Origin of the sequence: Flectobacillus rivi, assembly GCF_030056655.1 — a bacterium.
Classification (GTDB): domain Bacteria; phylum Bacteroidota; class Bacteroidia; order Cytophagales; family Spirosomataceae; genus Flectobacillus; species Flectobacillus rivi.
Genome location: NZ_JASHIE010000016.1, coordinates 1 through 57,671, shown reverse-complemented (window position 1 = coordinate 57,671; position 57,671 = coordinate 1). Strand labels below are relative to the sequence as shown.

At 37.1% G+C, this 57,671-nt stretch carries 38 protein-coding genes (1 of these 38 running past the window's edge); 16 read left to right on the top strand and 22 right to left on the bottom strand.

Annotation, left to right across the window (positions count from 1 at the left end):
• The 6 genes from QM481_RS20395 to QM481_RS20370 all read left to right on the top strand — a co-directional run.
• Positions 1-623: the end of a SusC/RagA family TonB-linked outer membrane protein gene (locus QM481_RS20395; RefSeq protein WP_283383096.1), read on the top strand. Its footprint begins 2,404 nt before the window's first position; 623 of the gene's 3,027 nt are visible here — the last part of the coding sequence; its start codon lies off the left edge, out of view; the stop codon is at positions 621-623.
• Between the two features lie 39 nt (positions 624-662).
• On the top strand, positions 663-2,450 hold the full coding sequence (locus QM481_RS20390) for a RagB/SusD family nutrient uptake outer membrane protein (protein WP_283383095.1): 1,788 nt from the start codon (positions 663-665) through the stop codon (positions 2,448-2,450).
• Positions 2,451-2,569: 119 nt separating this feature from the next.
• On the top strand, positions 2,570-3,529 hold the full coding sequence (locus tag QM481_RS20385; protein WP_166552689.1) for a DUF5627 domain-containing protein: 960 nt from the start codon (positions 2,570-2,572) through the stop codon (positions 3,527-3,529).
• Between the two features lie 24 nt (positions 3,530-3,553).
• A complete protein-coding gene (locus tag QM481_RS20380) occupies positions 3,554-5,713 on the top strand; it encodes an endo-1,4-beta-xylanase (protein ID WP_283383094.1) in 2,160 nt (719 codons plus the stop codon).
• A 423-nt stretch (positions 5,714-6,136) separates the two neighbouring features.
• Positions 6,137-10,225, top strand: a complete 4,089-nt coding sequence (locus QM481_RS20375) for a hybrid sensor histidine kinase/response regulator transcription factor (RefSeq protein ID WP_283383093.1) — start codon at positions 6,137-6,139, stop codon at positions 10,223-10,225.
• A gap of 152 nt (positions 10,226-10,377) precedes the next feature.
• Complete coding sequence (locus tag QM481_RS20370) at positions 10,378-11,493, top strand: endo-1,4-beta-xylanase (protein WP_283383092.1); 1,116 nt, start codon at positions 10,378-10,380, stop codon at positions 11,491-11,493.
• 523 nt (positions 11,494-12,016) lie between these two features.
• On the opposite strand, the gene QM481_RS20365 is transcribed toward QM481_RS20370, so the two are convergent.
• The 4 genes from QM481_RS20365 to QM481_RS20350 all read right to left on the bottom strand — a co-directional run bounded on the left by QM481_RS20365 (position 12,017) and on the right by QM481_RS20350 (position 16,853).
• Positions 12,017-12,871 (bottom strand): sialate O-acetylesterase, encoded by an 855-nt coding sequence (locus tag QM481_RS20365; protein ID WP_283383091.1) that lies wholly within the window; start codon positions 12,869-12,871, stop codon positions 12,017-12,019.
• Positions 12,872-13,026: 155 nt separating this feature from the next.
• The gene (locus QM481_RS20360; RefSeq protein ID WP_283383090.1) at positions 13,027-14,958 is read right to left on the bottom strand and encodes a family 43 glycosylhydrolase; all 1,932 of its coding nucleotides are present in this window, start codon (positions 14,956-14,958) and stop codon (positions 13,027-13,029) included.
• 319 nt (positions 14,959-15,277) lie between these two features.
• Positions 15,278-16,009, bottom strand: a complete 732-nt coding sequence (gene ric, locus QM481_RS20355) for an iron-sulfur cluster repair di-iron protein (RefSeq protein ID WP_283383089.1) — start codon at positions 16,007-16,009, stop codon at positions 15,278-15,280.
• Positions 16,010-16,115: 106 nt separating this feature from the next.
• The gene (locus tag QM481_RS20350) at positions 16,116-16,853 is read right to left on the bottom strand and encodes a UbiA prenyltransferase family protein (protein ID WP_283383088.1); all 738 of its coding nucleotides are present in this window, start codon (positions 16,851-16,853) and stop codon (positions 16,116-16,118) included.
• Positions 16,854-17,111: 258 nt separating this feature from the next.
• Between QM481_RS20350 and QM481_RS20345 the strand changes: the two genes are divergently transcribed.
• From QM481_RS20345 to QM481_RS20330, 4 genes are all read left to right on the top strand, one after another.
• The gene (locus QM481_RS20345; protein ID WP_283383087.1) at positions 17,112-19,565 is read left to right on the top strand and encodes a TonB-dependent receptor; all 2,454 of its coding nucleotides are present in this window, start codon (positions 17,112-17,114) and stop codon (positions 19,563-19,565) included.
• Between the two features lie 368 nt (positions 19,566-19,933).
• Positions 19,934-20,524: a redoxin domain-containing protein gene (locus QM481_RS20340; RefSeq protein ID WP_283383086.1), complete on the top strand. Its 591-nt coding sequence runs from the start codon at positions 19,934-19,936 to the stop codon at positions 20,522-20,524.
• A 254-nt stretch (positions 20,525-20,778) separates the two neighbouring features.
• A complete protein-coding gene (locus QM481_RS20335) occupies positions 20,779-21,654 on the top strand; it encodes a sulfite exporter TauE/SafE family protein (RefSeq protein WP_283383085.1) in 876 nt (291 codons plus the stop codon).
• Between the two features lie 340 nt (positions 21,655-21,994).
• Positions 21,995-24,559: a TonB-dependent receptor gene (locus QM481_RS20330; protein ID WP_283383084.1), complete on the top strand. Its 2,565-nt coding sequence runs from the start codon at positions 21,995-21,997 to the stop codon at positions 24,557-24,559.
• Between the two features lie 154 nt (positions 24,560-24,713).
• On the opposite strand, the gene QM481_RS20325 is transcribed toward QM481_RS20330, so the two are convergent.
• The 7 genes from QM481_RS20325 to QM481_RS20295 all read right to left on the bottom strand — a co-directional run bounded on the left by QM481_RS20325 (position 24,714) and on the right by QM481_RS20295 (position 33,466).
• A complete protein-coding gene (locus tag QM481_RS20325) occupies positions 24,714-25,991 on the bottom strand; it encodes a sensor histidine kinase (RefSeq protein WP_283383083.1) in 1,278 nt (425 codons plus the stop codon).
• Positions 25,992-26,031: 40 nt separating this feature from the next.
• Positions 26,032-27,402, bottom strand: a complete 1,371-nt coding sequence (locus QM481_RS20320; protein ID WP_283383082.1) for a sigma-54-dependent transcriptional regulator — start codon at positions 27,400-27,402, stop codon at positions 26,032-26,034.
• A gap of 105 nt (positions 27,403-27,507) precedes the next feature.
• A complete protein-coding gene (locus QM481_RS20315; RefSeq protein ID WP_283383081.1) occupies positions 27,508-28,659 on the bottom strand; it encodes an ABC transporter permease in 1,152 nt (383 codons plus the stop codon).
• A 42-nt stretch (positions 28,660-28,701) separates the two neighbouring features.
• On the bottom strand, positions 28,702-29,946 hold the full coding sequence (locus QM481_RS20310) for an ABC transporter permease (RefSeq protein WP_283383080.1): 1,245 nt from the start codon (positions 29,944-29,946) through the stop codon (positions 28,702-28,704).
• Between the two features lie 123 nt (positions 29,947-30,069).
• Positions 30,070-30,732: an ABC transporter ATP-binding protein gene (locus QM481_RS20305; RefSeq protein ID WP_283383079.1), complete on the bottom strand. Its 663-nt coding sequence runs from the start codon at positions 30,730-30,732 to the stop codon at positions 30,070-30,072.
• A gap of 47 nt (positions 30,733-30,779) precedes the next feature.
• A complete protein-coding gene (locus QM481_RS20300) occupies positions 30,780-32,219 on the bottom strand; it encodes a TolC family protein (protein WP_166552703.1) in 1,440 nt (479 codons plus the stop codon).
• The gene (locus QM481_RS20295) at positions 32,216-33,466 is read right to left on the bottom strand and encodes an efflux RND transporter periplasmic adaptor subunit (RefSeq protein WP_283383078.1); all 1,251 of its coding nucleotides are present in this window, start codon (positions 33,464-33,466) and stop codon (positions 32,216-32,218) included. The genes QM481_RS20300 and QM481_RS20295 overlap by 4 nt, the downstream gene beginning before the upstream one ends.
• Before the next feature lie 335 nt (positions 33,467-33,801).
• On the opposite strand from QM481_RS20295, the gene QM481_RS20290 reads away from it, so the two are divergent.
• From QM481_RS20290 to QM481_RS20275, 4 genes are all read left to right on the top strand, one after another.
• Positions 33,802-34,422: a recombinase family protein gene (locus QM481_RS20290; protein WP_166552705.1), complete on the top strand. Its 621-nt coding sequence runs from the start codon at positions 33,802-33,804 to the stop codon at positions 34,420-34,422.
• Positions 34,423-34,714: 292 nt separating this feature from the next.
• On the top strand, positions 34,715-35,404 hold the full coding sequence (locus tag QM481_RS20285) for a response regulator (protein ID WP_283383077.1): 690 nt from the start codon (positions 34,715-34,717) through the stop codon (positions 35,402-35,404).
• 2 nt (positions 35,405-35,406) lie between these two features.
• Positions 35,407-36,780 carry a HAMP domain-containing sensor histidine kinase gene (locus tag QM481_RS20280; protein ID WP_283383076.1) on the top strand — a complete coding sequence of 458 codons (1,374 nt, stop codon included), beginning with the start codon at positions 35,407-35,409 and terminating at the stop codon, positions 36,778-36,780.
• A 92-nt stretch (positions 36,781-36,872) separates the two neighbouring features.
• A complete protein-coding gene (locus QM481_RS20275; RefSeq protein WP_283383075.1) occupies positions 36,873-37,241 on the top strand; it encodes a hypothetical protein in 369 nt (122 codons plus the stop codon).
• An 866-nt stretch (positions 37,242-38,107) separates the two neighbouring features.
• Here the strand turns inward: QM481_RS20275 and QM481_RS20270 are convergent.
• On the bottom strand, positions 38,108-38,839 hold the full coding sequence (locus QM481_RS20270; protein ID WP_166552709.1) for an NUDIX hydrolase: 732 nt from the start codon (positions 38,837-38,839) through the stop codon (positions 38,108-38,110).
• A 103-nt stretch (positions 38,840-38,942) separates the two neighbouring features.
• Here QM481_RS20270 and QM481_RS20265 point away from each other — a divergent pair, with 103 nt between their 5' ends.
• Positions 38,943-40,571, top strand: a complete 1,629-nt coding sequence (locus tag QM481_RS20265; RefSeq protein ID WP_374760921.1) for a carboxylesterase/lipase family protein — start codon at positions 38,943-38,945, stop codon at positions 40,569-40,571.
• Positions 40,572-40,773: 202 nt separating this feature from the next.
• Here the strand turns inward: QM481_RS20265 and QM481_RS20260 are convergent, their stop codons facing one another.
• From QM481_RS20260 to uxuA, 9 genes are all read right to left on the bottom strand, one after another.
• Positions 40,774-41,745: a ParB N-terminal domain-containing protein gene (locus QM481_RS20260; protein WP_283383074.1), complete on the bottom strand. Its 972-nt coding sequence runs from the start codon at positions 41,743-41,745 to the stop codon at positions 40,774-40,776.
• 8 nt (positions 41,746-41,753) lie between these two features.
• On the bottom strand, positions 41,754-42,731 hold the full coding sequence (locus QM481_RS20255; protein ID WP_095163861.1) for a ParA family protein: 978 nt from the start codon (positions 42,729-42,731) through the stop codon (positions 41,754-41,756).
• Positions 42,732-42,781: 50 nt separating this feature from the next.
• A complete protein-coding gene (locus tag QM481_RS20250) occupies positions 42,782-44,242 on the bottom strand; it encodes a replication initiation protein (protein WP_166552712.1) in 1,461 nt (486 codons plus the stop codon).
• A gap of 1,445 nt (positions 44,243-45,687) precedes the next feature.
• Positions 45,688-46,518 carry an endonuclease/exonuclease/phosphatase family protein gene (locus tag QM481_RS20245; protein WP_283383073.1) on the bottom strand — a complete coding sequence of 277 codons (831 nt, stop codon included), beginning with the start codon at positions 46,516-46,518 and terminating at the stop codon, positions 45,688-45,690.
• Between the two features lie 69 nt (positions 46,519-46,587).
• Positions 46,588-49,005 carry a TonB-dependent receptor gene (locus tag QM481_RS20240; RefSeq protein WP_283383072.1) on the bottom strand — a complete coding sequence of 806 codons (2,418 nt, stop codon included), beginning with the start codon at positions 49,003-49,005 and terminating at the stop codon, positions 46,588-46,590.
• 583 nt (positions 49,006-49,588) lie between these two features.
• Complete coding sequence (locus QM481_RS20235; RefSeq protein WP_283383071.1) at positions 49,589-50,632, bottom strand: glycoside hydrolase family 43 protein; 1,044 nt, start codon at positions 50,630-50,632, stop codon at positions 49,589-49,591.
• A gap of 83 nt (positions 50,633-50,715) precedes the next feature.
• Complete coding sequence (locus QM481_RS20230) at positions 50,716-51,468, bottom strand: SDR family NAD(P)-dependent oxidoreductase (RefSeq protein ID WP_166552716.1); 753 nt, start codon at positions 51,466-51,468, stop codon at positions 50,716-50,718.
• 168 nt (positions 51,469-51,636) lie between these two features.
• Complete coding sequence (locus QM481_RS20225; RefSeq protein WP_283383070.1) at positions 51,637-53,751, bottom strand: alpha-glucuronidase family glycosyl hydrolase; 2,115 nt, start codon at positions 53,749-53,751, stop codon at positions 51,637-51,639.
• Between the two features lie 49 nt (positions 53,752-53,800).
• Positions 53,801-54,991, bottom strand: coding sequence for a mannonate dehydratase (gene uxuA, locus QM481_RS20220; RefSeq protein WP_283383069.1), 1,191 nt, complete (start codon positions 54,989-54,991; stop codon positions 53,801-53,803).
• Positions 54,992-55,507: 516 nt separating this feature from the next.
• Between uxuA and QM481_RS20215 the strand changes: the two genes are divergently transcribed.
• Positions 55,508-56,659 carry a LacI family DNA-binding transcriptional regulator gene (locus QM481_RS20215; RefSeq protein WP_166552718.1) on the top strand — a complete coding sequence of 384 codons (1,152 nt, stop codon included), beginning with the start codon at positions 55,508-55,510 and terminating at the stop codon, positions 56,657-56,659.
• Positions 56,660-56,805: 146 nt separating this feature from the next.
• Here the strand turns inward: QM481_RS20215 and QM481_RS20210 are convergent.
• A partial coding sequence (locus QM481_RS20210) for a transposase (RefSeq protein ID WP_283383068.1) occupies positions 56,806-57,671 on the bottom strand: 866 nt, incomplete at its 5' end.

The window sequence follows — 57,671 nt, the reverse complement described above, 5'->3', positions numbered from 1 at the left end:
TACAAAATTTAGGCTTTTTCCAAGATGACAATGACATCAAAAACTCTCCTTCACAAACTTTCGGTCAAGTAAAACCTGGCGATATCAAGTACAAAGACCAAAATGGTGATGGTATTATCGATTCACGTGATGAGGTATTCTTAGGAAAAGGAGGCTGGTTTGGCGCACCGTTTACAATGGGCGTAACGCTTTCAGCACAATGGAAGAAGTTGACTTTCCTAGCTTTGGGTGTAGGTCGTTTCGGAGGAAATGCTATGCGTAATAACTCTTATTTCTGGGTATATGGTGAAAATAAATATTCGGAAGTGGTACGCAATCGCTGGACAGAAGCTACAAAGTTGACAGCTACTTATCCTCGTTTGACTACCCTCAGCAGTGACAACAACTTCCGCTCATCGGATTTCTGGATATACAGCACTAGCCGTTTTGACCTGTCAAAAGTTCAAATTACTTATGACTTAACGGATTTATTAAAAATGAAATCTTTTGTGCGTGAATTGGGCGTGTATGTTAATGGGTTTAATCTTTGGACTTTCTCAGAAAACAGGGAAACCCTTGAGTTGAATGTCGGTAGCTCACCACAAACACGATTCTTTAACCTAGGCGTAAAAGCGTTGTTTTAGGTTTTTTACTAATACTTAGAAACTTATACTATGATGAATATGAATAAGGGTATATTAAAATTTTTAGCCTGTATCCTCTTGCTCACAAGTTGCCAAGACTTGATAGAGCCTGCGCAGGAAAACAACAGGCAACTAGACCCAAATGCCTATTTACCAAGCGATTCTAGATTTCCATTTGGTATTTTATTAAATGGCTATAACCGAATTCCAAGTAACTCGTGGTCATTTAATGATGTAGCTACCGACGATGCCGTGAGCAACGACCAAACAAATGTCTATTTGAAAATGGCAACAGGGCAGTGGACTGCCAATAACAATCCTGCCAATCAATGGACCAACTGTTACGCTGGGATTCAGTACATGAACATTATGCTTGGAGAGGTAGATAAGGTAAAATGGGTAGCAGATCCTATTGCTAGCAAGTTGTTTGCTATGCGTATCAAAGGGGAAGCATTTGGTATTAGAGCGTTGCTAATGTATAATTTGTTACAAGCTCATGCAGGCGTAGGTAAAGGGGGTAATATGTTAGGAGTTCCAATTTTGACAAAAACTCAAACAACCTCTGACAATTATAATCTGCCAAGAGCGAGTTTTGACGATTGTATCAAGCAGATCTATACAGACTTAGATAGTGCAGATGTTCGTTTGCCGCTTGATTATCTGAACTTGGTTTCGGGACAAGAGTCACAAATTCCTACTAAATATGGTACCGTTACGATAGAACAGTACAACCGTGCTTTTGGGGTAACATTTAGTGGTTTATTGAGTGGTCGTATTGCTAAGGCTATTCGTGCAAAGGTGGCGCTATTGGCAGCAAGTCCAGCATTTAACCCAAACAATGCGAATAAATGGGTTGATGCTGCAAACTATTCGGCACAAGTATTAAATCTGAATGGTGGAATCAATGCTATTACAAGTAATGTAGCTAGCGGACTTACATGGTATTCCAACACTGCAGAAATTGCGGCTTTGAAAGATGGTGCTAATCCTCCAGAAATACTTTGGCGTAACAACTGGGGTGAAAACCGTGATTTGGAACAAGCTAATTTTCCACCAACACTTTTTGGAAATGGTAGAATCAATCCAACCCAAAACTTGGTAGATGCTTTTCCGACAGTCAATGGATACCCTATTAGCGACTCCAACAGTGGATTTAATCCCAATGACCCCTATTCAAATCGTGACCCTCGTTTGAAAATGTTCATTTTGGTCAATGGTGCTACGGCCGGTGTCAACAACACTGCTATCAATACCGCAGCTGATGGTACAACTAACGATGGACTCAATAAGGTAGCTACCTCAACTAGAACGGGCTATTATATGCGTAAGCTATTACGTCAAGATGTGAACCTAAATCCAACGTCTTCAACGAACCAGCGTCATTACAAACCGCATATTCGTTATACCGAAATTGCTTTGAGTTATGCAGAAGCAGCCAACGAAGCGTGGGGACCTACAGGTACAGGAACAAATGCTTATTCGGCATACGATATACTAAGAGCGATTCGTCGTCGTGCAGGAATTGGCTTAGCCAACAATGATGCCTATCTCGAAAGTATCAAAAACAATAAAGAGCAAATGCGTCAATTGATTCGTAATGAGCGTCGTTTGGAGCTATGTTTTGAAGGATTCAGATTTTGGGATTTACGTCGCTGGGATGCCAACCTCACCGAAACAGCTAAGGGAGTTAGTATTCGTAGTGGTGCGTACACCGTTCTTCCAAGCGTTGAATCAAGGGTATTCCAAAACTATATGAAGTACGGTCCAATTCCATATTCAGAAGTTTTGAAATACTCGGCACTAGAGCAAAATCAAGGTTGGAATTAAGAAGCTCTTGAAATTAGCGCAACAATTAAGTATATAAAATTTCTCAAAAGTCGAATTTCAGCTTGGCTGAGCATATTTTAAGCTAGGCTGAAATTCTGACAAACAACATCTTTATTCTTATGAAGAATTCGATTTTCATATTAGTAATATTCATGATGGGACTCATTTCGTGTAATACCGAAAAGGAGTTTCCAGACTACAAGTACCAAACTGTCTATTTTGCTTATCAATATCCTGTAAGAACCATCACTTTAGGAGAAGATTTGACGGTAAACAACGAACTCGATAACCAGTATAAATGTCAAATTTATGCAGCGTTGGGTGGTGCGTATTACAGCAAAAAAGATGTAGCAGTAACGGTGGCTGTAGATAACTCGATACTAGGAAGTGGGATGCGATTTGGCTCTGGTAAAGACGAAATTCTACCGATGCCAAGCAGCTATTTCAAGCTAGCCTCTGACAAAATCATTATCCCATCTGGGACTATTGCTGGGAGTGTTGATGTACAACTTACGGACGCTTTTTTTGCTGATCCTAAGGCAATTAAGAATACGTATGTTATTCCATTAACCATGACGAAGGTCACCGATGCGGATTCTATTCTTTATGGAAAGCATTTTGTGCTTTATGCTTTAAAATTTGTGAATTCTTGGCATGGTAACTATTTGAGAAGAGGAAAAGATGTCGTTTCAGGATCCTTCAATCAAACAATTGTAAGACATGCTCAATATGTAGAAAAAGATGAAGTGAATATGCTTTCGACAAAATCTTTAACAGAGCTTACTTTTCCAGTTGTTTTTAAAGATAAAGACGGAAAAAATATCAGTACCTCTTTACTATTGAAATTTGACAATAACGGAAAATGTACAATTTCGTCAGCTACTTCTGGTATTACGGCTACGGGCACAGGTGCTTTTGTCAAGAAAGGTGAAAAAAATAGTTGGGGCAATAAGGACCGCGATGCGCTTTATCTCAACTACGAAGTAAACCTAACTGGTATGAAAGTAGTCACTTCGGATACTTTGGTCATGCGTGATCGTGCTGTAACAATGGAAACTTTTACTCCTGTAGCTAAGTAAACTCATCTTTAGAACTGTTTTACTATGAATAAATTATATCAAATAGCTTTAGGGTTCACAAGTATTGTATTGGCTTCGTGTACCAAATATGAGCCATTGGAGTTTGCCACAACCAAACCCGAAAGTGTTGCTTTACAAGAAAATATTGACGCCTATCCCGCGCTCAAATCCTATATCAACCGCACCTCTAATCCTAATTTTAAATTTGGCGTAGCGCTTTCTCTCAACGACTACGTCAACAAAGGGGTAATGTATCGCCTAGCCAATAAAAATTTCGATGAAATTGCCCTAGGATATGAAATGAAGCATGGCGCTGTGGTACAGTCTAATGGCTCTTTGGCATTAGACAACGTATCCAAACTACTGGCTGCCGCCAAAGAAGCAGGTACTACCGTTTACGGACATACCCTTTGCTGGCATGCAAATCAAAATGCGAGCTATCTCAATAGCCTGATTGCACCTATGCTCGTAACAGCGCCATCTTTTCCTAACGACCTAAACACTAACCCTTTAAACAATAATCTTTTTACAGGTTGGAATCAAGCCAATAGCGGGGCAGGTATTTCGATTGCCAATAACGCAGGTATGGGAGCAGGTACGAAGGCGATAAAACTGAGTGCATCGGCTACTTCGTCCTCGGCGACTGCTTTACAACTGACAAGCCCTTCGGTTACTGTTGTGCCAGGACATAAATATGAGGTGGTATGTTATATCAAATCGGACGTAGCAGGTGAAGGACGTATCTCTTTTGAAGGACTTAGCAATAATACCCCTTCAATCGATTGGACCAAATCTGGAAAGGCTTCTACTACTTTTACAACAGGTATTTCTTGGAAAGAAATTAGATTCCAGATTAGTGATTTTACTGGATCTAGTATTAAGCTCAACTTTGATTTGGGTTATAAACCTAATGTGAATTATTACATCGACATCAACAACCTCTATGTCTATGATACCCAAGGAACTCCAGTAGTCTCCAACCTTGTAGCCAATGGCGATTTTGAGTCAGGCTCAGGTTGGGGAGGCTGGGGCGGTAGCTCGTCGAGAGGTATAACGGCTGATGGTTTAGGGTATAACAATAAAGGAAAAGCCTTTTTTGTAACAAATCCCACAAAATCAGCCAATTATTGGGATGTTCAAACATTATATGATTTAGGGAAAAACCTTAACAATGGCGAGTCGTATGTACTTTCATTTTGGGTAAAAGGTACTGCTGAAGGAATCATTAGACCAGAATTGCAAAGTGCGTCTTACACATCGAATGGCTATGGTCAAGTTCCAGTTACCAAAGAATGGAAACTAATAGAGTTAACAACTACCGCTTCGGGCACTGATAAATCCAGATTGGTATTCAGTTATGGAGAATTTGCAGGTACAGTGTATATCGATAACGTAGTTCTAAAAAGTACCAAAGCTTCAGGTGGTGCAGTTACGTTGGCAGAAAAAACCGCAACCGAAAAGACTAGTTTGATAGGCAGTGCTTTAGATACATGGATGTCAGGTATTATGGGCGTTAGTAAATCGTATGTAAAAGCTTGGGACGTTGTGAATGAGCCTATGGACGATGGAAAACCTTACGAGCTAAAAACTGCTGTAGGTCGCACAACGATTGCTTCAGATGAGTTTTTCTGGCAAGATTATCTTGGCAAAGACTACGCAGTAACAGCGTTCCAATTGGCCAGAAAATACGGTAATCCAGACGATAAGCTATTTATTAATGACTATAATCTTGAATATAGTCTTGACAAATGTAAAGGAATCATTGCTTACGTAAATTATATCGAGAGTAAAGGTGCCAAAGTAGATGGCATAGGCACACAAATGCATATTAGTATCACTTCGGACAAAAACAGAATAGCTGAGATGTTCAAACTATTAGCAGCTAGTGGTAAGTTAATTAAAATCTCAGAGTTGGATATTGGCTTAGGTGGTGTCAAAACCGCTAACGCTACCAAAGAACAATATCAAGCACAAGCCGAAATGTATAAGTATGTGATTGATAAATACTTTGAACTAATTCCAGCAGCTCAAAGATATGGTATTACTATTTGGAGTCCGCTTGATAGTCCTGCCAATTCGAGTTGGAGAGCTGATGAGCCAATCGGTCTTTGGAATGGGCAATATGTTCGTAAACTAGCTTACTCGTATGTAGCTGATGCAATTAAAGCTAATACAAGCAAGTAGAGATTACACAGTGGGTCATAGATTTCAAACTATTTCAGATTTGGGATTGCTGATTTCGGATATGTAACAAGATGCCTTTATTTTTTACAAATAGAAACTTACACTTCCGAAATCCAACATCCGATATCCAAAATTGTTTAAGAGTCTTTGTACTCTCCAAAGATATCACTTAACCTTATACCTATAGCTTTTGGACATTGGGTTGCTTTGGGATTTAGCAATCCAATGCTTCAAGGCTTTTATGAACCATGCGTTTTAGCTTACAGCATAAAGCCTAGAGCTTAATGCGGGTAAAATTCTTTTAATTTTGCCCACTAACTTATTCAAGGTAGAATATAGGTATTTTTACTTTTAGAAATAACTATTGGTAATTCCCAGTAGTTGATTTAGTCCAAAATCCTGTGAAGAAATTTTATGATTACTATGAGGAAAAGCATTATTTTTTTATTCTTAATTCTATTTCATTTCTGTGGTTTCACACAACAGAAGGAGTATAAATTTATCAATTTTAGTAGTAAAAATGGGCTTTCCTCCAATTCTATCAATGCTATTATCAAGGACAAAAACGGATTTATGTGGTTTGGTACCGAAGATGGTCTGAACAAGTTTGATGGACAAAATTTTAAAGTATATCGTCATAAAGAAACCGACAAAACCAGTATTGGTAGAGGCCCTGTTAATGACTTGATACAAGATAAAAACGGGCAAATATGGCTTGCAACGAATTTTACCTTATCTGTTTATAATCTAAATCTTGATTCTTTTATTAATTATGATTTTACTAATTATGGTTGGATTACTTCTTTGTATGCCGACCATAATGGTAAAATTTGGGTGGGAACTTACTCTGGCTTATTCCTTTTTGACCCAAAAACGCAAAAAACAATTGCTTTTAGAGCCAATCCTAAGGATGCCACTCAACTAAACTCAAATATCATCAACTGTATTTATGAAGATGCTCAAAACTACATTTGGGTAGGTACTGCCGATGGACTTCATCAGTATAATCCTCAAAACAAGCAATTTAACAGATACCTTCACAGCAACGAAAATCCCAAAAGTATCAGCCGCAACTATATTAATTGTATTATCGAAGGCAAGCAAGGTGAACTTTGGGTTGGAATAGACCAAGGAGGTATTAATGTTCTAGACAAAAACCGAACGGCTTTTCAGCACTATGTAACTAACCCCAACGATGTTACCACTATTGCAAGCAATACAATTCATAAATTGGTTTTTGACAAAAACGGGCAACTTTGGATAGGTTCAGATGGTGGACTTAATATACTTGACCCCAAAACAGGAAAAGTAATTCGTGTAAAAAGCTCGCCTGTCGAACCCAATAGTTTTTTTATCTACAACGGAGGTCGCTCAGTACGAGATATTTACATTGACGACGCAGGGATTTATTGGGTAGCTATCCATCAAGGTGGCGTTAATAAATATGACTCAAATCTAACATTCTTTAACCATAAACATTACAATGTATATGACCCCAACGGACTAACTGGCAGCTCTGTAATGGCTTTTGCTGAAAGTCCAACGGGAGATATTTTTATAGGTACTGAAGGGACAGGACTCAATGTCTGGAATCGCAGAACAGGGCAGATTCATCCTTATAAACTCAAAGAAGCAAAAGCCAATACCGCTTCGATTATTGCTTTGGGAGTTTCAGGAAAAATGCTTTTGGTAGGCACCTATCAGCGAGGTTTTTATAGTGTCGACATGACTACTGGCGCTTCTAAATACTATTTCTTGCCTTACAGTCCAACAGATACTAGAGATTTGCCCGTCAACTGTATCAAAACAGATAGCCAAGGAAAAATTTGGCTCGGAACAAATGGCAATGGGGTCTATCTATTTGACCCTATTCAACAGTCTGTTGTTACGACAGAGAAAGACTTTGGACTACAACCTTCTCAAAAAATCCCTTTAAATGGTTTTATTACTGCTATTGAAGAAGATAAAAATGGAAATATTTGGTTTGCTTCAAATGGTACAGGTATTGCGATTTTCAATCGTCAACAAAAAAAATTCACGGTGCTGAATCATGCCAATAGCAAACTTCCTATCGATAAAGTTCAGAGTATTTATTGTGACCATGCAGGTCGAATTTGGGTTGGCGCACAAGGAGGGGGACTTTGCTTGTATAAACCTCAATCTCACACATTTGAAATATTTGATGAATCATATTCTTTGTCTAATGATGTGATTTACAAAATATTAGAAGACTCAAAAGGCAAAATTTGGGTCAGTACCAACAAGGGGATTAGTTCGTTTGATGACGAGAAAAAAGTGTTTAGAAACTTTAGCTATTATAATGGCGTACTACAAAGCACTTTCAACATAGGTTCGGGGCTAAAAACCGCCGATGGTCAGTTATTTTTTGGTGGTTTGGATGGCTTCAATTACTTCAATCCTGCCGAAATATTACAGAAAAAAAATATTCCTCCCTTGGTTATTACTAGTCTGAAAATCAACAACAAACAAGTAAATCCAATCGAAAATTCAGAGATACAAGAGCACATATCTGTTGCCAAAGAAATTGTTTTGAGTTACAAACAGAACTTTTCGCTCGATTTTATGGCGCTTAATTATACTGTACCTCACGAAAGTAGATATGCCTATAAACTCGAAGGATTTGATAAAGAATGGAATCAAGTGGGGACTTCCACCACAGCGGTTTATACCAATCTCGACCCTGGCAGTTATACCTTTCACCTAAAGGCTTATAGCGAAGATGGCTCATGGGAAACCCCCGAAAAGGTGATTAAAATTGTCGTTGAACCGCCTTTTTGGATGACCTATTACGCCTATTTGTTTTATGCTATTGCTATTGCACTCACTGTGTGGGGAATTCGTAGAAGTTCAATTCAAAAACTCAAACGTGAATTTGTTCTTGAACAAGAGCGACTTGAAATGAAGCATTTGATTGAGAAAGAACGCCACGATGCAGAGCAAAAAACAGAACTTGAAAAGGTGAAAGTTAAGTTTTTGACCAATTTGAGTCACGAGCTAAAAACGCCTCTTACCTTGGTGCTCAACCCGATTGAGAATTTGATGTTTCAAGAAAATAGTACTGAAAAACTAGAAATGCTCAATTTGATTAGTCGAAATGCCAAACGATTACTCAACCTTGTCAATCAATTATTAGATTTTAGAAAAATTGAAGCCAACGAATTAAACTTGAATGCCACCGAAGGAGATTTGGTATCTTTTTGCCAAGAAATCGTGGATTCATTTAAGTACATCGCTGTTCGCAAAAGCATTCATTTGCACTTTGTGAGTGTTTATAGCCATTATCATACGTCTTTTGACAAGGATAAAATGGAGAGAATTCTCATCAATTTACTCTCAAATGCGATAAAATTTACCAACGAGGGCGGCAATGTTAGCTTTCAAATAGCTCAGGAAGGGGTATCAGGCATTCGATTGATTGTCAGAGATACAGGAATTGGCTTGTCAAAAGATAGTACTGATAAAGTTTTTGAAAGGTTTTTTCAGATAAATAACAATGTCGATATTCTTAACCAAGGTAGCGGAATTGGCTTGTCTATTGCCCAAGAGTTTGTCAAACTTCATGGAGGAACCATCAAAGTTGAAAGCGAAGAAGGCGTTGGAAGTGCCTTTATTATCTCTTTACCCCTGCCTAGTTTAGACGCAACACAGTCGCCTCTAATAGCCACAGAACCTGAGGTAACACCGATTTCGGATTTTGCCAAATCAGAACCACCCAAAATAGAACTTCCGATTATTTTGATTGTGGACGACGACGACGATTTGAGAGCTTATTTGGTAGAAAGCTTAAAATCAAAATACAAAGTCATTGAAGCCTCTGACGGTCGACAAGGCTGGCAAAAAGCGTTATCTTACCATCCACAACTGATTGTGAGCGATGTCAATATGCCTGTGGTGGACGGAATAGAAATGGTTCGAAAAATTAAAAATGACACTCGTACCAAGCATATTCCTGTGATTATGCTTACGGTATTATCGGAAGAAGTAAACCAACTCAAAGGCTTAGAATCTGGAGCCAGTGATTACTTGAGTAAGCCTTTTAGTTTTCATTTGCTCAGTATCAAAATAGAAAACTTGCTCAGCTTAAATAGCTTATTAAAAAGCACTTACAGCAAACATATTCAGCTCGAAACCCCCGAAATAGAAATAGAGTCAGAAGATGAGAAGTTCTTGTTGAAGCTGTCAAAATATGTAGAAGAAAATATCGAAGATCCTGATTTGACCGTAGAAGAACTCAGTAAAGTAATGTTTGTGAGCCGTGGTACACTTTATAATCGTGTATTGAGTCTGACAGGTGAAACCCCCGTGGAATATGTGCGCTCGGTAAAATTGAAAAAATCAATTGCACTTTTACAAAAGAATGATATGAAAATTTCGCAAATCGCTTATGCCGTCGGATTTTCTAATCCTAACTACTTTGCAAGAGCATTCAAAGCAAAATACAATGTTTCACCAACAGAATATATCACACAAACGCGCAAAACGCCCGTATAAAATTCACGCTAATTAGCACTCATTTATGGTGCTAATTAGTGTATTCATAAACTAAATTCTGTCGAAAGATATGGCAAAGAAAAATTCTTTGCTAGGTCTATCCTTTTACCTATCCCTTACAAAAATGTACTTGTAGTACACAACAAACACGTATGATGAACACGAAAATCAAAACACTTTTAACGCTTGGTGCTTCGATAGCCTGTCTACAAAGCTTGCAAGCACAAACACAGGTTAACTCTCTAAAATCTGCTTATCAAGAAGATTTCCTGATAGGAACAGCCCTTGGTACAGAGCATATTTTGGAAAGAAACGAAAAAGCTAATCAACTGATAAAGAAAGAGTTTAATGCCATTACTCCAGAAAATATCATGAAGTCTCAGTTGATTCACCCAGAAGTCAACAGATATAACTTCAACTTGTCTGACAAGTTTGTAGATTATGGACTCAAAAACCAAATGTATATTGTTGGACACACTTTGGTATGGCATTCACAATTACCAAGTTTTGTTCATAAAATAAGTAGCGCCGACTCGCTACGTATATTTATGAAAGAGCACATCAAAACCGTAATGGGGCGCTATGCAGGCAAGATTAATAGCTGGGACGTAGTGAACGAAGCGCTCAACGAAGATGGAACCTACCGCAAATCTATTTTCTTTAATAAGCTAGGAGATTCCTATATCAAAGAAGCTTTTGAATTAGCCGCTCAAGTAGACCCCAAAGCGGAGTTATACTACAACGATTACAATATCGAACAGCCAGCCAAACGAAAAGGAGCAATTGCACTAATTAAAAAATTGCAAGAAAGCGGTGTAAAAATAAATGGTGTTGGGATTCAAGGGCATTGGAGTATCAATTCAAATAACCTAAAAGACATCGAAGATTCCATTTTGGAGTTTTCACAAATGGGATTAAAGGTAGCTTTTACCGAATTGGACTTGACCGTACTGCCTAATCCTTGGGATTTGCGTGGTGCCGACGTCAATCAGCGTTTTCAAGAAGATCCAAAAATGAATCCTTACAAAGACTCACTTCCAGATTCTGTTCAGACTGCCTTGGCAAATCGCTATTCTGAGCTTTTCAAGTTATTCTTGAAACATAAAGACAAAATTAGCAGAATCACTTTCTGGGGTGTAGATGACCGCCACTCTTGGCTCAACGGTTTCCCTATCCCTAATCGTACAAATTATCCTCTCCTATTCGACAGGGCTTTAGAACCGAAAAGAGCTTATCAAAGTCTAATGAGCCTCAAAGAGAGTAAGTAATAATGAATTAGTGCTGAATTATGAGTTGTGAATTGTGAATGTAAAATTTTAATTATCAATATGTTACATCTTCAATTGATAAGCCTGTTTATTAGGATTTTTTACAGAACCCAATCTTTTTAACAGCTCCGTAGGAGCGACAGTTTGGTAGTAGTGAATCTATTTCCTGACCTATTAAAAGAGCGCCGTAGGTGCGACAGAGTTCCAGATTTTAGCTTTCTGTCGCACCTACGGCGCTCAAAAAAGGTTTTTCTCAAAACTTATTGCTACCAAACTGTCGCTCCTACGGAGCTTGTATAAAGGAGAACAAGAAAATCTTCGTTTATTCAAGCTTATTTTGCCCACTAACTTAAGTTAGTGGGCAAAATTAAAATAATTTTACCCGCCTTAAGCTCTAGGCTTTATGCGGTAGGCTAAAAGTTAAATAGTATTTCTCATGAAATAATTGAGGCTTTTTTGCCTAATGCCTAAGGCTTACAGCCTAGAGCGTTTTAATGCAATTTGATTTTGCATTATTACCTAATTATTTCGACGCAGAAGTTTTATATCCCAGAACGTCGAGCATCGTAAGAGCATATCTTTTGCCTAACTCGCGATAACCCGCTGCATCAAAATGTAAATTATCTGCGGCGTCAGTACAGCCTTTAGACAAGATAATACGAGCAGTCGGTATCGTTTTAGGAAGCATAGCAATAATCGTATTCATGCTAGCACAAATACCTCCTTGTTCAGCATGAACCGTTTCACCAGCCAGCAATGGAACAGAATTTGGAGGTAAATTCAAATCTTGTAGAAGGTTGTCATACACTATTTTAACCTTCTTTGTCCAAGTAGTATCATTCGTATTCGATTCCCCTTGATGGAGTAAAATCCCTTTGATAACACCTTCTTTCTGTGCCAATTTTGCCATATCTACTAGTCGTTTGTAAGGATTCCCGTCATACTCTTTTATCATATTCTTCATCCAATTTGGCGCAACAGTTGCTACGTAAGAATCGGTTTTTTCTTTATCAAAAAGCTCTATTCTACAGCCTCCAATAGATACATTTATTACCCCAACATTGACTGATGATGGTAAGTATTCTAACATGGTTCTTCCAAAATAGTCCACGGGAGTCAGACCTGTATTGCAACGACAAAGTGGTGGCACAGCAGTGTACCATTGTCCCATTTTTCTGTTCAAATTTGGACAATCCAAAGCTTCCAATACCTTAAATCTTGGATTGACACCAACGGTATCTTGTGGCTCAAACTTGGCATTTCCTTCCATATTAGATTGTCCTAAGCTTAGGTAAATATGAAAATTAGGATTTTGGGCAAAGGTTTTACCCCAAAAACAAGCCAAACACAGTAAGACAATGGCAATTTTCTTTTTCATAGTGATAAGTCGTTAATTGTTAATGCTTTAGTTGCCAAACTATTTAAAAAATAAGTTCAAGACAAAGTCCTGAACTAGTAAGATAATAGACCACTCACTAGTCCGAGACATTGCCCTAGACTAGTGATTTCAAGTTTGTTTAGTAAAGGTATATGCTATGGTAAAAACTGAAGCGAATTTATCTGCAAGTCATTTGATTTTCCTACAGGAAATTTGACAAAAATATCATGGTGTCCCTCTATCGATTTAAGGCTTTTACGTACACTATTTTTGCTCGCTGAATATGGGATTTTTGCTACTAATTTACCAGTTTTCAAATCATCTACCCAAAGTTCTAATACGCCATCTGTTTTTGCTTTGTATTGGATTTCTATGCCTTTTGCGTATTTTTTCTGGATACCTAAATCCACTCCTGAAATCATTAGCCAGCCTCCATTTTCAGAGGTATTAGTCACAGATTCTTGATTGATTTTTTCGACTCCATAAAAATTACTCATACCTACCACAGGTAATTTTGAAAAACCATCTTTACAGATAAACCAATCAAAATCAGCACTGTTATGTTCGGTAAACAAGCCAATACTAGTTCCAACCCATGAATTATAATTAGGTTGTACTTTATCCAAATTCTGTACCTGAATGGCATTTCCAACAGCCGTCCAAATGTTTCCATCACCACTGGCATAAGCCTTTAATTCATGAAGGTTTCTCTCGATTTTCAGCCAGACTACCTCTCCGAAATTGTTAGGAATACGTTGTATATTATTTTCAAAACTAAAGATAATCTTCTTCCCGTTCTCATATCCACTGTATAATCTAACCACAACAGTTTGTGCACCATTGCTCAGATATAATCCTGCTTTTTCATTTTCGTTTTGTGCTTTAAAATCAAGTTTTGTGACCGCCGAGTAATAATGATCTGTTTCTTTTTGAACAATACTTGTACGCAAGGAATCAGGCGAAAGCCTCAACCAGCCTTTTCGAGCAGTTAAATTGTATAAATCTGCATGCTTCTTTTTCAAAAAATGCCAATTCAGCGAAAGCTCCTTTGACTCAAAATCATCCGAAGCCACACTACGCCATGCAATACCCGATTTTGGTAAATTGGGCTTAACCACAGGCTGGGTAGTAGGCGCCATTCCCCACGGACGGTCACCCTCCCAAATCACAGGATATAGTGCGGTTTGGCGCCCCGTACCAGACCAATCATCTTGGTTATATTTTTCGTAGCTCTGACCAATAGTCCACCAAGTCCCATCGGCCAGTTGTACTGGTGCGGCAATATGGTTGGGTCTTCTAAAGCCTACTTTATCGTCGGTGATAGGCTTAAAAAATTCGCCAAGACGCTCCCACTGCGTCGAATCACTTGTTAGCGACTTCCCTCTAAGTACATATTGCCCTCCTGAAACATCGCCAGCAGGAAAATAATAGTAATAACCATTGCGCTTACACATTACTGGTCCTTCAGCCCAACTATATTGTAGTTTGGCATTGACCCAATCAAGGTCAATCACCGAAGAGGTAAGTTGTCCATCTTTTCCTAACTCCTGCAAACGGTTCGTTTTTTGTCCGTTTTTAATAACCATGTAAGGCTTTCCATCATCGTCTACAAAAATAGAATTATCATAACCCAAAGGACCAGTTTTCGGATTCGACTTTACCTGAACAGGCTCTGACCAAGGACCCAAAGGCGAATCAGCCTTGCTAAACCACTGACCATTCGCAGAGAAATAAATCCAGTAAGAACCGTAAAAATACGTAATCGCACCTTGCCAAGTACCTGCCGAAGGGCGGTCGGTTACCCAATGCGCTTTTTGTGGGGGCAAAACCCTGCTAATAACTCTCCAATGTACCAAGTCTTTAGAATGATAAATGGGCATATAGGGTGTAAAATGAAAACTTGATCCGCAGTGATAAAAGTCATCCCCTACTTTCAGTAGTGTTGGATCGGGGTGATCGCCAGGCAATACGGGGTTGACGTAGGTTTTTACTTCATGATAAAAGGTGTTGTCTTTTTGTGAAAAAGTAGGTGTAATACCTCCAAGAATTAATCCGATGAGTAATGTAACAAAGCTTAATTTTTTCATCTGTTATTTTTATTAAATACGTTATAGCAAGCGAGCTTCATCAACATTTTTCACAACTGACAAAGTTTTGCCATAACCTCGTAAGGATGCTTAGTCAAAAGGCTTTGTCTCTATTCATTTTCATAGAAATAGGTATGTAATTTTCAGTTAAAAGGTCATCGCTTGAAAATGTAAAATAAGTTGATGACTAAAAATTTGATTAGCACATTTTACTCGTTTTGTGTACTTAATGTTTAACACCTAAAAAAAATACCCAAATTCTACCATAAGACATACAAAAGGGCAGAATTTGGGTATTGAGCTTTACAACAAAAGAATCCTAATGGGTCATTATTTCCATTTCGAGCGCTGCTAACTTGGGAAATAAAATATTGTTTTCCAAATGCACATGTTGTGTCAAATCAGTATCTAATTCCTCTAATTTAGATAACATTACAATGTGGGAATTACAGGCGTCCACAGGAGGAGTATAATTATTAGTAATTTCTCGAAGTCTAAACAGTAACTCTCCAGCCTCTTCATGCTCGCTATTCATCATACTGATTGGATTTTTGACTGTCCGAAAAAATGGAGGTGCTACTTGCGCATGTTCCTCAGATGCTGTTACAAGAGACTTTCCATAAGGAAATATTACATTTTCCTCTTTAGGCAGGTGCCCTAACAAGTCTTCCTCAAGAATCGTATAAACGGTAGCTAATTCCGTTAGATAAGCATATTTATCCTTGTGCTTGGTACAAACCTTCTCTACAAAATATCTGATTTCGGGTAAGTTTTTATACAAAAATTGATGATGTACTTGATAGATATAGTCAATCAAGAAGTCGAGCTTTAGGTTATTAAAATCCAAAGACTTGTCGCCCGTTTTTGACAGCAACTCTATTTCTTCCCAAATTTCTGCTGGATCCTGTTTCTTCTTCTTACATTCTTCAGTAAAGCTCTTATTGCCCCCACAACAAAAATCAATATTCAACTTTCTAAATACACTTGCTGCTTTGGGATTATGTGCGACTATTTCGCCTACGGTCTTAGTATCAAAGTTTATCGTTTCCATAAAGTATTTGAGTTAAATTTTTGAACAAAAATAAAAGACTTTTTTATCCTTTATTATGACTAATATCAAAACTTGAACTCGTAAAAATCAGGAAGATAAATGAAAGTCATTTCAGAAAAATACTCCAAATGACAAAAGGGAGGCATGAGCAGGTTTCAACACCGAACGAAAAGTAAAGATCTGGATTATCTTTTTCGGTAAAAAACACAAAAATCATCGATATAAAACAGGTTAGCACAAATGCAATGGCGTATTGTTCTTTTAGATAAATCATGCTCAATCCAGCCGCCAACACAAGCATACCGTAAGCCAAATATTTAGACTTTTGGATACCTATTAATTGCGGAAAAGTAATAATTGAATCAGTATCAACATCTCGAATATCAAAAGGAAAAATCAAGGCTGTGATAAACAATAAGGTCATCAAAAAAATAGAAAAACTAAAATAGTGAAAAGAAAGCCATCCATTGACCAGTCCCCACACAATACCAACATACAGCCCTTTCAGCAGTGGAATTTTACGAATAGTAGTACTCAAAAACTGGCTATTGTACAAAAGCCCTAAAAACGAGATAGTAACCCATTTATAAAATCGATGGGCATTATGATTGTGAAAAATCAGTGAAATACTAATTAAGGCTATTATACTATTGATAATCAATATTTTATTAAAAAAAGATACGCCTTGATATTTGGTATAAATATACCCGTTGAAGTACGTTACAAAAATGAGGAAGAAAGTAGGAAATCGAAAACTACCTTCTTCTAACATAAAAAATGTAGCAAGTAAAGTTCCCATCAAAGCCACATAAAGCTGGCTATCTATTATGATTTTTTTCAGCACTGGTATTCAAAATTTAAAATTGTTCTATCGATTAGAATAGAGAAACTGCCATTTGTTTAAAGGGTTTTAACAAACCAAAACACAAATAGAACAAATAACCTCGAACTTTATACCTAAAAAATTCATAAATCTTACATTTAATTTATTTCTACAGAATTTCTCCAAAATTGAGCTATAATATTGTGGTATTCTATTTCCAACAAACAGACAAATATATCTATATAATTGATAATCAAGTATTTAACAAATTTTATAAAAATGAATTATTTCATCAAAAGTCCCATATTCACCGTACTTTTATTACTTACCTCACTATCAGCTGCTTTGGGACAGAAAGTATCTCCAAAAAATACTTCCGAATTGACGGGACAGGTATTAGATATTTCAAACAATAAAGGTTTGAGCTTTGCTTCGGTCACTCTTTTGAAAAAAGAAGGCGAAAAAACGCAACTTACAGCTGGCGCTACTGCCGATGAAAATGGCAATTTCAAACTTTCAAATGTCCCATTGGGAGAGTTTGTGTTAAGAGTGTCTTTTATCTCTTATAAAACTTTTGAAAAGGCAATCAAAGTAGAGCAGAGCCATCAAAATATTGAAACGATTCTCCTCTCACCAGACGCCAATGTACTGCAAGAAGTACAGGTGAAGGGCGAAAAAGATGCCGCTTCATTCAACATGGATAAACGTGTGTTTAGTGTTGGAAAAAACCTAACAAGCATCGGCGGAACGGCTGAAGCCCTACTTAAAAGCGTGCCTTCGGTAAGTATTGACGAAACAGGAAGTGCCAGTATTCGCAATCTCGCTACCACTATTTATATCAATGGTAAACCAACTCAACTAACCTTAGCACAAATTCCAGCCAATCAAATAGAGTCGGTTGAGGTAGTTTCAAACCCTTCGGCACGATACGATGCGTCAACTTCGGGAGGTATTATCAATTTGGTTTTGAAAAAAAATCGAGAAGCAGGATATAATGGTATGGCAAGTCTTGGTCTTGGTAACAACGGTAGATATGATGCCTCATTGAACTTAGATTATCATCAAAATAAGTGGACGTTTAATGTACTATACAACCTCAACGCTACCAAAAATCCGCTCACTGGATATGTGGACAGAACTACAACTAATCGTGGTATCATGAGTTATTTTCAGCAAAACACTGATATTAACCAAGATAATACTTTCCAGAATGGGCGTATTTCCACTGAATTTTCACCCAATAAATATAACACCTTCACGCTTGCAGGTAATCTTGTAGGTGGCTCCTATAATACTTTCACCAATCAGTCTTATGCCTATAAAGATGCTCAAAACAAGGTTTTGAGTTCGGGAACTCGAACAACCGTACCTGCCAATAATTACACCAATTTTGGTATCGAATTTGACTGGAAAAAAAGCTTTGCTCAGAAAGGAAAAGAGTTAAGTTTGATGACTTCTTTTACGAAAAATACCATTTCTAATGCTGCTGACTGGCTTACAACAAGCTTAAATGCTGATAATACTAGCATGGATGGGTATCCAGAAATAGATAAAATCACAGGAAGTCAGGCTGGTTCGCAATATCTTTTTCAGTTAGATTATACCAAACCAATTAATGATTTTACCAAAATAGAAATGGGTATTCGCTCATTTAATTACACCCGCGACATTCAGTATTTGTTCAACAAGAAAAACAACGATACTTATACTTTATTGGAAGGATATTCGCAAGATGGCGTAATCAAAGAATCTGTTAATGCTGCCTATTTTATGTATAGCACCAAGCTCAAACGTAATTATAGTATTCAAGGCGGTTTACGATTTGAAGAATCATTTTTGCATGGTAATTCAAGATTTGATGGCGCAACTTTTGGGTATGATTACCCAAGCGCACAAAATGGAGACTGGATAAAAGCATTTTTCCCTTCTTTCTCTATTTCTAAAAAACTTGGCAATGATTCAGAATTAGGTTTAAGTCTAGGAAGAAAAGTTGGTAGACCCAATTTCCGCCATCTTTTTGTAGGTATTCAAGCCAACGATAAGCAAAATATTACTGTTGGAAACCCAAAGGTACAACCTGAATTTGTCAATTCTGTAGAACTTTCATATAATACCTCTTGGGGACATTTGTCGTGGTTGGCAACAGGCTATTACATTTATGAAGACCATACCATTAAGCCTTTTACACAGGCTTCAAGCACAGATTCTACCATTTTGGTAACAACATTTATCAATACAAAAGCCGATATTCAGTACGGAATTGATAATACCTTAAAACTAAATCTTGGAAATTTATCTGTGTTAGGTAACATCAATGCTTATCATTTTTTGATACAATCTGTGACGCAGCAAAACGAAATGTTTACGTATCGTGCCAAATTGAATATTTCGTACAAGTTTCCAAAAGATATTGTCGCTCAAATTAACTTGAATAGAGACGCCAAATCACCCACTTTACAAGGATACCGCAAGCCAATAGAAGCAGCAGATTTTGCCATCAAGAAAATGTTTATGAACAATCGAGCAAGCATTGCTTTTGCTGTCAATGATATTTTTAATTCTCGCCAATATATTACGGTGTATGATCAAGGCAATATTATGCAAAGTACGATGAACCGTAGAGAGGTAAGATTTTACAAACTCACTATTCAATTACCTATTGGACAAGCAAATTCATTTTTCAAGAAGAAATCTCAGAATGTAAACAAACCTGATATCGATTTTAGTAATTAAAGTAATTTTACCTGCTTTAGGCATTAAGCTGTAGGTCATAATTTTATGTGGTTTTCTAATCTTTTTTGTCTAATGCCTACGGCTTATAGCCTACAGCGTAATAAGGTAATATTATTTTGCTTTATTACGCTGTATACTATTGGAAAAGTACAAACTATATCCTAACAGTTTATCCCTTTTTAATTAGGGTTAAAATCTCACCAAATACTACCTACCTCGCTGGTCATATTTCTATCATGCACCAACCGCCAATTTTTCATTTTGTAGAATTCCTAGAATATAAAATCATAAGAAAAACAAAATTGTGTAGTTTTTGCGAATAAAAATCCCCTATATTTGTCTATTAAAACTATAGACTAAATATTATCATGATTTATTTCATCAAAACACGGAAAACACAACTCAACAAACTATTATCAAAAATATTAGGGGCAGGAAAACAGTTTCCATCAATCAGTTTTGCAAAAGAAAATGGAGAATGGAATTTCGATTTTCCTGAAGACAAACAACAATTAAGTCTAGAAGAAATCGCTCAAGGCAAGCCTGTTTTGATTACTTATTATGTACCAGAGTGGAAAGAATATGCAGATCAACAACTTTGGTTATTACAAAAATCTGTTCGACGATTGTCAGAGCTTGGCGTTCAAATACTTACAATTACTAACTTGAGTCTTCCTAAAATAAAGGAACTAAAACAGAACGAAAAGCTTACGTTTTCTATCTATCATGATGATAATCAAGATATTGCAAAAAGTATAGGGCTATTATCAGAGCATGCTCCCTGTACACAGTTTTATGCAGGAATTCCTGAAAACATTCCGCTATCGGCAAGTTTCTTGGTATTAGCCAATGGCTTAATTATCCACCATTTTATTGATACAGAATTACAATCCTACTTATCATATAAAGAAATCGAGGTTTTTGTGAACAATTATAAGAATTCTAAAATTTTTTCATAAATATTAGTCTACAAAGTATATAGATTTAATATTTATCATTATTTTTGCAAAACCAAACAGATTTTTCAATCGGCTCTAACATGGAGTCTGTTGTTTGAACTAATGGTAGTCTATTTAATCAATCTAATGCAGCTAAGGGTGAAAGCGTTGCTTTCACTCTTTCTTTAAAGCTCATAAATGTTTAAATGACTCTCGACATATAAAATTGAATTCTTTGGAGTTTATTATTCTGACACTTAACCCCAAAAACAATCGTGCAAAAAATTCTTTCTAATCGCGCCGTATGGTATATCGCACCTACAGTATTACTACTTAGTAGTTTTATTGTATTGATATATAGTGGAAATATCCATTTTTCTTGGTCTGCCATTCAAGATGGTTTTAACAGTGATTTCGGGTTCTATGTGTTGGTGGGATTGGGGGCACAATTAGTAGATGGAACTCTAGGAATGGCATACGGTGTAACTTCCACCTCATTTTTATTGAGTTTGGGCGTGCCACCTGCGGTAAGTAGTACAAGTGTACACGTAGCCGAAATGTTTACGACAGGCGCTTCTGCTATTTCGCATTTTAAGTTTGGTAACATCAATAAAAAATTGTTTCGCAATCTATTAATCCCTGGGGTATTAGGCTCTATTACAGGCGCTTACTTGCTTGCGGATTTCATTGATGGAAATGTGATAAAACCTTACATTTCTATTTACATGATTATTTTGGGAATAATCATTATTAGGAAAGCGCTTCAAAAAAATATTGTTAAACAACGTACCAAGCGTTTGGGATTGTTGGCTGTCTTCGGAGGCTTTATGGATTCAATCGGTGGTGGTGGTTGGGGACCAATCGTAACGTCCTCGTTGTTAGGCAGAGGTCGTGACCCACGCTATACCATTGGTTCGGTTAACGCAGCGGAGTTTGCCGTTTCATTTGCCAGTGGTATTACATTTTTACTTTTTGAAGGCGTCAATTCTTGGCAGGTAGTGTTGGGCTTGATTGTTGGCGGTACGGTAGCTTCACCTTTGGGGGCTATTTTCGTCAACAAAGTAAAACGTAAACCTATGATGATTTTAGTCGGAACGCTAGTTATCATCATTAGTTTAAGAACGATTATTAAAAGCTTTCATTTAATATAATCTTATCTAATGTAGATTTTGGACTTCGGGTATAGAAATGGAGTTATTCTATAGAAAACTCCTTTTATTTTAACACATAAGTATACTAAAATTATATACTATATAGATTAAGAATAACAAATAAACCATGCATTCTAAACCACATTCATCACATTCAAATACTTGTTTATCAATTTATTTGAATCAAGTAGAAAGACAGTATTTGTACTGTTGAAGCTTATAAAATCAAAAGGCAAAGCCTTATTGGTAAAACTCAACTAAAGTAACATATATCACTAGATTTTGACAGCGGGTCTGAAACCTAACTGTCGGATATTTTTCAATCAAACAGTATAAATTAATGAAAAAACTTTTATTTGTCATTATCGCCGTGATGGCGGTCAGCATTTCAAATATCGCCACAGCACAAAACAAACCTATTATCAATGCTACAGTATCTGGTAAAATCGTAGATTCAAAAACGAATGAACCACTTATTGGTGCGGCTGTTCAAATTAAAGGAACTACCAACGGTTCGACAACTGATGTAAACGGTGATTTCTCATTGATTACAGGTCAAAAACTTCCGTTTTCAGTGATTATTTCCTTTGTAGGTTACTTGAAAAAAGAAGTAGTTATTACAGCAGATAAAGCTGAAATCAAATTAGATGAAGATGTAAGTCAATTGGCTGATGTTGTAGTATCGTCTCGTCGTCGCCAAGAGGCTGTTCAAGATATTCCAATTCCTATTGCAGTAATTCGTGGAGCAGCGGCTGAAGATGCAGGTGCATTCAACGTAAACCGATTGAAAGAATTAGTACCAACAGTACAGTTGTATGCTTCAAATGCTCGTAACACAACCTTGAATATCAGAGGTTTAGGCTCTACTTTTGGTTTAACAAACGATGGTATCGACCCAGGTGTTGGTTTTTATGTAGACGGGGTATATTATGCACGTCCAGCAGCTACAGCATTAGACTTCGTTGATATTGAGCGCGTTGAAGTTTTGCGAGGACCACAAGGAACATTATTTGGTAAAAACACCACTGCTGGTGCATTCAATATCACTACTCGTGAAGCGAGTTTTACACCAAGTGCAAGTTTTGAATTGAGCTATGGTAACTACGGTTACATCCAAGCTAAAGGTTCTATTTCTGGACCAATCAACAAGCACTTAGCGGCAAGGTTGTCATTCTCAGGTACGCAAAGAGATGGTCTTCTTTACAACACCAAGACACAACAAAACATGAACGATATTAACAACTTGGGTACAAGAGGTCAGTTGTTATATACGCCTTCAGAAAAAGTAAAAATTACGTTTATTGGTGATTATACAGCTCAAAAGCCTAACGGATATGGTTGGCCTGTGGCTGGTGTAGTTACGACAAAACGTGCTGCCTATCGTCAATTCAACGCAATTATTGCTGATTTGAACTACAAATTACCTTACTCAAGTGCCTTTGAAAGAGTGGTAGATTTGGATACCCCTTCTAAAGCAGATAATAGTTTGGGTGGTGTATCTGCCAATGCAGATATTAAAATTGGTAATGGTACTTTGACTTCGACAACTGCTTGGCGTTTCTGGAAATGGACTCCTTTGAATGACCGTGATTATACAGGTTTGCCAATTTTCACCATTTCTTCAGGTAATTCAGTACACGATCAATGGTCACAAGAATTGCGTTATTCAGGAAAAGTTGCTGACAATTTGAGTGGTGTGATTGGTGTATTTGGTTTGTGGCAAGATTTGAAATCTGATCCTGTACAAACAGAGGAAGCGGGTTCGGCACAATGGCGTTTTGCGCAGAGTTCAACAAGTGCACTTTGGAAAACACCAGGTTTGTTTGATAACTTCGGTATCCGTACAACTAACCGTATCCAAAGCACAAGTTTAGCGGCATTTGCTCAAGTAGACTGGGCTGTAAACGATAAAATTCACGTATTACCAGGTTTGCGTTATAACTATGACAAAAAAGTAGCCAACTACAAAAGAGAAACGTATGGTGGTTTGCAAACGACAGATGCAGCTTTATTAGCCTTGAAAAACGCCGTATATACCAACCAAGCATTTGATACAGATGTAAGCGAAAGTAATGTTTCAGGTCAGTTGACTTTGCAATATAAGGCTTCGAAAAATGTAAATGCCTATGGTACTTATGCCATCAGTTACAAACCTGTAGGTATCAATATTGGCGGTTTGCCAACAGCTAATGGTCAAGTATTAATTGACTTAGCAAAAGTAAAACCAGAAGGTGTAACTCACTATGAATTAGGCGTTAAAACACGTCCTACAGCCAACTCATTCTTGAACGTTGTTGTATTTAATGACGATATTAAGGATTACCAAACTCAAGTGCAAACACCAGAACCTGGTGTAAACAGAGGTTATTTGGCTAATGCTGAAAAAGTTCAAGTGAGAGGTGTTGAAGTAGAAGGAAACGTGAGATTAACACACTTTACTTTCAATGGATCGATTGCTTATACTGATGGTAAATATGTGTCATTCACTAACGCTCCTGTACCTTTGGAAGAAGTAGGCGGTGCTCAGGCATTTAAAGATGTATCGGGTGGAGAGCTTCCAGGTATTTCAAAATGGACTGGTTCATTCGGTGCTGAAGCTACAACTAAAGGTGTATTCTTTGGATTGAAAGGTAACTATTTCGTAGCAGCAGACGTTTATTTCCGTTCGAAATTCTCTTCAAGCCCATCTCCTTCTCAGTATTTGAATATTGAAGGTTATTCATTATTGAATGGTCGTTTTGGATTTAGAGCATCAAATGGTATCTCTATCTATGTTTGGGGAAGAAACCTTGCTAACACTGACTATTACGAGCAATTGTTAGCAGCGCCAGGTAGTGCAGGTCAATACGCTGGTATCCTTGGCGACCCTCGTACGTATGGCGTAACAATGAGATACTCGTTTTAGGTATTTAGTGAGTTAGTGAGTTAGTGAATTGTGAATCATTGATTGATGGAGACGCAAAGCATTGCGTCTCTACAGATAATGGAAAATCATCATTCACTAACTCACAATTCACTCATTCACAACTCACTAAATCACTCATTCTCAACTCACAAAATCACTCAATACTAAAGCACGTCCAGCCGTCTTCTTGGGTTTTTAGGGAGAATTGAAAATTATGATTCATTAATATTTCACGACACAACATGAGTCCAATCCCTTGACCATCAGGCTTATTACTAAAAAATGGCGTAAATAATAAATGGGCTTGTTCTTCAGGAATCGGTCTACCATTATTTTTGATTTGAATTCCTTTTTCTGATAATATTACGACAATTTGGTTTCCTCTATCACAAGATTCTATGGCATTTTTTAGTACATTTATTAATACTTGTTCTATCTGCCCTCGGTCAATCATCGCAAATTTTTGCTGAACTTGCTCCTTCCAAATTAATTCTATTCCTTTTTCTGTAGCACGACCTCTCCAAAGTTCTACCATATTAGCTAAGACTTCATTCAAAGATTGTTTTTCAAGATGGGGTTCTGGTAAACGAACAACGTCAGCAAATCTTCGCATAAATACACAAAGTCGCTCGTTACGGTCAGAAGCTACTTCTAAGGCATGTAGCAAATGTGGCTCTTCAACCATCTGTTGCGCTACATTTAAAATCGAGTTTACTGCTCCTATCGAATTATTTACCTCATGTGCCATCATTCTGATTACCTTGCCATAAGCCTTCTTTTCTGTAGCCAAAATTTCTGAAGTAAGTTCTTCTATCATCAGAAAAGGTCTTGCAAAACCTTTATCCATAAAAAAAGAACGCTGAATTTTGAAAGTAGATAGGCCATTAATCTGAACAGTTTTTGATTCACCATCTTGTAATTTTTGTAAGGCATTCACAATTGGATGACCAAGTACCGAAAGTGGTTGATGAAGAAATTGTCCTTCTGAGATACTAAATAAATCTTGTGCTTTAGGATTGATTTTCAATAAGTTTTCATCAAAATCCAATACTAATATGGCAATCGGTGACGCCTGAATGAGCTTTTCCAGAAAGAAATGTTGTTCTGTCAACTGTAGTCGCTCTCTGCGAAGCTGTTCTATCATTTGATTATAAACCTCTATCAGCTGGTCAAGCTCAGTTGTTCCAACTGGACGAAGTTTAATGGAAAAATCTTGGTCACGCATAGCTTCGGCTCCCATCAAAAGCAGTTTAAACGGGCGGTCGATAGCTTGGTAAAGTACTACAGAAATTATCAATGAAAGTAACACAAGCACTTCCGAAATGATAAAGTACAATTTGTTGGCAGATAAAACCTTAAAGGCTAACAACATGATAATGGCATGAAGAAAGCCCAAGTAAAGCAAATATCTTACTCGTAACGAAATACGCATCAGCTAAAGAAGTTGAAAAGGCTGTAATAGATTTTTTAAATTACTCTTCCGAATAAGGAATACCAAATTTTTCTAACCTACGATATAACGCAAACCGTGTAATACCCAACGACCGAGCAACTCGACTAATGTTATTTTGATGAAAAGACATCGCTTTTCGAATCATCAAAAGTTCCATTTCTTCAAGGGTAAGCGTTCCAACCTCGGGTAATGCGCTTTTAGGGGCAGTATTTGTCTGTGTAATATTTTTCTGAAAATCGGTTATTTCCAATTGGTCATTGGGACTCAAAAGAATTGTTTTTTCAACCAAGTTCTTCAACTGACGAATATTGCCAGGCAATACCAATGTTTGCAACCATTGTAAGGCTTTGGATGAAATTTTGAGCTGTGGTCTTTCGTAAATAACCTTCAGATTATCAACAAAGTACGTCGCTAATGAAGCAATATCAATGGGACGCTCTCGCAGGGCTGGAAGTTTGACTGAGATTAAATTAATCCGGTAAAATAAATCTTCTCGGAAAGTACCCTGAGATACCATTTCCTCCAAATTGCGATTGGTTGCGCAAATCACACGCACATCTACGGTTTTTGATTTGCTACTTCCCAAAGGTTCGAAGGTTCTATCTTGTAATACTCGGAGTAGCTTTACCTGACTTGATAAATCTAAATCTCCAATTTCATCCAAAAATAAAGTACCACGATTGGCTAGTTCAAAACGTCCAATTCTATCTGATTTGGCATCGGTAAATGCGCCACGCACATGACCAAATAGTTCGCTTTCGAATAAAGTAGCAGAAATTCCCCCCAAATTTACTTTGACAAATGGACGAATTCTTCTTTTACTATTTTGGTGAATAGCCTCAGCAATCAACTCTTTTCCTGTGCCACTTTCACCCGTTATCAGTACAGGAGCGTCAGTTGGCGCTACTCTTCCAATGGTTTCGAGAATAGATAAAAGTTTGGGATCTTCGCCCACTATATGTTCAAAATCAAACTTTTGGTCTAGTTTTTTTCTGGTAGAAACGCGTTCTGTCTTTTCTTCTAAATCCAAAATGGTTCGGATAGATTGCAGTAAATGATCGTTTTTCCAAGGCTTAGTCAAAAAGTCTTTTGCCCCTAATTTCATCCCCTCTACCGCCAAATTAATTGTCCCCCAGCCAGTTAATAAAATAATCAAAACTTCTGGGAATTCAGAACGAAGCATTTTTAAAGCCTTCATTCCTTCCTCGCCAGAAGTTTCAATAGAAAAATTAAGATCAAGAATAATTAATGTAGGTTTATAGGCAGGGATAAGCTCCCTTGCCGCAGCAGGAGAATCACAGGTTTTTACCTGAAATCCTGCCTGCTGTAGCAGAAGTTGTAAAGAGGTTTGAACAGCAAAGTCGTCGTCGATGATGAGTATTTTGTTCATTGAAAAGGTAAAAAATTAGTATTTAAGTTGTTAGACCCTAGGCAAATAGTATTAAATTGTTTTAATATATTTTGCATAAAGCCCACAGCTGATAGCCTATTGCTATTACGATTCGTGCAATACGATGGCTGGTTGGATTTTGGCAGCCTGTCGACTTGGATAAAAAGCACAAATCGTGACTAATCCGTAGATAATTAAAATCGCCAAAACAATTGCCACCCAATATACTCCTGAAGCCAAATCAAATACTTTCAAAATTGGGAATTGTACCGCAAAAAGTAACCCTATAAGTACAGCAAAGGTAGCAATAACCCACATCTCAGCAACAAACTGCTTTTGAATATCTGCTTCGGTAGCGCCCATAGCACGGCGCACACCGATTTCTTCACGACGTTTGGCAATATTTACTTTTAATATTCCGAAAAGCCCCATGGCAACATTGAGCAGCAAAAAGCCTGCAATGATGGTAAAGACTATCATTGGAACCAATGCCATATTATGTTGATTTTGTCGTTGGTCGGTCAAATAGCTCACTTCAACAGTCCAGCCTACCAGCATATTACCGAGGTCTTTTACCAATTTTGCCTCAAAATTGGCATCTGTTCCTGACTTGAGCTTCATGACTATTTTTCCTTCTTCAGAGCGTGGCCACATTAATTGAAAGAAGGCAGGCTCATTTTTGGTAAACTCACCTTTTGCTTTGAAATTATCAATTACCCCAACGACAATTTTATTATCATCCAGTGTTTTTCCAATTGGATTTTCAGTGCCAAAAAGTGCATCAGCTGTCTTTTGGTTAATCACAACGGGCTTATTTTTTGCCACAGAATCAGAGGATTGATACCAGCGTCCTGACTTCATTTTTATGTCAAAAACCTCATCAAAATTTTCATCAGCATAATATATATCCGACAGTGTACTCGTTTTTTTACGACTAATCGAACTATTCATTTGACTGAAAGAAAAAGGAGAATTTGAAGACATTTGACTTACTTTTTCTACCTCAGGATAAGATTTAATTCTTTGTAAAACTTTAGCAATTTTATCGGCAGTTTGTACTGTATCCTGATTGCGAGACAAATCTATTGCCCACACTTGCTCATATTCAAATCCTAGGGATTCTCTATAATTATCAAGATTGAAGGTTACCAAAGACATTACCCCGAATAGCACCATAAAAGATGCCCATATTTCTACGATCAAAAGGAGGTGACTTCCTTTTCGATTCCATATTAGTTTAACTAAATGCTGTAACATGATTGTTGGGTTTTGAGGGTGATTTTGTTTTTCCTGAAAAATCTACTGTCTTTTGAGTGCATCAATGACTTTCATTTTGGCCATTCTGAAAGCAGGAGCCACGCCAGAAAGTAAACCAAACACCAAACACACTAATAGACTTACTCCAAAAACAGGCAAATTGATGGTCAAATCTGAGTAGAGAATCAGGCCACTTCTATTAAATATGTAAATACCTACACTCGTCAGAATTAAAGCAATAGCCCCCCCAATAAAAGTAATGAAGATATTTTCGACGATAAACTGAAACGCCAACGTACGAGTTGGTGCACCAAAAGCCTTACGCACACCTATTTCGGAAGCTCTTTCCAAAATTCTACTTACATTGAGATTAACCAAATTGATAGCAGGTAACCCCATGAGCATCAATAACACCAAACCCACTACTAGATAAAATTTATTACCGATTTCTTGATGAAAAAGACCGTATAGCATCGTATCTATATAAGTTTGTGCATGTGTATCAATAATAGAATACTTCGTACCACCCATTTTTATGGGTACGGGAATTTTGGATACATTATTCTCAAACTCAGATCTTATTTCTGGAAAATCAGAAGAGCTATTTGCCTCTATAATTGCCACAAAAGTGCCTTGCAAGCCTGTTCTTTGATAATTGCTTTTGGGTAAATTATAAGGAAAAAACATATCCGAAAACGTCAGAATACGAGTAACTGGACCAGCCTTCACCACGCCAATTACCTTATATTTCTCATTATCGACTTCAACCATTTTTCCAATAACAGACTCAGATGAGCTATCAAAAAATTGTTCTCTCATTGCATCCGTAATAACAACCACATGGTCGCCATTGGCAATATTGGTTTGATTGAAGGGCTTTCCTTCCAAAAATTCATAATTCGTTATTTCCCAAAAATTAGTATCGCAATATTTTGTACTAACCTTTATCCGCTTGCCATTGATGTAGGAATTGGCAGAAGTAATCATGGAAGAAACACTTGTTCGCTTAGGGGTTTTGAGTGTTTCTATGTATTTTTTGTAAAAATCATAAGAGATAGGTCCACCCATCTGAGAGGTTCTCGCAGAATCTTCCAAAAACAAGTTCATGACATATAAAGATTTGTCTCTGTTTTGCTCTGGATAGTGACTTCCTACCAAGTGATCAAGAAATGAAGTAATCATCATCAACACTGTGAGGGTAATGCTTATCCCAAACAAGGTAATGAAAGTATAGAAAGGATGCCTTAACAACACTTTCCATGCAATTTTGATATAGTTGAGTAACATATTTTTTGCGTTTTAAAAAGTATAACTTAAGTATTAGTACCGAGTTTTCGAAAAGTGGTTTTTGACAATACTATTGATGATTTATACAAATCTGAAATCAAAAATCCGACATCCGATATTGATCTAATAGACTTGTGTTCCATCAAACAAACGAATCAGGCGGTGGGTTTTCTTTGCCATACTTTCATCATGCGTTACCATCACAATGGTGCAACCTTCGGCATTGAGTTGGAGTAGAATATTCAAAATTTCGTTACCCATCGCACTATCCAAATTACCCGTAGGTTCATCGGCCAAGATAATATCTGGCTTGCCTACAATGGCACGTGCAATGGCAACACGCTGTTTTTGTCCCCCCGAAAGTTGATTGGGAAAATGCTTCATACGATTGCTCAAACCCACTTTCTCCAATGCTTCACGAGCGGCATCTCTACGAGATTGAGCAGAAGAATTACGATATAAAAGAGGAATTTCAACATTATCCAACACCGACAAATCATTAATCAAATGGAAGCTTTGGAAAATAAAACCAATTTTTTGATTTCGAAGCAACGCCAAAGCTTTGTCTGTATATTGTTCAACATGCTTTTGATCGATAAGAATTTCTCCTTTGGTAGGCTCGTCCAGTAGTCCCATGATATTGAGCAAAGTACTTTTCCCACATCCAGAGGGTCCCATGATGGACACAAATTCGCCCTTCTTAATGTCTATGTTGATATTATTTAATGCCAATGTTTCGATAGTGCTCGTCTGGTACACTTTCTCGATGCTATTTAATGTAATCATAGAGGATTTGTTGTTTAATGTCCTAAGAGTAAATAGGCTTAGGTCGGTTATTTGATTAATAATTTTTGATTGAGTTCAAAGTCATACAATGTATAAAGTCTTAACTTGAAATAGGCTTGCCAATAGTCTCTCAAAGCCTGAATATAGTCTCTTTTGGCACGGTCTTTTTCTTGCAAAGCAATCCCTAAATCTGTAATACTTAGGTCACTAAGGATAAATCTATCTTGTGCAATCTGGTAACGATTTGTTGCAATATCATCGGTTTCCTTCGTCAGATTTACTTGCTTTTGGAGCATTTCAAACAAGGTTACTTGGGTATAAATTTCTTGTTGAAAAGTAAGCTTATCTTGTTCTACACTTTGCTGGGCATATTGCAAATTAGCCTTTGCGGTTTCTACTCTTGCTTTGGAGCGTCCCCAATCCATAATAGGAAGGGTAAACTGTATTTCCACGAATTGTCTATCCTGTGGTTTTTTGTAAACATCCAAAGGCGTATCACCACGATTTGACAAACCCAATGCCAAATTCAAATTGGCATTTAGACCGTTTTCTTTTTTAGCTTTTTCCATATCCCGTTCAGCTTCTAGCATTCGTCGTCTAAAGGCAATAGCATCCGAACGATTTCCCAAAGCCTCCGACAATGCCTTTTTTTCATCCACTTCAAACAAGCGAATCTGAGCAGGAATCAACAAATCAAACGATGCTTCGTCACGATAGCCGATAAAAGTTTTAAGTTTCAATCGAGCTACTTCAGCTTGTTGTTTGGCTGAAGCCAAATCCTTTTGAGCATTCAATACGGAGAGTTTGATTTGTAATAAATCGTTTTCAGATATTTTTCCTAGACTCAATCTTTGTTCAGCTATTTTCAAAAGAACTTCGTTATTCTCAAGGTTTTTATGGGCAATCTGCAAATTTACCTGCGCCAATAACAAGTCAAAATAATACTCTGCTGTAGCCAAGGAGATTTTCTCCATGTTTTCAATCAACTGTTGTTCGCTTTCGGCATATTTGAGAGGTTCTATCAACTTATCCCATTTCATCAGATTGAACCTAAAAAGTGGCTGATTCAATCCAAACGCCAAAGGAACGCCATTGTAAAGTGTCAATTTATTTTGAAAATCATCAAATCGCTGTAATTGATTTTGAACATAAATTACCCCTCCAGTTTTGGCAATACTTTGGCTCAACGATAAAGTCAGCGTTGAGTTATTGTTAGAAACAGACTGAAAAGCAATTGCTCCATCGGGCTGCTGAACCTGAATAAACGAGCGAGTAAAACTAGGCAAAGTTCCTCCCAGACTTAACTGTGGCTTATAATCTGCCAAAAAGGTTTTGTATTGCCAGTAATTCGTGGCTTTTTGCGTATGGGCTTGGGTGGCGGAAATGGATTTTTCTCTCGCTAACAAAATCGCGCCATCCAAACTCAAGGCTGGTTGTTGAGCCCAACTATGCCAACTAATCAGCCATAAAAAAAGTATTTTTCTCATGGTTCAATCTGAATTTGGTCTAGGTGTTTGTATTGACTCATATCGGTAATAATCACTTTCTCGCCAGGTTTCAGCCCTTGCTTGATTTCTACAAAATCAAAATTGCTTAATCCAGTTTCTATTTCTCTACGTCTGGCTGTTTTACCATTTTCTAAAACAAAAACAGGTAATTTTCTTTTTCCGTTAAAAGCAGGACCATTCGATATTCTGACAACATTATCAACTTTTTGCGTAATGACATATACTTCCACTTTCATATTGGGTCTGAGTAAGGTACTACGATTGTCATCCAAACTTATCGCAAACTGTATTACGCCATTTGAGACTGATGGTTTAATCTGAACAACCATTCCTCTCAAAGCTTGGTCATTAATCCTAACAATTACGGGCAAGCCTACTTTCAATTGTTCTGCATAAACATCCGAGCATGAGCCCTCAACTCTGAAACTTCCCAAATCAGCCAATTTTGCTAGCATTTCACCCTCATTCACGGCAGTACCAATTTTATCATTTACCCAAGTCAATACCCCCGCACGGTCGGCAACGATGTCTGCCATTTTAATTTTATGACTCAACTCTTTCAAATTCTTTTCTTCAATGGAAGCTTGTAACGTATAATCTTTCAAATTTGCTCCCACAGATTTTTTGTTATAGCTCAACTCATTTTCTAATTGAGATTTTTCAAGTTCAGCAATTCTCAATGCATTTTCGGCTTTAGTTATGTCCTCTTGAGTTCTTCCACCTACCTTCTGAAGTCGTTTGGTATCTTCAAGTTCAGCTTTTAGTCGATTAATATTTAGCTGTTTTACTTTGTCGTTGATATCTGAATCAAAAATCTTTTTATTCAAATCCATTTTCAGTTTCTCAATACTATTCTGTTTGAGAGCCAACTGATCTTTGAGTTTTTCTAGCTCTATCATCGTCAACGACTTGTCTAACTCTACAATGGGCTGTCCTTTCTGAATTTTAGCACCAACCGTAAAATAAACTTGCTTGACGCTGGCTTTAATAGGCGTTGTAATGATTTGCTCAAAAGCAGGAATTACTTCACCTGTGGCAGTCAGTGTATTTTCAACGGAGCCTATTTCGGTTGTTGCCACCCGAATTTTATTGGCATTGATAGATGATTGTAAAGTGTTGTTTAAAAAGTAAACAGCAATACCCAAACCACCAGCGATAAGCGCTACGGTAGTCCAGCGTTTGTATTGCTTTTGCTTGACTAGGTTTTTAGAGATTTCTTTGTCCATAATTGTAATGATTATTTGTATATAGTAGTTCCAAACACAATGCCAAAACATAATATATTGATTTACAGTATATTATAAAAAATAGTATCCTAAAAAACTGTGCGATTTCGAACACCTTGTGCGGATATGAACGTAGGTGAGTATATGTTCAGGACAAAAAAAGGAAAGCTGAGTATTCAGAACAGAAATTGACTATATTTACCAAAATGATTTACCTGATTTAGGCAGAAAAATCTGACTTCATAAAACTTTAGCAAACAAAAACTCATTGGATAAATTTTTGTTGAAAGATTACCCTCTTTCAATCAGAGCTTTATCGACATACTTGATACAATATGAAAATCGGTTATGCACGTGTAAGTACACAAGAACAAACGCTCGACCTACAAATTGATGCATTAAAAAAATATGGCTGTGAAAATATTTTTACAGACAAAGTTTCTGGCTTGAAAGCTCACAAACCAGAATTTGAAGAAATGATGAAATTTGTGAGAGAGGGTGATACTGTTGTTATCTGGAAACTCGACCGCTTGGGTCGCTCAACAAAGCATTTGATTGATTTGGTTGCAGAATTAGAAAGGCGCAAAATCAACCTTGTTTCTCTCAACGACCCTATTGATACTACCTCACCAAGTGGAATTCTGGTCTTCCAAATTTTTTGTGCGTTGGCCGAACATGAAAGAAATATCATTGTGCAAAGAACTAAGGCAGGTTTGGCTTCGGCTCGTGCTCGTGGACGTATGGGTGGTCGTCCTAAAGGTTTATTACCTAAATACCAAGATATTGCTCCAGCTGTAAAAGAACTTTACGATGCTCAAAAACTCTCGACAACGCAAATTATGAAGTTCTTCAAAATTGGAAGTCGTCGCACTTTTTACAAAATCTTAGCGCATGCAGGTGTTAAGGTTCAAGGATTTACCAAAAAACGAACACGACGCAAAGATGATACCCAATAATCTAATCTCGTTCTAATGCACTTTATACCAATGTATTAAAGCCTGTGTTTTACCTTTGTGACCAAGTAATTAGGGTTGGTATTAAGATTTAGGTGATTAAGCCATTAGTATATTTTCATGTATCAGTAATCGTTTCAACACTCATGGCTTAACTCCTAAACTTTTATTGTGAATATAAACCAATCGAGCAAAAGTCGGAGGTATTTCAACAAAAGGTCATGTCAGAAAATGACTACCTGATAGCTCGAAACAGATAATAGAAACAAAACCAATTACTTATTAAAATTATATCATGGAGAAACAGCACATTTTGATTGTAGAGGATGAGCAGAAGGTAGCTAATTTCATCAAAAAAGGACTTGAAACCCAATCCTTTGAAGCATTAATCGCCGAAGATGGTCAAACAGCCATCGACGTATTTTCGAAGCATACATTTGATTTAGTAATTCTAGACATTGGTTTGCCCGATATGAGTGGTTTGGACGTTTGTGCCAAAATACGTGAAAGTAATACCCAAGTGCCTATTTTAATGCTTACAGCACTGGGAAGTATGGCCGACAAATTGAGTGGATTCGAAGTGGGTACAGACGATTATCTCGTAAAACCTTTCGACTTCATGGAATTATTAGTGAGAGTCAAAGCACTTCTCAAACGCAGCACCCCTTCTTCTACATCACCCAATGAAATTTTGAAAGTAGCAGACTTAGAGTTAGATCTTGCTCAAAAACTTGCCTTTCGAGGTGGAAGACAGATTGAACTCACTGCCAAGGAATATAGTCTACTTGAATACCTAATGCGTAATCGTGGTCGTGTAATCTCGAAAGTTGACATTGCCGAAAACGTGTGGGACATCAATTTTGATACAGGTACCAACTTTATTGAGGTATATATTAATTACCTCAGAAATAAAGTGGACAAAGGCTTCGAAAACAAGCTCATTCACACAGTTGTAGGTATGGGATATGTTCTAAAAGCAAAATAACTATGACGATTCGCACTCGACTCATCGTGATGTTTAGTAGCATCGTGGTGGCCTTGTTGGTTCTTTTTAGCACTTTTTTGTATTGGGAAGAAGAACTTCACCGACAAACTATCTTTAGCAATCGTCTTAAACACGAGGGAATTACCTCTGCTGAAGCGCTCTTTGGCAACGAAAAACTGAGTCCTCAGTTATTAAAACTTTTAGATAAAAACCAAATGACTGTACTCGATAAAGAAGAGGTAGTCATTTTTGATAAAAATAAAAAAATCCTTTACGAAAGTGGTACGGATTACTTTAATATTCCTACCGAACGCTTAGATGAAGTTATTCGAAATGGAGAAATCTATTGGCAAGTAGGTCAAGGTGAAATATTTGGATTTAGATACCATGTAGGAACAAAAGAGTTACTAATTTTTTCATCGGCAGTAGATGTTTATGGTCTGAGTAAACAGCGAAATTTAGCCATTATGCTCATCACGGGCTGCCTATTGACAACTTTAGTGGTGTTTTTTGCAGGATGGTTTTTTGCAGGACGTGCACTACAGCCTATCAATCGTATTATCAAACAACTCGATACCATTACGGCATCAAACATGGATTTGCGATTGGATGAAGGAAATAGAACCGACGAAATTGCACAATTGTCACTACGTTTTAATCAGATGTTAGAGCGTTTGCAAAAAGCATTTCGTCTACAAAAATCATTCGTGGCACACGCCTCACATGAATTAAGAACGCCTTTGACTGCTATTACAGGACAAATTCAGGTATCCTTATTAGCAGATGATTCTCCAGAAGAATTAAAGGCAATGATACAGTCAGTTTTGGAGGATGTTCAACAGCTCAACAAACTGGCAAACGGTCTTTTAGATATTGCTAGCATGGATTCTAATCAGATTCCGCTCAAGTACAACTTAGTTAATCTAACTGAGTTACTCTGGAGTGTACGTCAAGAGCTAACTGAAAAAAAGCCCGAATATGAGGTTTTATTATTTCTTGAACAGGATAAAGATATGATGCCCGAGCTATATGCTCATGAAGCATTGCTTTACACGGCTTTGATTAATTTGATAGAAAATGGGGCAAAATTTTCAGATAATAAGACCGTTTCTGTCAAAATTGAATGTGTAGACGATGGTGCAAAAGTTTCTGTCCAGAATACAGGTAAAGTAATTCCTGAAAAAGAAATTCAAGAAATTTTTGAGCCTTTCAAGCGTGGTTCCAACGCTCGAAATACACCAGGGCATGGTGTAGGGTTATCTCTGGTAAAGAAAATTGTAGAACTGCATCAGGGTCAGATTCAGGTAGAATCATCTGAAAATCAGGGCACAACATTCACTGTATCTTTACCTTATAGATTAAAAGGTAAAATCTAATTTCGTTCTAAGCTGAGTCTGAAGTTGTCCTAATGTCGAGGTTGCATCTTTGTAACAGAAACAAAAACAAAGAACCATTAAACAATCTCGTCATGAAAACTTGGATATATGCACTCGCTTTAATTTTGACTGCCAACTTAGCAGCAGAAGCACAAAATACTTGGACCAGCGACCCAGGTTATAGTACACACAACTACAAACATCCCAACAAAGCTGCGGCTGCAAAAAAACAAGCCGAAAAGAATCACAATACAGCTTTTGTGGTAGTTGGAAAAACAAACAGAGATTACAAAAAAATTGCTAATGAAGCTACTGAGAAAAAACTTTTGCTTGATTATGGCAAAAGTCCAGAAGAATTAGCCAATGTAAAAAACTATAAAATGCCACATACAAACACTACCAACTCTGCTTCGGTTGAGAAAGAGATTGCAGTAAAAGCAGAGGGGGTAGATAAAAACTAAAATCATTGTATAGAGTTAGTTGATTTAAAGGCTTGTTGGTGCTGAAAAGTATTTCGACAAGCCTTTTTCCTAAATATTACCTGTACAAATCCACTAGCAATATTGATTTATTACCTCATTGATTGATTCTAATTAACCTGTTCAGTGTAGTTCTACGCCATTTTTAAGCAAAATAATTTATCGAAAATACACTATGCCGATGATCAGCTACATTGGTGACATGATACGAATTGAGCAGCTAAAAATATTCATATTAAATTGTTGGTAAAAAGCACTGTTAGACCACTTGGCTCGAAACAGTGCATCTTTTTTTACGGCAATTGATATGAGGAAGATTAGTATTAATGCAAAATAAAATTGCATTAATATGCTTTAGGCAGTAAGCCGTATGCATTAGGCAAAAAAGCTTTAATTATCTCATCAGAAGTTCTTTTCAACTTTTATCTTACAGCTTAAAGCATAGAGCTTAATGCGGGTAAAATTATTTTAATTTTGCCCACTATTTTATTACCTTCTATTGTATTGGAGCTTCTGGAATGGAGTTAGAATAGCTTTCTGGCAAACGGAAAACTCTCATATCATTACTCATTGAAACACAGCTAATTATTTTTCAAGATAAAAAAATAAGGTGACCTAATTGCTTAAGTCACCTTTTTCTCCAACTTCATCTGAAGTCTGGAATTACTAACCCGATATTAACGAATTACTCTGAGGCATTTGTTCTCATTGAGAACTTCATGTTCCTAATAAACCTATCTTTGACATTACAAAGATGTACAATGCTTTTTATATATTTTTATTTATATTTTATAAGCTAATCATAAATAATATTTATACATTAATTCAAGTATCTGCATGCTAAAGCTTTAAATATCTTTCTTGAAACTATAAAGAAATGGTGCTTTGTGGGATTTTCCTGTAAATTGTTTTTCATGCCTGTTCAAAATTCCTTTTGCCAACATAGAACGCTGAAAAGTCGTTCGTCGAATATTTTGACCTAATATCAACTCATATACTGTCTGCAACTCTTTCATGGTAAATCTTTCTGGTAAAAGGTTCATACCCACCAATTTTTTATCTAGGTTATCTCTCAATGTCTCAAGTGCCTTTGCGACGATCATGTTATGATCCTGCATAAGTGTAGGAAGTTGGTCAATATTATACCAACAACAACTGTCAGATAATTCATCTGGCTGTGGATTTACACCTTCGTAATTTATCAAGGCATAATATCCCACCGAAATAAACCGATCTAATAACCAGCAATCCTCTACAGGGCTATTTCCACCCCCATTCATAATCATTTCCATCGCCTCAGGAATATATCTTTCGAGGCTTCCAAAAACATGAAACTGCTCCAAATAGATATTGTCTAAGCCTGTACGCTCTCGAAGTCCACGACGAACAGCATCGTCGAGACTCTCATTGATTTTAACAAAACCGCCTGGTAAGGCAAACAATTTAGTATTATGATACTCCGAAATAAGAATCTTTAATTGCTTGCCATCGAAGCCAAAAATTACCGAATCATAAGCTATATGTGCTAAATATCCCGCTTCCTTCGCCGAAACCACCTGTGTAATATTTACTTTATCCATTGTCGAATATAAAAAAAATCTGTGAAATAATTGTATTATTTAGTTTTTCAAACTACTATTGTCAGCAAATGAGACAATAATAAAACATTCAGAACAATATCCAATGAAAATCCTCAAATCTAGTATTGCTGTGATTGCTTTGTGCGCATCCAGCATCTCTATGGCACAACATGCCGAAAATGCTTACGCTTTCCCTGTTCAAGTGAATGTTGAACAAGGAATCATTGAAGGCGAATTTGACGTTCGCAACAGCATTCAGAGTTACAAAGGTATTCCTTTTGCCAAACCACCTGTTGGCGACCTTCGCTGGAAAGCTCCACAAGCACCTGATAAATGGTCGGGCGTTCGCCAAACTAAGAAATTTGGTCCAAGAGCAGTACAACCTGCTTTGTTTGGTGACATGGGTTTCCGCAGCGACGGCATGAGCGAAGACTGCCTTTACCTAAATGTATGGTCACCTGCCAAGTCAAATGACGAAAAATTACCTGTTTTGGTATATTTCTATGGCGGTGGTTTTGCTGCTGGCGATGGTTCAGAATATCGTTATGATGGCGAAAATATGGCAAAAAAAGGAATTGTAACAGTAACCGTCAATTATCGTCTGAATATTTTCGGATTTTTCTCACATCCTGAATTAAGTAAAGAAACGTCATATAAAGGCTCGGGTAATTATGGCTTACTTGACCAAAACGCAGCCTTGAAATGGGTACAAGCTAATATTGCCAAATTTGGAGGCGATCCCAAAAGAGTAACTATTGCAGGCGAATCAGCTGGTTCGGCATCGGTAAGTGCTCAAATGGCTTCTCCCCTATCCAAAAATCTCATTGCAGGAGCTATTGGCGAAAGTGGCTCGTTATTAACCGCAACTCCTTTGGCTGATGCCGAAAAACTCGGAGTTGATTTTGCGACAAAAGCAGGCGCTAAATCATTAAAAGATTTGCGTGCGCTATCTACTTTTGAGCTATACCAAAAATATAGAGCACAAAATGCTGGTTTCAGAACAACGCTAGATGGGTATTTTTTCCCGAAAACTTTTACCGAAATTTTTGAGTCAAAACAACAAGCAATGGTTCCATTGATGCTAGGCTGGAATTCGGAGGAAATGAACTACCGTGCTCTTATGGCTGGCAAAGAGTTGAACAATGAAAATTATGCCCAGCGTGTAAAAGAATTATACGGTGCTAAAGCTGAAGAAGTTTTAAGACTTTATCCATCGGGAGCTCCAGAAGTAACTGAACAATCTGCAACAGATTTGGCTGGCGACCGTTTTATTGGTTTTAGTACTTGGAAATGGTTTGATTTACATAGAAAAAATAGCGAGCAACCTGTGTATCGTTATTTCTACGCACAACCTCGTCCAGATATGCGTGAAAGCGATTTGGAAGCGGGTTTAGCAGGTGGCGTAATCAAAAAAGACAAAAATGCCCCAAAAGCTCCGAAGCCTAAAGGTGCTGTTCACTCAGCCGAGATAGAATATGCTATGGGAAATTTAGCGACCAACAAGGTATATGCTTGGACAGAGGACGACTATAAAGTATCGGAAACGATGATGAATTATTTTGCTAATTTCATCAAAACAGGCAATCCAAACGGTGAAAAATTGCCAAATTGGCCAGCAGCCAAGAATGAAGAAAAGCCAGAAGTGTTAATCATTAATGCCAATACAAAGGCAGTTCGTTCAGAAAATGAAGCGAGATATTTCTTTTTAGATAAAGATTTTCTGAAGAAATAATATCTTAATTATTTGGCTTTAGACCGTAAGCCATAGGCAGTATGAAGAAAAGCTTCCATACTCCACAAGTTTTTAGCATACGGTACAAAGTCTAGAGCTTAAAGCTGGAATTTTACCCAGTAACCCCAAAAAGTGCTAGCGGCACAAAGTGAGTGAATAAAACTCACTTTGTGCCGCTAGCACTTTGTCCCTGTTCACTCTATTACAATTTTATCAAACCCAATGCTATTGCTTCAGGAAAAGAGATTTCATCTTGAAAATCTGGCTCAATAATTACACCTTCGCCTAGTTCTCGTAAATGTCTCCACTCCGCTTCTAGTCCATTTTCTAGAATAAAACTACCTCTTACAATCAAACTCAAGTGTGCTACATTTGCTTTTTTCATGCTAGCACTTACTTTTTTCAATGCTTCTGTTTGTTTAATAGAATTGGTTTGAGCTATTTCTTGAGACTTATTTGAGACTACCGCCTGAAGTTCTTCTAGTGATTCTACGGGTTTTTCTACAGTAGCTTTGGCTAATTGTTGAATCAGTTTTTTCTCAATTTTTTTGCTTCCTTCTAAAACTTGCTGTTTTAAGGCACCTTGCATTTTGTCAATTCCTTGCGCAAAAACGGCATCACGTTTAATGGTGGCAGGACTTACTTTAAATTCCTCAGCCAACACAGATGCTGTATCTACAATATCGGTGTAGGTACCGCGCAAACCACCTTGGCGGTTTTTCATACGTTGATACTTTAGACCTCTAAAATACGAAAGCTGCTCGACAGTCATATTTCGGCGTCCTACCTGAAAGTCAATCATAAAATCTTTTACTTCGTCTATCGAAGGAAAAGTCATCAAGTCAATTTGAAAATCGACTCTATTTTTCTGACAAATTTCATAACGGTGATGGCCATCAAACAACACAAAAGCAGGCTCACTAGGCGTAGGATGGCTTGGATTGATTACTCCTTGTGTTGTATCCCAAACCAACAACGGTGTACGACAACCATTGGCAATAATGCTATCTTCTAAAGATTTATATTCTTCGGCGCTCAAACTCGGAATAAATTCTTTGAGCTCTGGTAAAACCAAAAGGTTTTTTTTTACATTCTCAGATGAAATTAACTTATTGTTTTTGAGCGTATTAGCAGTATTAATAGCTACCTGTTTTTTAAAATCTATCCCTTTCATACCCCTTGTTAGTTATTAATCACTTGCAAATATTCAACGTATTCATCACAAAAATCTTTGTAACATTTATAGGCTTCCGACGACGCATTCAATGTTCCTAAGGTAGCTTGTAAAGCCTGAGATTTCTGAAAATCAATCAAGTGTCTAATTTCGGTATTGAACACCCTAAAATCACTTCCCATGTTAGCTCTCAACGCTTCTTTGAAGCCATCGTGAACGGTATTCTTTTTGACCATCGTAAAAACAATCCCATCCAAGGTCAAGTCACGATTGGTATGCGTTTTTACTTCGCTGATACGGTTTAACAAAGAGTTGAGTCCCTTCAAAGACGATGACTCAGGAAGCATTGCAATCAAGGTAGAGTTGGATGCATTCAGTGCTGATACGGTCAACTTACTCAAACTTGGAGGGCAATCGATGAGAATATAGTCGTATTCCTCCAAAAGCGGCTCAATTTTATGCTTTAATCGAACGTCACCTCCTACTTTTGATAACAAATCAACCTCAATTTCTGCTAAAGTAATATCGGATGGAGCTAACCAAAGGTTTTCTAAAATCTGAACTGTAGGTAATTGGATATCGGTAAATAGGCAATCTGCAATTTGCAATTCAGGATTTTCAATGCCCAAAATTTGAGATAAGTTACCTTGTGGGTCAAAATCAATAAGTAATACCTTAAAGCCTTTTCTTACTAGTGTTTCACCCAAACAGGCTGTCGTGGTAGTTTTTCCAACTCCACCTTTGTGATTTACAATCGAGATTACGCGAGCACTTTGATAGAGGTATTCGTTATAGCCATACTTGCGTAAAATAGGTTCTAATTTGGCCAAATCGTCTTCACTGAGTTTTCGAGAACCATTCGAATTGAAAACTAAGTCTAATTTGCGTTTGGGTAATCCTGCTTCGTCATTAACTCCATTGACACTGAGGGATGGATTGTGACGAAAGAAAGAGACTATTTTCTCTAAAGTCAGGTTGCTTCTCATAAATATTGTTTCGTAAACTTGATACTCTGATCAAATAATGTGTTGATTTTCTAGAAATAATTTAACCCTAATGCTTTGGCTTGGGCGCCGTAATGTTTCACTAAACCTTCAAACAGATTCAAATCGTGGTAATGTTCGAGCGTTGTAATGACTATTGCTTCAAATCCTGTGTTTTCATTAAAATAGGCCAAAAAGCTATCAAGGCTAATTTCTGTACCTACTTTGGATACGTAGCTGTCATAATAAATCGCAGAAAAAGCAGAAGTATTGAGCGAATTCAATACTCTTTGATACAATTGATGATTCTGTTGAAGTGACTCTAACACCAATTTTTTCTTTTGCTTGTACACTTCATGCAAAAAATCATCTTGCTGTTGCTTAAGTTGCTCAAGTTGAAGTTTTTCATTTTCAGACTTCTTCAATACCGCTTTCAATACTCTCTTTTCCTCTTCTACAGCCTTTTGGCGCTCTACCAATTGCGATGAGCTAACAATGGTTTTGAGATATGCGGGAATATTCTTGATTTTCTTGGGCTCTTTTTCCAGTTCTGTTTGTACGTATTCCACGCCCAAAATCACCTGTTCGATAGGATATTGCTCAAGCCAATTTTGCAACGTCGACGAGTCTATCCCCCAAACTTGTACTATTCCAGAAAGTCTCTGCAAAGTACTTGACTCAAAATTGGGTTGGGTATTTGACTCAACCACTTCATAATTTGAATCTTCTGCTTCTTGACTCGTTGGATTAGTCTCTACTTCCAACTGAGCTTGCGTTTTGTTAGGGTTTTTCCGAATCACAAATTGCAGAGCTACTACTTTTTTGCCTTCTTTGATTTCATTGAAATCAAAAATCAAATCAGAGTTTTTAATCAGCTCGTCTTGCGCTTTGACAACTACTTTTTGCTTAAACAAACCGTATAACTCATATTTGTTTTCGAGATTAAACATCCGACGCATTTCTTCTACAGTAAATTGAAACTTGCCGAAACGCTCAAACTCTTTACAAAAACCATAAAACCGAATAGCATACACACTATCCATCGACACGATGTTGCGCACATCGATGTAAGTAAAATTCTTTTTGAGTTGCAACAAATAGGCATCCAACATTGGAGGGAACAAAAAACTAAATGCGCCTTCTTTTTTGTGATATTCAATTTGTGCTAAAATATTGGCCACTTTCCACCCCCGTTCATCTTCCAAGAAGATTTCTTTTTTCATCAACTTCCGTGACTCCTTTTCCAACAGGTTGTAGAGATAATCACTAGTTTTTGTTTTTAGAAACTGAGATACTTCCGAAACCTTCACTTTGGTCACCTTAAAACCAGATGAAGTCTGGTCTGTATTTAAAACCAAAAAGTGAAAAATCTTCATTTGAAAGGCTGTTAAGTCAAACCTTGCATTGAGCAATGGATTTCCCAACACCACCATATAAGAACTACTGGAGATTCGCTCCAATGCTTCTATTTCTTTGTTTTCTTGGGTAGTTCTCTTTTTAATACCTTGCTTCATAGTTAATCTCTCATCATATTCTTTCAAAATTTATATATATCAAAAATAGTGATTCAATTTTGTATCAAAATTACAAGAATATTTTATTAATGCAAGTAAAATAGATTCAAAATTGTATCATTGCTAGGTTTATGAATGTTCCTAGAAATTGTATTTTTCCGATATTACAAATAACACTCTAAAAGTTATACTTGACACTTCAAAAGTTATATTAACACACTCTAAAAGTTATATTAACACACTCTAAAAGTTATACTTGACACTTCAAAAGTTATATTAAGCACTCTAAAAGTTACATTAACACTATGTAAAAAACTGAAAATCAATTAGTTACACAGGAGGAAATATTAGGAAATACTTAAGGAAATAAAAAAGAAATACTCTCAAATGTAAAAAGTGAGATTTTTTTGATTGTTTTTTGAAGAAAAAAAATTGGATAAAAATAAAGGATACTTTTAAAGTCAAAATCCACTTTTTTTTGTAAAACTCCTACTTTGTGTGAAATAAGAATTTTTGCGCCAACACTTCAAAAGTTATATTTAAAATATTTGGGCGAAATTTAATCCTTTGCGGCAACACTCTAAAAGTTATGGTTAAAAAGTACTCTATTTTGTTTAGTCTGTAGAGTCACTAGATAATTAGTGCTTTTTTGCCTTGAAATCTTCGATTTAAGACACTTTTATAGTTCTTGTGGGTAAATACTTCACTTAAACTTAAATTGTTGCTAAAAAACGTGGTTTATGGAGGTTTTACTTAAATGACTTGAATAAAAATCTTAGAAAGCAAGTTGAATCAAAATTTTCTGAGGATTTTAATCTTCATATCAATATCCTCATTCCTTCGAGCAAAGTATCATCGTGATACTTTGCTCGAAGGAATAAAACAGTTCTATGATGATACTTGCGCCTTGAAGGAGTCATTAACGTTGTATCGTTCACAAGTACACTGTTTACAAAATTTTAACGAATCCTGTGGGATTGGTTTATTGCAGTGTTCTAGATTCATTAAAGAACAAGTATTGGCAGAGCTTGAAGGTGAAAGTATTATGACGTTAATATTGAAAGTTGGATATCGAGAGGACTGCTTTTAACAAATAGGTTTTCAAACAATTATGCTAAAAAGTTGTAGTTAGTTTTTTCAATTTTTTATAAAACTTGATATACTTTACGCTGTTGTTTCTGAAAATCAAGAAATTATAAGAAGCTGGCAAAAATGGCGATTTTAAGAAAATTAAGCAGAAAAGCAAAGTGCCACAGTGATACTTTGCCCCTCTTTCACACTTCAAAAGTTATATTTAGAAGCCTCAATAATATAACTTTTGAAGTGTGATTTTAGAAAATTTGATTGATTTTTGAGGACTAAAATGACTAAATTATGTAAGGTTTTGGTACTGACATTAGGCAAAAAAAATCCCATCAAAGGTCTATTTTTGATGGGATTTGAAATTATTTGAACACTGTTTTTATCACCACAGGTTGATGATCAGAAGGGTATTTGTTGTCGTAAGCATCTGTTAAAACGGCATATTTTAATACTTCAAAATGCTTATCTACAAAAATATAATCGATTCTATCTTTGAGCGGAGCATCATGTTTGAAACCATTAAACGTACCCACAGGACCATAAGGAGGCATTTTTGTCACTAAGTACGAATCGCCCAATGAAGCTTGCATGATTTTGATTTGCTCTGTATCTGGAGTAGAGTTGAAGTCTCCTACACAAATTGCAGGCGTGTTTTTAGCAATCTCCTTAATTTTCTGAACCATCAAGAAGCCTGATTGACGACGAGCCTCAACGCCTTGGTGGTCAAAATGCACGCTAAAGAAATAAAATGTTTTACCTGATTTAATCTCTTTAAATTTTCCCCAAGAACAAATACGATTGCAACAGGTAGCATCCCAGCCTTTTGAGGGTTTATCTGGTGTTTGGCTCAACCAAAAATCCCCATGTTCTAATAGCTTAAATTTATCTTTTCTATACACGATGGCAGAATGCTCTCCCGCTTCTTTACCATCATCACGTCCTACGCCTGTGTAAGTATATTCAGGCATTTCGACCAAGTCTTTTAATTGACCTGCAAAGCCTTCTTGCGTTCCGAAAATATCGAATTCATGATAACGAATTAGTTTTTTTACTTCCTCTTTTCGGTTTGGCCAAGCATTGATACCATCACCAGCCGTGTTGAGTCTTAAATTATAAGTGGCAACATTGAGTGTTTGAGATGAAGCTTCTTGCATTAAAAGCAAGCCTGCGATAAGTCCGAGGATTTTTTTCATAAGATGAGATTTGTTTTAGTTGATATAAAAATTGAGTGTTTGGGGCAAAGTATCACAATGAGCTTTTGCCTAGTTGGTTTCGTCACTGATGATACTTTTTACTTTTTTCGCATTTTTGATTCTATAATTGAGCGTAAGATTAATTTGTCGTCTTCTAAATTGAGAGCTTCCGTCGGTAATAAAATTGGCTCCTTCAGTCACAAAGCGAGAAACTCTAGTGTTGAAAATGTCCATAATATTCAAATTAAGTGTCCCTTTTCCTTGAAAGACCTCCTTACTTACTGAAAAATCGATATAATACATGGAGAGTCGTCGGCCTTGTACCGTTTTTTGCGGCGCTTCATAATTGGCTCTTACCTGAATATCTAGGCGGTTGGGCAAACTAAATTTTGAGGTATGTCTTGCAAACCAGCTTTGAGTATTTCGTTTATAATTTTCGTCGATATTACTTCCATCCATGTCGGCATTGAAAATACTAAAACTGAAATCACTTTTCCACCATTGGTAAAAATTGACTTGTGAAGCGATGTCTAAGCCAAATGATTTTTCTCCCGTTAAGTTTTCAGGTCTTGTTGTAGCAAATCCCAAATCATTCACACTTCTAATCGTTTGAATTTTGTCTTTGGTATCTCTGTAGAACAAAGATGAACTTAAAGACCCAAATTTAAAGTATTTGATATGACCAATTTCAAAAGCATTTGTAAACTCTGGATTAAGATTTGGATTACCCCCAAAAAAGTTGCGACTATCCGAGAACGTTGCAAAAGGACTTAAATCATTATAAAAAGGTCTTCTTACCCGACGGCTAAAGCTAAATTGTAGGGAGTTTTCGTTGGGCATCTCCCAAGCAATATGGGCACTTGGGAATAGATTTGAGTAATTTCTAGGATTTACTTCATTGGTTTCTCGTAGGGTAGTCTTCACATTCGTCCATTCAGCTCTCAATCCAATTTGATAGGATAGTTTTTTGTATTTGTCACCTACGATTCCATACACTGCATTGATGTTTTCGGTATAGATAAAATAGTTTTTTAATCCTGGCAATGGTACAAAGACACCATTTTCATTTTGTTGATTTACCACATAATCATTGACCATATCTCTAAAATTGGCTCTTGCTCCTACTTCCACTTTTCCATCTTTGTGGATTGGTTTTGAGTAATCCGTTTGAAATAGCCATTGCTTTTCATATTCATCATTCAAGGAGTTTTGTAGCAAAGTTTGGGCTTTATCAATTGAGCCGTTTGGCATAAACGCATTTTGGGTAAATAATTGGTCAGAGCGCTCCCAATTATCGATATAGCGTACTTCAGCAGAAAAGCTATGATTTTTCTTATCAAAATCTCGACGATATGTTAAAGCATACTCCGAGTTTGGTTCGGTTTCTTTTTCGTCTTGTTGACGATATGTTGTTCTGATGAGATTACTTAATGAATTATAATAATCTCTGTAAGTTAAATCTGTAATTCTACGAGCATCTGAGCGACGGAATAAATAGGATGCAGTCAAATAGCTTTTTTCAGAAAAGAAATAATCCAAACCCCCTTGAATGTTATTATTAAAGCCCTTGAGGTTACCGTTTCTATCTTGGTCCGAAATAACGGTTGTGTCACCATTAAATACTTGTTGAAAATTATGGGCAATATTGGGCGTAATACGATATGCGATGCCATAATTGAGAAAAAAGTTTAGCTTTTGATGACGGTAGTTCATATTAATACCCAACCCTTCATTGACAGGATAACCTGTAATCACATCAAATGAACCATTGAAACCCTGTTTTTTATCTTTTTTCAAAACAATATTAATAATGCCAGCCATACCTTCTGCTTCATATCGTGCCGAAGGATTCGTAATTACTTCTACCCGCTCAATCATGCTTGCTTGTAAAGATTGAAGTCCTGCACCACCTTTGAAACTTACCAATCCTGACGGTTTTCCATCGATCAAGATACGAACATTGTCGCTTCCACGGAGTTTGATACCGCCATCTGGCTCAACAGATACCGAAGGAATATTGGTAAGAATGTCACTGGCTGTACCACCAGCATTGGCTAAATCTTTTCCGACGTTGAAGACTCTTTTATCTAATGCCATTTCCATCGTACTTTTTTCTGCACGCACTTCCACTTCCGTAAGTTGTTGACTTTGTGTTTGGAGGAGAATATTACCAAGATTAATCGCTGCATTTGATTTATCAAGGGTTAGCATATCGGATTTCCAGATTTTGTAGCCCATAAATTCAGTAGCCACAACATAAATTCCATAGGGAACTTGGAGTGAGAAAGTGCCTTTTTCGGTGGTAATTCCTCCTGTGATTAGTTTATCAGTTTTTGCATCAAGTACACGAATACTTGCATAAGACATGATTTCAGAAGTCTTTGAATCAATAACTTTCCCGCTAATGGTGGCTTTATTTTGAGAATAAAGCGGAATACTGACAAGAATAGAAATGAAAGCAAAAAGAAAGGTAAAAGTAAATTTCATAAGTTAAATAGTATTTTAATTGGATACACAAAAATACAAAGTAAAATGCTAGACTCTATCCTTGCATAAAGGGCAAAGTATCACAATGATCTTTTGCTTAGTTTCGAAAAATCTTGTTATTAGCCGAAGTCATATTCTCAGACATATTTTTACAGTTTAAAAACTGGAGCAATAGTGAGTCCGAGACAAAGCCTCGAACTAGAGAGCAAAGTATCACGATGAGCTTTTGCTTAGCATTGCAAAAATCTTCTTGCTAGTTCAAGCCTTATTCTTGGACTTATTTTTTCAAACAGTTTTAAAACAAAAGCAATAGCGAGTCCGAGTCAAAGTTTCGAACTAGTGAGCAAAGTATCACAATGAGCTTTTGCTTAGCATAGCAAAAATCTTCTTGCTAGTCCAAGGCTTATTCTTGGGCTTATTTTTTTGCATTTTAAAAACTGAAGCAATAGTGAGCCCGAGACAAAGCCTCAAACTAGTAGGCAAAGTATCACAATGAGCTTTTGCACCTTGATTATGGGAGAAAAATAAAGGGCAAAGTATCAGAATGACACTTTGCCCTTTAAACTAAAAACGGAGTATGTAATTATTTATATGCTGAAATCGTCTGAATCGTACCATCTGGGTTATGGTGTAATTCAGTCACTTTTACATTTCTCAAGTGTGTTTGTCCCGATAGCTGAACATCGTGATAAAACAAATACCATTTCCCTTTTACTTCAACTATAGAATGGTGGTTTGTCCAGCCTTCAACAGGGTTTAGTACAACTCCTTTGTAAGTAAATGGTCCATAGGGAGAATCTCCTGTGGCATAACTGATAAAATGAGTATCACCAGTAGAGTAGGAGAAATAGTATTTTCCTTTGTATTTATGCATCCAAGCAGCCTCAAAAAATCTCTTATCATTGTTTCCCTCCAATAATACATTTCCTTGCTCGTCTAAGATTTGAATGTCTTTTGGACTTTCTGAAAAACTTTTTAGATCAGAGGATAGTTTAGCAATCTTGGGTAGTAGCGCTTTTTCGTTCGCTTTTTGCAAAGCGCCATTAGCATCATATTTACCTGTTTTCCAACGTTGCAATTGTCCACCCCAAATACCTCCAAAATACATATAATAGCTACCATCAGAGTCTTTAAAAACTGCAGGGTCTATACTAAAGCTACCTTCGATGGGTTTTGGCTCAGCTTTAAATGGACCGTAAGATTTTTTGCTAGTTGCTACTCCAATTCTAAAAATTCCTTCTTGGTCTTTGGCTGGGAAAAATAGATAGTATGTCCCGTTTTTGTAGGCCGCATCTGGTGCCCATAATTGCTTGCTAGCCCAAGGTACATCCTTCAAGTCAAGAGCAACGCCATGATCAGTAACTTTCCCACCAATTTTATCCATTGAAAGAATATGAAAATCTTTCATGTCAAACTTGGCTCCATCTGCATCTCTACTAACATTCGTTTCAATATCATGCGAAGGATAGATATAAATTTTTCCTTCAAAAACATGCGCAGAAGGATCTGCCGTATAGATATGCTTTACGAGTGGTTGAGAAATAGGCTGCTTTTTCTGCTGAGCAATTGAGATTTGCGATAGCAAAAAAAATGCTGATGAATATATACCTAAACTTCTTATTTTCATTTTAATAATACAAAATAATTATATTTAAATTTTACTTAAATGTTTGTATATAAATTATTTATACAAAGTTAAAGCAATATTATTTAGAAACCAATAGAATTGCCTCCATCTACAGGTAATGATGCACCAGTAATATATTTTGCAGCGTCTGAAGCTAAAAATACTACTGCCGTACCAATATCTTCTGGTTTTCCAAAAAAGCCCATAGGCGTTCGGTCAAGTGCTTTATTCATACGTGCAGGGTCGCTATTCATAGCTGTTTGCATCATAGCTGTTTCGATAAAGCCAGGTGCGACTGCATTGACCCTAACTTGGCTAGGAGATAAATCCATCGCTAACGATTTTACAAGTCCTTCGACGCCGTGTTTTGAGGCAGAGTAAGCAGGTACTCGGTCGATACCATAATAGGCAGCCATAGACGAAATCATGATAATATTTCCCGATTTACGACCCACCATACGTTGAGCGACAGCTCTTGTTAAAGAAAATACAGAGTTAAGATTCGTATGAATAATTCTTTGGAATTCTTCATCAGTTACTTCTAAGGCTGGTTTTTTCATGTTTATTCCAGCATTGTTAACGAGAATATCAATAGTCCCGATTTGTGTTTCGATATGCTCAACTAGGTTTTCTAATTGGTCAAGCACAGTTACATCGTTTACCACATATTTGGCTTTATCTCCTAATTGCTGAACGGCTTCTTGAAGTGCATGTTCACGACGTCCTGTAATGACAACCGTCGCACCAGCGTTAATCATACATTGAGCTATGGCAAAGCCAATACCACTTCCGCCGCCAGTAATAAGGGCAATTTTATTATCAAGTCTAAAATTCATAAGGTAATTAAGTTTGGGTGTCGAGCTAAGACTCTGATTTAAAATATGAACTGACAGATTATTAGCTCGAAATTTTAATTGAATGTTATGCTGTAAGGGTATTACCATTGATGGAGCTATTTCCACAAAGGCAAAATGAATGTCTATTTACTCAAGGCTTAATGCCTATTACTTAAGTTGATAAATTCGAACAATTTCTTTCATTTCGTCGAGCGTTCTGGATGGTGCTTGATATGGGGCAGGAATGGCTTGTTTTGAGTATTGTTGAAAGTACAACACGCAAGCATCTCGCCAATTCAGTGCCTCACGATGCTGAGCCGCTAATCGACCAGATACATCAGCAAATATTTGTGGGTCGATAGAAGACTGAACAGAATTCCATTGTTTTTGCATCCACTCGACAGATTGTACACCTGCGTAATAGCGACTACTGAACTCATTCCAGAGCGTTTTGCCAGAACTAAGTTTTTTATTCCAAGAAACATGGTGAAACCAGAGCAAATAGGGGAGAGGACAAGTATCTGGATTTCCCCACTGAGTTTGAACTTCTTTGGCATATAACCCAAGAGCATTACTTCCTTGGGCAGTTCTGTCAAAACCAAGACCTACAGAGTCGGCGCGATGGTAATAAATGGCGGTCCAGTCGGGGCGTGCACTTTTTTCTAGCCAAGGTTCTGGTCCAAAGTGAATATTTTGTCCCATTACATGATGAAGACCAAGAGGAGTAGTAAAATCCACATAAATTTCACGTGATTTCATCATCAAATCTTGAATCGTCGCAACTGCTTTAGGCTCTTGAGTTAGACTCACTTTTATCCATTCCGAAGCAATTTGTTCAGAGCTAAGACTATGATTCCACGCCAATCTACCAAAGGCATACCAATTGGCTTGAGACATTAAATGCCCCGTCCAGTTACGATCTGAACCTGTATTCGCTACACCAGCTATAGCCGTAAGTGAATGATTATCAATACTTCCATCAACGATTTTTGCAACTGTTGAACCTTTGCCATTTGAATAAGTATCACTTTCTAGACACTCTTTGAAAAGTGGTGCTTCGTACACAAGATTGGTACTAAAACCCAAATACTCTTGTGTAAGCTGAAATTCCATAGCAAGAGGCGTTTTTGGCATAGCACCAAAAAGCGGATGGAATGGCTCACGAGATTGGAAATCTATCGGTCCATTTTTTACCTGTACTAACACATTAGAAGCAAATGTGCCATCAAGAGGCTTAAAATCCTTATAAGCTTCTTTGAAACGGTCGCCTTTAGGATCGGCGGCGTAAACAAAAGCACGCCAAATGACAATTCCTTTGTAAGGTGCTACTGCTTCGGCAAGCATATTAGCGCCATCAGCATGAGTTCTGCCAAAGTCTTGAGGACCAGGTTCGCCTTCGGAATTAGCTTTTACCAAGTATCCTCCAAAATCAGGAATAGCAGCATAAATTTCCTTAGTGACATTTTTCCACCAATTTCTTACTTCTGGAGCCATTGGGTCAGAGTTTTTTGCACCACCCAAAAGTTTTGGCGCTGCAAAATTTAAGGAAAGAAATACCTTTATCCCGTAAGGACGAAAAACATCTGCTAGGGCTTTTACTTTTACAATATATTCTTTGGTCAAAAACCTAGCACTGGCATTAACGTTATTCAAAACAACCGCATTGATACCGATTGAGGCATTTGCACGAGCATAATCGATGTATCGTTGGTCTATTACTTCTGGTAATTCATACCATTTCCACAGAGAAGAACCCGCATAACCACGTTCGATAGTACCAAGGGGATTATCCCAGTGGTTGAGCATTCGGTACTTGATTTTTGGTGAATCCGTGATATTGATTTGTGCGATTGAACTTCCACTTTGTAGTTGTCTCAAAAAAGCAAAAGAACCATATAATACGCCAGAAGCTGTACGAGAGCGAATGACGATATTCTGATTTTCTTCACGGATTGAAAAACCATCTTCAGCAAGTTGATTCGTTTGTTCATTTTGAATAACTTGAAGAATGATACCTCCCTTTTTTCCTGCTGGATTAGTTAAAATCAAAATCTTTTTCCCTAATAATCCAGACAAACCAGCTTGCAGTTCTTTTTGGGCTGTTTTTGTAATAACTTCTTGATTATCAGAGTAAATGAACTGACATTTTTGAGCATAGCTATTTCTTTGTTGAATATTAGCAACAAGGTCAAATTTTAACCAAAGCCTATACCCATCATCCGCATGAGCCAATTGAGTGACGCTCAAAAGTAGAATGATAATTAATTTTTTAAAATATCTCATAGTAATATTGATGCCAAATTGTGAAGTTAATTTTGCCAATTGTCAAGGACTACAATATGCTCCTCTTGATTCCTAATTCTAGTCCTCTAAGTTCTGCAAGCCCTTTTAATCGACCAATGGCAGAATATCCGGGATAGGTTTTTTTCCCGTTAGTCAAATCATCCAGCATCAAATGACCATGATCTGGACGCATTGGGATCTGACGTTCGGCTCCTTTTTTGTTTTCTTCCAAAACTACCGCTTTCACTACCTCATACATATCGACATCGCCAGTGAGATGTGCAGCTTCATGAAAATTCAAAGGGTTTTCTTCTCTTTTGGTTGTTCGTAAATGCAAAAAATGGATACGATGTCCCCAACGAGTTATCATTCCTGCCAAATCGTTATCTTCTCTAACTCCCAGAGAACCAGTGCAAAACGTAATGCCATTGGCTGTGACGTCGCATGCTTGCATCAATTGTACCAAATCAGACTCGGTACTCACGACACGTGGTAAGCCCAACAATGATTTTGGAGGATCATCTGGGTGAATACATAGATTGACGCCTAGTTCTTGGGCTAACGGTGCAATCTGCTGAATAAAGTAATACAGATTAGCACGAAGTTCGGCATCACCGATATGAGCGTAATTGTTTAATAAACCTTGAAAAGTAGTAAGACTAAATGCTTCTTCTGAGCCGGGCAAACCTAGCAGAACAGTATTGGTTAACTCCTTGAGTTCATCCTCTGTCATTTGCTCGAATTTAGCTTTTGCAGCCTCCTGAACCTCTTGCGTATAATCATTTTTGGCATTGGGACGTTGAAGGATATATAAATCGAACAAGGCGAAATCTTGCCAAACAAAGCGTAAGGCTTGAGAACCATCTGGCATGCTATAATTTAGCTTGGTGCGCGACCAGTCCAAGACAGGCATAAAATTGTAGCAAACAATAGTAACCCCACACGCCGCCAAATTGCGTAGAGAAGTTTTGTAGTTCTCAATATATAAATCACGAGAAGGAAGTCCTTTTTTGATATCCTCGTGCACAGGGAGACTTTCTACAACGAGCCATTTTAAGGATGAATACTGTTGATTATCAGCTTCAATGATTTGAATTCTTTCTTGAATGGCCTCTTTAGACCATATTTCACCGACAGGAATTTGATGGAGAGCGGAAACAACCCCCGTACACCCTGCCTGGCGAATATCCATGAGCGAGACAGGGTCTTTAGGGCCAAACCAACGCATAGTATGTATCATACTCAGTAGTTTTTGGAAATAGTACTTCTTTAAAAAGTTCAAGATTTTCGGAAATCATTTCCGATACTTGATATTAATTTGGGGAGATTTGAACTAAATGTAAGGCTATATTTTTATATTAAACAAAGTTTTTCTTGATATATTTTTATAAAAATATCGCAAACGTTTTCGAAAACGAAGCCGATATATATCGCTATATTCAATAAAAAGTTCTACTTTTAGAAACGCGAATCTACTTGTATTTTTGACGATAGAATAGGTAGATGTTATGTATAAAAAAAATACAAAAATGAGGTTGGAGATAGTAGAAATATGCCAAAAGGTAAAGGAGTATTTGACTCAGGCAATTATTCTACATTTACATTAATACGCATTAGGCTGTAAGCCGTAGGCATTAGGCAAAATGTATTCATGATTTATTTAAAACACTTTTATACTTTAGGCTTACGGCAAATAGCTTACTATTGCGGGTAAAATACCCACAAACTTACTCAGACACAATCAAGCATACACTATATGATACAATGCACTAATTGTCAAGAAACACAAAATTTGGTAAAGGCAGGCTTTGTAAGAGGCAAGCAGCGGTTTCTTTGTAAATCTTGCGAAAGTTATTTCACTGTACAAACTACACCAGTTACGCCAGCTAAGAAAAACCACCAAACGACCATCGTCGATATTGCAAAGGCCTTGGGCGTTGCGCCTTCGACTGTTTCTAGAGCTTTAAATAATAGCAAGGAAATTAATGAAAATACTCGACAAGAGATTTTGAGGGTAGCGCAAGAACTGGATTATCGTCCCAATTTGTTGGCACAAAGCCTCAATAGGGGAGCTACAAATACCATTGGCGTGGTGATTCCAGATATCCAGCGACCATTTTTTGCTGGGGTATTGTCTGGTATTCAACAAGTGGCGAGTAATGCAGGTTATCGAGTGATGATTTGCCAGTCAAATGAATCTCATTCGACCGAAACGCTCAATGTTCAGGCTTTAATGAGTAGTCAGGTAGATGGTTTGTTGATTAGTCATTCTGTCGAAACAACCTCTTTTGAGCATATTAAGCTCCATCTGAATAGAGGTATTCCGATTGTTCATTTTGATAGAGTTGCCTATGAGCTTCCAACCGCTAAAGTGATTCTTGATAACTTCAGAGGTTCTTTTTTGTTGGTAGAACATCTCATAAAGCAAGGGTGTAAACGTATTGCTATTTGTGCTGGTCCTAAAGAGCTACTGATTAGTCAGGAGCGATTTGAAGGATATAAATCTGCTTTACAAGAATACGGATTAAGTTTCGACCCTGATTTGGTTTATCACATAGGTTTTAGAAAAAACGAGGCTGTTGATGCGCTGAATCAATGGTTATCATTGGAATCGCCACCAGATGCCATTTTTGCGGTTCATCATGGCAATGCGATTGAGCTTATGGTAGAATTGAAAAAGAGAGGTATTAAAATTCCAGCGCAAATTGCTGTGGCAGGTTTTGGGGATGATCAAATTGCTGAATTAATAGAGCCAGCCTTAACTGTTTTTCATCAATTTCCTTTACAAGTGGGCGAAATAGCGGCTAATACCCTCATCAATAATATTATCGATGGAGATAATTTTGTACCAGAAGATATTATCGTACAAGGGAAATTGGTTGTGAGAAAGTCTTCTTTGAAGATTTGAAGATTTGAAGATTTGAAGATTTGAAGATTTGAAGATTTGAAGATTTGAAGATTTGAAGATTTGAAGATTTTCAAAAATAGATAAATAGCAAGTTAGTTAGAAAATAGTAGATTTCTGATAAGCCTTGAGTTTAAATAAAACATGAGTCATCCCGAATTTTGCATTGCGAAGTAGCACCATAGCATGTTTTGGATGGCAGTTCTCAATCGATAAATCGGTGTCAAAGCATTTTGGCACCGATTTCCTGTTCTATGGGCATATTGCTTGATGATTATCTTGATAATAGATGGCCAATTCCTGATGAGTTTCATCAAGAAGTCGTAAATAAGTGTGACAATAGCTAATAATTTAAGGGTATTCTCGAAAAACCATAACCTAGGTGATTCAATAGCTAGCTCGGTTTTGGCGAATCTAAACGCTTGTTCAATATTCCATCGATGCATGTAGCTATGACATATTTCCCAAGCTTCCTTAGCTGATTCTACAGGCAATGAGGTTAATAAATATAGTGGAGACTGATAGTTTTTGGTATCTCTCACTATCACTAAAGACAAGTTAATATCTTCAAAACTAGGGTGTTGAACTTGAGCCCAAGCAATAGAAATGCTCTTGAGAATCTTTCTTTGAGAATCGAGCGCAATTTTTTTACTTCTGGCTTTAAAAGAGCGCGCTAGAAGATGGGTTTGCTTTTTACCTTTAGTTGAGTGGATAAGTAAATGATTCTTCTTCCATCGAACTAGGAAATCTTGTTCGAAGTTCGTAAACCACTCGATAGTCCATTCATTTGCATAACCACGGTCAAGCACATGCAGGATGCCTTTTCCTACTTGTTTTTGTAGTTTTTCTAGCATCCGAAAAATAATGTTTCGACCATATTCCTTGTATTTACCTCTGGTAGTCCACCAACTCATTTGACATACACTTACAGACTCACCCAAAGCTGAGAGCAACGTACTTGTCCAATGATAACCAGGAACACAAATACGTTTATTCGGGGGAGAATAGTAGCCTT

What these genes read in the sequence shown, in the direction of transcription:
- QM481_RS20390 (WP_283383095.1), top strand. Translation starts at nt 663, where the DNA reads ATGAATAAGGGTATATTAAAATTTTTAGCCTGTATCCTCTTGCTCACA.
- QM481_RS20385 (WP_166552689.1), top strand. Translation starts at nt 2,570, where the DNA reads ATGAAGAATTCGATTTTCATATTAGTAATATTCATGATGGGACTCATT.
- QM481_RS20380 (WP_283383094.1), top strand. Translation starts at nt 3,554, where the DNA reads ATGAATAAATTATATCAAATAGCTTTAGGGTTCACAAGTATTGTATTG.
- QM481_RS20375 (WP_283383093.1), top strand. Translation starts at nt 6,137, where the DNA reads ATGAGGAAAAGCATTATTTTTTTATTCTTAATTCTATTTCATTTCTGT.
- QM481_RS20370 (WP_283383092.1), top strand. Translation starts at nt 10,378, where the DNA reads ATGATGAACACGAAAATCAAAACACTTTTAACGCTTGGTGCTTCGATA.
- QM481_RS20365 (WP_283383091.1), bottom strand. Translation starts at nt 12,871, where the DNA reads ATGAAAAAGAAAATTGCCATTGTCTTACTGTGTTTGGCTTGTTTTTGG.
- QM481_RS20360 (WP_283383090.1), bottom strand. Translation starts at nt 14,958, where the DNA reads ATGAAAAAATTAAGCTTTGTTACATTACTCATCGGATTAATTCTTGGA.
- ric (WP_283383089.1), bottom strand. Translation starts at nt 16,009, where the DNA reads ATGGAAACGATAAACTTTGATACTAAGACCGTAGGCGAAATAGTCGCA.
- QM481_RS20345 (WP_283383087.1), top strand. Translation starts at nt 17,112, where the DNA reads ATGAATTATTTCATCAAAAGTCCCATATTCACCGTACTTTTATTACTT.
- QM481_RS20340 (WP_283383086.1), top strand. Translation starts at nt 19,934, where the DNA reads ATGATTTATTTCATCAAAACACGGAAAACACAACTCAACAAACTATTA.
- QM481_RS20330 (WP_283383084.1), top strand. Translation starts at nt 21,995, where the DNA reads ATGAAAAAACTTTTATTTGTCATTATCGCCGTGATGGCGGTCAGCATT.
- QM481_RS20325 (WP_283383083.1), bottom strand. Translation starts at nt 25,991, where the DNA reads ATGCGTATTTCGTTACGAGTAAGATATTTGCTTTACTTGGGCTTTCTT.
- QM481_RS20320 (WP_283383082.1), bottom strand. Translation starts at nt 27,402, where the DNA reads ATGAACAAAATACTCATCATCGACGACGACTTTGCTGTTCAAACCTCT.
- QM481_RS20315 (WP_283383081.1), bottom strand. Translation starts at nt 28,659, where the DNA reads ATGTTACAGCATTTAGTTAAACTAATATGGAATCGAAAAGGAAGTCAC.
- QM481_RS20310 (WP_283383080.1), bottom strand. Translation starts at nt 29,946, where the DNA reads ATGTTACTCAACTATATCAAAATTGCATGGAAAGTGTTGTTAAGGCAT.
- QM481_RS20305 (WP_283383079.1), bottom strand. Translation starts at nt 30,732, where the DNA reads ATGATTACATTAAATAGCATCGAGAAAGTGTACCAGACGAGCACTATC.
- QM481_RS20300 (WP_166552703.1), bottom strand. Translation starts at nt 32,219, where the DNA reads ATGAGAAAAATACTTTTTTTATGGCTGATTAGTTGGCATAGTTGGGCT.
- QM481_RS20295 (WP_283383078.1), bottom strand. Translation starts at nt 33,466, where the DNA reads ATGGACAAAGAAATCTCTAAAAACCTAGTCAAGCAAAAGCAATACAAA.
- QM481_RS20290 (WP_166552705.1), top strand. Translation starts at nt 33,802, where the DNA reads ATGAAAATCGGTTATGCACGTGTAAGTACACAAGAACAAACGCTCGAC.
- QM481_RS20285 (WP_283383077.1), top strand. Translation starts at nt 34,715, where the DNA reads ATGGAGAAACAGCACATTTTGATTGTAGAGGATGAGCAGAAGGTAGCT.
- QM481_RS20280 (WP_283383076.1), top strand. Translation starts at nt 35,407, where the DNA reads ATGACGATTCGCACTCGACTCATCGTGATGTTTAGTAGCATCGTGGTG.
- QM481_RS20275 (WP_283383075.1), top strand. Translation starts at nt 36,873, where the DNA reads ATGAAAACTTGGATATATGCACTCGCTTTAATTTTGACTGCCAACTTA.
- QM481_RS20270 (WP_166552709.1), bottom strand. Translation starts at nt 38,839, where the DNA reads ATGGATAAAGTAAATATTACACAGGTGGTTTCGGCGAAGGAAGCGGGA.
- QM481_RS20265 (WP_374760921.1), top strand. Translation starts at nt 38,943, where the DNA reads ATGAAAATCCTCAAATCTAGTATTGCTGTGATTGCTTTGTGCGCATCC.
- QM481_RS20260 (WP_283383074.1), bottom strand. Translation starts at nt 41,745, where the DNA reads ATGAAAGGGATAGATTTTAAAAAACAGGTAGCTATTAATACTGCTAAT.
- QM481_RS20255 (WP_095163861.1), bottom strand. Translation starts at nt 42,731, where the DNA reads ATGAGAAGCAACCTGACTTTAGAGAAAATAGTCTCTTTCTTTCGTCAC.
- QM481_RS20250 (WP_166552712.1), bottom strand. Translation starts at nt 44,242, where the DNA reads ATGAAGCAAGGTATTAAAAAGAGAACTACCCAAGAAAACAAAGAAATA.
- QM481_RS20245 (WP_283383073.1), bottom strand. Translation starts at nt 46,518, where the DNA reads ATGAAAAAAATCCTCGGACTTATCGCAGGCTTGCTTTTAATGCAAGAA.
- QM481_RS20240 (WP_283383072.1), bottom strand. Translation starts at nt 49,005, where the DNA reads ATGAAATTTACTTTTACCTTTCTTTTTGCTTTCATTTCTATTCTTGTC.
- QM481_RS20235 (WP_283383071.1), bottom strand. Translation starts at nt 50,632, where the DNA reads ATGAAAATAAGAAGTTTAGGTATATATTCATCAGCATTTTTTTTGCTA.
- QM481_RS20230 (WP_166552716.1), bottom strand. Translation starts at nt 51,468, where the DNA reads ATGAATTTTAGACTTGATAATAAAATTGCCCTTATTACTGGCGGCGGA.
- QM481_RS20225 (WP_283383070.1), bottom strand. Translation starts at nt 53,751, where the DNA reads ATGAGATATTTTAAAAAATTAATTATCATTCTACTTTTGAGCGTCACT.
- uxuA (WP_283383069.1), bottom strand. Translation starts at nt 54,991, where the DNA reads ATGATACATACTATGCGTTGGTTTGGCCCTAAAGACCCTGTCTCGCTC.
- QM481_RS20215 (WP_166552718.1), top strand. Translation starts at nt 55,508, where the DNA reads ATGATACAATGCACTAATTGTCAAGAAACACAAAATTTGGTAAAGGCA.